The following is a 54891-nucleotide window of genomic DNA, read 5'->3' as shown; positions in this document are numbered from 1 at the left end:
GTCGGGACCGGACGGAACCGCGGGACCGCGGCGTGTCAGAAAATGGTCATAAAGACGTATAGGCCGGAGGCGATACGGTCAAGACGAGTCAATTCGCCCGATTGCCGAAGAAATCCTTGACCTTGGCGAAGAAACCCTCGGCTTCCGGCTGGGTGTTGCCGGAGGAGAGCTTTTCGAACTCGGCCAGCAATTCCTGCTGCTTCTTGGTCAGGTTCTGCGGGGTCTCGACCATGACCTGAACGTACATGTCGCCCATCTGGCGCGACCGCAGCACCGGCATGCCCTTTGATGCAATGCGGAATCGGCGTCCCGACTGGGTGCCGGCGGGCACCTTCACCTTGGTCTTGCCCTTCTCGATGGTCGGCACCTCGAATTCGCCGCCGAGCGCGGCGGTCACCATCGAGATCGGCACGCGACAATGCAGGTCGGCGCCGTCGCGCTGGAAGAACTGGTGCTGGGCCAGCGACAGGAAGATGTAGAGATCGCCGGGCGGCCCGCCGCGGACGCCGGCCTCGCCCTCGCCGGCGAGCCTGATCCGTGTGCCGTCCTCGACGCCTTGCGGAATGTTGACCGAGAGCGTCCGCTCGCGGGTCACCCGCCCTTGTCCCGAGCAGGACGGGCAGGCGTCCTCGATCATCTGGCCGCGGCCCTGACAGCCCGGGCAGGTCCGCTCCAGCGTGAAGAAGCCCTGCGACTGCCGCACGCGGCCGGCGCCGCCGCAGGTCGAGCAGGTCTTCGGCTTGGTGCCGGCCTTGGCGCCGATGCCAGAGCAGGCCTCGCAGGTGACCGAGACCGGAATCTCGATCTGCGCGGTCTTGCCGCCAAAAGCTTCCTCGAGGGTGATTTCCATGTTGTAGCGCAGATCCGCGCCGCGCTCGCGGCCGCCGCGGCCGCGCTGTCCGGCCATGCCGAACAGATCCTCGAAGATGTCAGAGAAAGAGGAGGCGAAGCCCGCACCGAAACCGGCGCCGCCGCCGAAGCCGCCGCCCTGCTCGAACGCGGCGTGGCCGTAGCGATCATAGGCGGCGCGCTTGTCCTTGTCCTTCAGGACCTCGTAAGCCTCGTTGATTTCCTTGAATTTGACTTCGCTGGTCTCATCCCCCGGATTGCGGTCGGGATGGAATTTCATTGCGAGCTTGCGGAACGACGATTTCAGCTTGCCTTCGTCGGCGTCGCGTTCGACTTCGAGGGTCTCGTAATAGCAGCGCTTGGTGGACGTGGACATGTGGGACTCGGTCTATCCAATCGCGATTCAAGTTGGAGCAAAACGACGTCGCCAAGCGACGATATAGGCAGCCTTCCGCCTTGCGGCAGAGGGCACCGTGCCTGCGTTCAGCATAACGGTCGGGAATTGATTGATCGTAACGGGCGCCTCGCCCCGTCCCGACACGACGGCCTCCCCCGCGAGGGAGGAGGCCGGTAGCGTGTGTGGGGTCCAAGCCGTCCGCATCGTCACCCTCTCGGGGCTTAAGCGGACTTCTTGTTGTTCTTGTCGTCGTCGACCTCGGTGAATTCCGCGTCGACGACGTCGTCCTTGGCCGCGTCCTTCTTGGCATCGGCCTCGGCCTGCTGCTTGTACATGGCCTCGCCGAGCTTCATCGAAGCCTGCGCCAGCGTCTGGGTCTTGGCCTTGATCGCCTCGGCATCGTCGCCCTTCAGCGCTTCCTTGAGGTCGCTGACGGCATCCTCGATGGCGCGGCGCTCGCTCTCGGCAACCTTCGAGCCGTGCTCGGCCAAGGCCTTCTCGGTCGAATGCACCAGACCATCCGCCTCGTTCTTGGCGGTGACGGCCTCGCGGCGCTTCTTGTCCGCCTCGGCATTGGCCTCGGCATCCTTGACCATCTTCTCGATGTCGGCTTCCGACAGGCCGCCGGAGGCCTGGATGCGGATCTGCTGCTCCTTGCCGGTGGCCTTGTCCTTGGCCGAGACGTTGACGATGCCGTTGGCGTCGATGTCGAAGGTCACCTCGATCTGCGGCATGCCGCGCGGGGCCGGCGGAATGCCCATCAGGTCGAACTGGCCGAGCATCTTGTTGTCGGCCGCCATTTCACGCTCGCCCTGGAAGACGCGGATGGTGACGGCATTCTGATTGTCTTCAGCCGTCGAGAACACCTGGCTCTTCTTGGTCGGGATCGTGGTGTTGCGGTCGATGATGCGGGTGAACACGCCGCCCAGCGTCTCGATGCCCAGCGACAGCGGGGTCACGTCGAGCAGCAGCACGTCCTTGACGTCGCCCTGGAGCACGCCGGCCTGGATCGCGGCACCGATCGCCACGACTTCGTCCGGGTTGACGCCCTTGTGCGGCTCCTTGCCGAACAGCTGCTTCACGACTTCCTGGACCTTCGGCATGCGCGACATGCCGCCGACCAGCACGACCTCGCCGATCTCACCGGCGGTGACGCCGGCGTCCTTCAGCGCCTTGCGGCAGGGCTCGACGGTCTTCTGGATGAGGTCGTCGACCAGCGCCTCGAACTTGGCGCGGGTGAGCTTCATCGTCAGATGCTTCGGGCCGGTCTGGTCCGCGGTGATGAAGGGCAGGTTGATCTCGGTCTGCGTCGTCGAGGACAGCTCGATCTTGGCCTTTTCAGCGGCTTCCTTCAGACGCTGCAGGGCGAGCTTGTCGTTGCGCAGGTTGATGCCCTGCTCCTTCTGGAATTCGTCGGCGAGATAGCCGACCAGGCGCATGTCGAAATCTTCGCCGCCGAGGAAGGTGTCGCCGTTGGTCGACTTCACCTCGAACACGCCGTCGCCGATTTCGAGAATGGAGATATCGAACGTGCCGCCGCCGAGGTCGTACACCGCGATGGTGCCGGCCTTGGTCTTGTCGAGGCCATAGGCGAGCGCGGCCGCGGTCGGCTCGTTGATGATGCGAAGCACTTCAAGGCCCGCGATCTTGCCGGCGTCCTTGGTCGCCTGGCGCTGGGCGTCGTTGAAGTAGGCGGGAACGGTGATGACGGCCTGCTCGACCTTCTGGCCGAGATGGGCTTCCGCAGTCTCCTTCATCTTCTGCAAGATGAACGCCGAGACCTGCGAGGGCGAGTAGGTCTGGCCGTCGGCCTCGACCCAGGCGTCGCCGTTGGAAGCCTTCACGATCTTGTAGGGAACGAGCTTCTTGTCCTTCTCGACCATCGGGTCGTCGTAGCGGCGGCCGATGAGGCGCTTCACTGCGAAGAAGGTGCGCTCGGGATTGGTGACGGCCTGGCGCTTGGCCGGCTGGCCGACGAGGCGCTCACCGTCATCCGTGACGGCGACGATCGAAGGCGTCGTGCGCATGCCTTCGGAATTCTCGATGACTTTGGCGTTCTTGCCATCCATCACGGCAACGCACGAATTCGTGGTGCCGAGGTCGATCCCAATGACCTTTCCCATGGTCCTGATATCCTTCTTTTTGCGGCAGGTTGGCTGGGCCCAAGAGGCACCCGAACCGAAACCCCCTAAGATCAAACATCCGCGATATTGCGATGATTGAGGCTCATATAGGAGGGGGGGAGGGGCCCGCAAGGACCGAAGCTACGTTTCTGCCGCTAAAACATTGGGTTTTGGAAGGTGATATCCGGGCTCAACCGCCCTTGCGGGTGAGGAAATATTAACAGGTTCGGGCCTCGGCAAGCCCCTGCACCCGCGGGCCCGGGTCGCCCTGTTACCGCAAGCCCAAACCCGGTAAAAGGCGGACCGGCCGGGCAGCCGCGAGCGCTGCTTCGCGCGACAAAGCGGCCCGGTGGCCAACCATCGAACGGCCTCAATGTGAACCAATCAGAGTGCCCATGAAGCTGATCCGCCCCCTCGCCGCGCTCGCCCTCCTCGCCGCTTCCGCGCTTCCGGCCTGCGCCGCCGACGCCGTGTTTCCGCCCGGCTTGCGTCTCGGCATGGTGCCGCTGATCGGCCTCAGCACGGCCAAGACCTTTCCGGGCTTCGAGAGCGAGGACGGCAGCGTCAAGGTGCTGGTCACCGAGCTGCCGCCGGCGGCCTATGGCGAGGTCGTGAGCGCCTTCAATTCCAATCCCGGCGGGACTGGCGGCGTCAAGCAGGACAAGGTCGAGACCCCCGCGGGTCTTGCCTATTTCACCACCGAAAGCGGCAAGGCCGGCGATACGCCGGTGAAGCGCTATTCGATGATCGTGCCGGGCGCCGGCTTCTCCGGCTATGTCGCGGTGCAGATCCCGGAGAATGCGACCAAGATCTACACGGACGAGGCGGTGCGACAGATGTTCGCGAGCGCCACCACGCGCAGGCAGGTGTCGGCCGAAGAGCAGCTCGCACTGCTGCCGTTCAAGATCACCGATCTCGCCGACTTCAAGGATGTCCGGACGCTGGCGCCGGGCTCCAGCATCATCCTGGCCGACGGTGACGAGAGCGCCGGCTACGAGTCAAAGCCGTTCATCATCCTCGGCCTGATCGGCGCCACACCGCAAGCCGCAGACGACCGCGCCCGCTTCGCCCAGGAGGCAGCGCGCCAGATTCCCGGCGTGCGCGAGTCGCGCATCACCATGTCCGAGCCGATCCGCATCAACGGCCAGCAGGGTTTCGAGACCCGGATCGACGGCGTCAGCGGCAAGGACAAGACCCCGGTTACCGTGGTGCAGTGGATCCGTTTCTCCACCGGCGGCACCTCGCTGCGCATCATCGCCAGCGCCCCGCGCGACCAGTGGCAAGCCGCCTTCACCCGCTTCCGCGCCGTGCGCGACGGGATTCAGCCGAAGGGGTGAGGCTCGGGGCTTCAGCACATTCAGTGCCATCCCCGCCTAGTGCGCAATTGCGCACGGGGGCGGGGATCCATACCGCGTCACCTCACGGTTGCAGTCGGATACAGTACCAACGAAGAGTTTTCGCCACACGTCTCCCTGTGGTTATGGATCCCGGGCTCGCGCTTTGCGCGCGCCGGGATGACGATGATGTTGGGGCGATCAGCCCAACCGCTCATCAAAGCCGGCTGCATTTTCGGGCTTCTGTTCGTACACGAACGGAACTAGGCTTCCTCCCGTTGGATCATCCTGGAGGGAGGCATACATGCTGGTTCGGCGACAAGTCTTGGCAATGCTTGGAACGACGGCGCTGGCGACGCTGGCGCCAACCGCGCTGCTCGCGGCGGCATCGATCAAGCCGGACGATGCATCCGCGCTGCTCGTGATCGACGTGCAGAACTGCTTCCTGCCCGGCGGCAGCCTCGCGGTGAAGGAAGGCGAGCAGGTGGTGCCGGTCATCAACAAGATCTCGAAGGCATTTGCGAACGTGGTGCTGACGCAGGACTGGCACACGCCGGGCCACGTTTCGTTTGCGTCGGTTCATGCCGGCAAGAAGCCGTTCGAAACGGTCGATCTTCCCTACGGCAAGCAGGTGCTGTGGCCGGACCATTGCGTGCAGGGCACCGACGGCGCGGCGCTGTCGAAGGACCTCTCGATCCCGCACGCCGAGCTCATCATCCGCAAGGGTTTTCACAAGGACGTCGACAGCTATTCGGCCTTCCTCGAAGCCGACGGCAAGACCTCGACGGGGCTCGCCGGCTACCTGAAGGGCCGCAAGATCAAGCGCGTCTTCGTCGCTGGCCTCGCGACGGACTTCTGCGTCGCCTGGACCGCGCTCGACGCACGCAAGGCGGGCTTCGAGGTCTATGTGGTGGAAGACGCCTGCCGCGGCATCGACACGCAGGGCTCGCTGGCAAAGGCCTGGGCCGATATGGCCAAGGCCGGCGTGAAGCGGATTCAGTCTGCGGATATCGCGGTGAGCGCGTAAGCAGCGCGCAACACTGGAAGACCCGCATCCTGAGGAGCGCGCTTCTTCGCGCGCGTCTCGAAGGATGAAGGCCGAGCTGCCAGAGCCGGGCCTGCATGGTTCGAGACGCCGCGCAAGGGCGCGGCTCCTCACCATGAGGGTCTGAGACTCAGTTCGCCGCGCCGCTCTGCTCGTTGTTGTTGTTCGCCGCAGACGCAGCCTTTGCGCCGCCCTTGGCGACGCCGACCAGCGCCGGGCGCAGCACGCGATCGCCGATGGTGTAGCCGGCCTGCATGATCTGCACCACGGTGGCCGACGGCACCGACGCATCGGGCACTTCGTACATCGCCTGGTGGAAGTTCGGGTCGAACTTCTGGCCCAAGGGATCGAGCTTCTTCACGCCGTGCTTTTCCAGCGCGTTGAGCAGCGAGCGTTCGGTGAGCTCGACGCCCTCGATCAGCGCGATCAGGCCGGGATCGGCCGCAGCACGCGCTTCGGCCGGAACGGCATCGAGCGCACGCTGGAGATTGTCGGCGATATCGAGCACGTCGCGGGCGAAGCCGGTGATGCCGTAGAGGCGGGCGTCGGCCACCTCCTTGCTGGTGCGCCTGCGCAAGTTCTCCATCTCGGCCAGCGTCCGCAGCATGCGGTCGCGCGCCTCGGCGGCTTCCTTCTGCAACGTCTCGACCGCGCCGGGCTCGGGATCGTCGGGCATGATGTAGGGTTTCGACACCACGGGCTCGCCGGTCGCTGCAGTCGTGTCTTCGGGTTGCCGGTCTTGCTCGGTCATCGGCTCTGGTCTCGAACTCGTTTCAGGGATGTTGGCCCGGATATCGTGCTTAAGCCCACGAAAATCAAGCGCCCGTGATCGGCGGAAAGGCCGGTCAGCCCCCCAAATCAGCCCCCTAAGAGGCGGCTGACGATGCGGGCGGCGTAGTCCACGGTCGGGATCACGCGGGCATAATTCAGCCGCGTCGGGCCGATCACACCGAGAACGCCGACGATGTGGCCGGCGGCATCCCGATAGGGCGAGATGATGGTGGAGGACCCCGACAGCGAGAACAGCTTGTTCTCACTGCCGATGAAGATGCGCACGCCTTCGGCGGTCTCGGCCCGGCCGAGCAGGTCGATCACGCCGCGCTTGGTCTCGAGATCGTCGAATAACAGCCGCACCCGCTCCAGATCCTCCAGCGCATGCAGGTCTTCGAGCAGATTGGCATGCCCGCGGACGATGAGCTGGCGGTCCTCGTTCTCGCCGCCGGACCAGCTGGCGATGCCGGCCGAGATCACTTTCTGTGTCAGCTGATCGAGCTCGGCTCGGGCCTCGCCGAGTGCGGTCTCGAGCTCGAGCCGCGCCTCGGCCAGGGTGCGGCCGCGGATCCGCGCATTGAGGAAATTGCCGGCCTCGGTCAGCGCCGAGGAGGGAACTCCGGGCGGCAGCGTCAGCACGCGGTTTTCGACCTGGCCGTCCTCGCCGACCAGGATGACAAGCGCTTTTTCCGGTTCCAGGCGGACGAATTCGATGTGCTTCAGCCGGGCATTGGATTTTGGCGTCAGCACGACGGCGGCGGCCCGGGTCAGGCCGGAGAGCCGCATCAAGGCCTGGTCCAGCGCCGCCTCGACCGATTGCGCCTCGCCGACGGAGGAGAGCTGGCTCTGGATCGACTGCCGCTCGGCCTCATTGAGATCGCCGACCTGCATCAGGGCGTCGACGAAGAAGCGCAGGCCCAGTTCCGTCGGCAGCCGGCCGGCGGAGGTGTGCGGGGCATAGATCAGGCCGAGCTGTTCCAAATCGGCCATGACGTTGCGGACGGAGGCCGGCGACAGCGGCATGGCGATCAGGCGGGAAATATTGCGCGAGCCGACCGGCTCACCGGTCGCGAGATAGCTTTCGACAATTTGACGAAAGATGTCGCGGGAACGCTCGTTGAGCTGGGCAAGGCCTGCGCGCGGCGCGATCAGATGGATCGGATCGTGATGGGCCACAGACGGTAACTCCTCTCAGATACTTATAATTTGTCCATCCGGGCCGCTTCTGACAAGCGTGGCGTTTGCGGGCTCGACGTCAGGGGGTGAATAAGCCCTTGCCGCCCACCCCCGCCCCACCTACAAGCACCGCGAACAGCCTTTTCCCGTGAGTTTTGGAGATTTCCCATGCGGCCAAGCCGCCGTGCGCCCGACGAATTGCGCCCCGTGACGCTGGAGCGCGGCGTGGTCAAATATGCGGAAGGCTCGTGCCTGGTGAAATTCGGCGACACCCATGTGCTGGTCACCGCCACGCTGGAGGAGCGCCTGCCGCCGTGGCTGAAGGGCCAGGGCCGCGGCTGGGTCACCGCCGAATACGGCATGCTGCCGCGCGCGACCTCCGAACGCACCCGCCGCGAGGCCTCCGCCGGCAAGCAGAGCGGCCGAACCGTCGAGATCCAGCGGCTGATCGGCCGCTCGCTTCGCACCATCGTCGATCTCGAAGCGCTCGGCGAGCGCCAGATCACGGTCGATTGCGACGTGCTCCAGGCCGACGGCGGCACCCGCACGGCCTCGATCACCGGCGCCTGGGTCGCACTTGCCGATTGCCTCAACTGGATGAAGGCGCGCAACATGGTGAAGACCAACGTGCTGCGCGACAACGTCGCCGCGATCTCCTGCGGCATCTACAACGGCACGCCGGTGCTCGATCTCGACTATGCCGAGGATTCGGAAGCCGAGACCGACGCGAATTTCGTCATGACCGGCGACGGCCGCATCATCGAGGTGCAGGGCACCGCGGAACGCGAGCCGTTTACGCAGGACGAGTTCCTGAAGCTGATCGCCCTGGCGCAGAAGGGCATCGCGCGCCTGGTGGACTTGCAGAAACTGGCCGTGGCGTAGTCAATAGGCCCATGCACCGCCGAATCACCGACAAGCTCGTCATCGCCACCCACAATCCCGGCAAGCTCGCCGAGATGAGGGAGCTGCTCGCGCCGTACGGGATCGAGGCGGTGTCGGCCGGCGAGCTCGGCCTGGACGAGCCCGAGGAGACCGGCAACGATTTCCGCAGCAACGCCGCGATCAAGGCGATCGCCGCAGCGCAGGCGACCAAGCTTCCCTCCTTCGCCGACGATTCCGGCATCGTCGTCGACGCGCTCGACGGCGCGCCAGGAATCTACAGCGCGCGCTGGGCCGGTCCATCCAAGGATTTCAACGCGGCGATGACGCAGATCGAGCGCCTGCTGCAGGAGCGCGGCGCCACCACGCCGGACAAGCGCAAGGCACACTTCGTCTCCGCGCTTTGCGTCGCCTGGCCCGACGATCATCGCGAGGATGTCGAGGCGCGCGTCGACGGCACGCTGGTCTGGCCGCCGCGCGGCACCGCCGGCTTCGGTTACGATCCGATGTTCCTGCCGGACGGCTACGATCGCACTTTCGGCGAGATGGAAAGCATCGAAAAACACGGCCTGCCGCCGCTTGGCCTAGGCCTGTCGCATCGCGCCCGCGCCTTCGTGAAACTGGCGGAGATCTGCCTTGAGCCGCGCTAGAGCGTTTTCGAGCGAAGTGGATACCGGTTCGCGCCAGGAAAACGCGTCAAAACAAGAATCCGAAGCCTTCGGCGTCTACGTGCACTGGCCGTTCTGCCTGTCGAAGTGTCCCTATTGCGACTTCAACAGCCACGTCCGCCACGCCGCGATCGACGAGGCGAGGTTTGCGTCCGCCTTCGCGCGCGAGATCGCAACGACTGCCGAGCGCGCGCCCGGCCGCGAGGTCACCTCGATCTTCCTCGGCGGCGGCACGCCCTCGCTGATGCAGCCCGCCACGGTTGGCGCGGTGTTAGATGCGATCGGCAAGCACTGGACCGTCGCAGGCGACGTCGAGGTGACGCTGGAAGCGAATCCGACCAGCGTCGAAGCCACGCGCTTTGCCGGCTATCGCAGCGCCGGCGTCAACCGCGTCTCGCTCGGCGTGCAGGCACTCGACGACGCCTCGCTGAAGGCGCTCGGCCGCATGCACAGCGCGCGCGAGGCGCTCGATGCCGTCGCCATCGCGCGCCGCGCGTTCGACCGCTATTCGTTCGACCTGATCTACGCCCGGCCCGACCAGACGCCGGCGATGTGGGCCGACGAGCTCAGGCACGCGATCGATGAAGCGGCAGAGCATCTGTCGCTCTATCAATTGACGATCGAGGAAGGCACGCCGTTCTTCGGCCTGCACCAGGCCGGCAAGCTGAAGACGCCGGACGAAGCGGTCGCACGCGCGCTCTACGACGTCACGCAGGAGACCTGCGACAAGCTCGGCCTGCCCGCCTACGAGATCTCCAATCACGCCCGGCGCGGCGCCGAGTGCCGGCACAATCTGGTGTATTGGCGCGGCGAGGAATATGCCGGCATCGGGCCCGGCGCACATGGCCGCCTCGACATCGACGGGATCAGGCACGCCACCGCCACCGAGAAGCGTCCCGAGGCGTGGCTGATGCGGGTCGAGACCAACGGCGACGGCGTCGTCAGCGACGAGCTCCTCAACAGCGAGGAGCGCGCCGACGAATTCCTGCTGATGGGTTTGCGTCTCGCCGAAGGCATCGATCCCGAGCGCTACAGGGCCCTCGCCGGCCGCCCGCTCGACCCCCGCCGCATCGCGCTCTTGCGCGAGGAAGGCGCGATCACCGTGGATGGCACGGGACGCCTGCGCGTGACCAGCAGCGGTTTTCCGGTGCTGGATGCGGTGGTCGCGGATCTGGCGGCGTAACGAACTCTCGTAGGGTGGGTTAGCGAAGCGTAACCCACCATGCTCCCATTCGCCGGACGAAGTTGGTGGGTTACGCTTCGCTAACCCACCCTACCCGTCGTCCTACTACGCCCCAAAGCTCTTCGGCGATCCCGCCACCGCAGCACCGCCGCCTTGCGTCACCTTCATCACGGCAAGCCCACGTTCATTCGTGCCATCCGCGCGGAAGCGGAACAGGCCGTCGATGCCGGCAAAGCCGGAGGGATTGGTGAGCACGTCGGAGGAGAAGCGCTGGCCGCCTTGGGTGCGCGCCAGCGCGGCGACGAGCGCGACCGCATCATAGGCGAGCGTTGCGGTGCGGATCGGCTCCGCGCCGTATTTGGTGCGGTAGCGACCGGAGAAGGCGCGGAAGCCGGCCGGGTCGGGCGCGGCGTAAAGGCCGCCCTGGAGCGCGGCGCTGGCATAGACGCGCGGATTGTCCCACAGGCCGGTACCGAGCAGCTGGATGTTGCGCAGGTTCGCGCCCGCGGCCGTCATCGCATCCGCCACTGACACGACCGCATCGCCGTCATCGGCAATGAACAGCGCGTCCGCGCTGCCGAGCTGCTGCGCCACGGTGCGCGCGGGGGTGGCACGATCGGCGCCATATTTCTCGAACGCGACGATGCGCCCGCCCCGCCGCGGCACCGCCGCCTTCACCGCGGCCTCGACGACATTGCCATAGGCGTTGTCGGGTACCAGCACGGCGAAGGAGCGCTTTCCGATGCCGGCGGAATATTCGACGATGCGGTTGACGTCGGACTCCGGCAGGAACGACAACAGATAGACGCCGCGGCCGGCGATGCTGGAATCCGTCGAGAACGCGATCACCGGGATGCCGCGCGTGCGCGCGACCTGCGCCACCGCCGGCACCGATTGCGCAAACAGCGGCCCGAGGATGATCTCGGCGCCCTCGTCGACCGCCTGCTGCGCGCCGGCTTGCGCGCCTTGCGGGCTGCCATTGTCGTCCTTGATCAGGAGCTGGATGTTCGGGTTCTGGAACTCGGCCAGCGCCATCTCGGAGGCATTGCGCATCGATTGCGCGGCGAGCCCGGCGTTACCGGCAGCGGAGAGCGGCAGGATCAGACCGACCTTCACGCCGCCGGTGCCGGCGGTCGTCGCCTGCTGCTGGGGACCTGCCGGCTGGGCCGGCGGTGCGGAGCTCGAGAACGGGTTGGAGAATTGGCTGAGACTTTGCTGCACGCCGGCGCAGGCCGACAGCACGGGCGCGCCGAGCAACAGGCCGAGCGCAGTCCGCCGGGTCGCCCCTGGCGATCGGGACCCCGGAACGGGAGACTTTGGATGACGCGGGCCGACCATGGCAGCTTCTCTTCTGACCGGCCGTGCGCCAGCCGATCACGACATTGCTTTCCGCGACACAGGCCGCGGATTCAGGCAGTGTGTCGGCAAATAGTTAACCAAACCAAAAGGATAACAACCGCTTAACGCGGCCGCCGTCCCGTCCCGGCAGCTCTTTACCGTCACTCATTCACTCATCAAGGCGGCGTTTCCGTCGCGAATATGGCGCGAGGGCCTTCACTCCCTCCCGACGTGATCTTCGACCGATCACATTCCCGTCCGTTCCTCGCCCCTCACCTCGGCACGATCTTTTTCGGCGAGCCGGTTCCCAGCCCCACCGATCGTGCCTAAGTTGACTTCATTATGCGCGCAAAGCCGGCCCCGATAAATACGCCTGAAGCTCAAGACGCCGCCTCGCGCGGTTTCTCCATCGATGCCCATCGGCTCGCGGCGCCGAAGGCGGCGCCAGGCCTCCATCTGGTCGCGACCCCGATCGGCAATCTCGGCGACATCACCGTGCGGGCGCTGCAGACGCTCGCCGGCGTCGACGTCATCGCCTGCGAGGACACCCGCATCACGCGCCGCCTGACCGAGCGCTATGCGATCACGGCACAGCTCAAGCCCTATCACGAGCACAATGCGGAGGCCGCGCGTCCAAAAATCCTCGAAGCCCTCGGACAGGGCGGCTCGGTCGCGCTGGTGTCGGACGCCGGCACGCCGCTGATCTCCGATCCCGGCTTCAAGCTGGTGCGCGAGGTCTGCGCCGCCGGCCATGCGGTGTATGCGCTGCCCGGCCCGTCCTCGGTACTAGCGGCGTTGTCGGTCGCAGCCCTGCCGACCGACCGGTTCTTCTTCGAAGGCTTTTTGCCGGCGAAATCCGCGGCGCGAAAGTCGCGCCTCGCCGAGCTCGCCCGCATCGACGCGACGCTGGTGATGTTCGAATCCGGCAACCGCGTGCAGGACACGCTCGCCGATCTCGCCGAGATCATGGGGGCGCGCGAGGCCGCGATCTGCCGCGAGCTGACCAAGCTGCATGAGGAGATTTCGCGCGCACCATTGAGCGAACTGGCGCGCGAGGCCGATACGCTGGAGACGCGCGGCGAATTCGTGCTGGTGATCGCGCCGCCCGCGGCCGACGCCGAGGTCCTGACATTGGACGCACTCGACGGTCTGTTGCGCGAGCAGCTTGCCGCGCACAGCGTTAAAGATGCCGTGGCGCATGCGGTCGCGCTCTCGGGCCGGCCGCGCCGCGAGGTCTATGCCCGCGCGCTCGAGCTCGCAAAGGATTCGCGGGGCGGCGATGGCGAAGACTGAGACTCCTGCGGAGCCAAAGGTCGCCTCGCCGGAGCGCGTGGCGGCGTTCCAGACGGGGATTTCCGCGGAGAGCCGCGCCGCCGCCTACCTGATGGCCAAGGGCTACCGCATTCTCGCCAAACGTTACCGCACGCCGCATGGCGAGATCGACATCGTGGCGCGGCGCCGCAACCTGATCGCCTTCGTCGAGGTCAAGGCACGCGCCACGCTGGACGATGCCGCCTTTGCCGTGACGCCGCGCCAGCAGCAGCGCATCATCGACGCCGCCCAAGGCTGGCTCGCAGCGCATCCCGAGCATGCCGAATTCGAATTGCGATTCGACGCCATGCTGATTGCGCCGCGCTCGCTTCCGCGCCATGTGTTGGCGGCATTCGACGCCTCGACCTGAAAGGCAGCCCATGAAACTGAACGTCGCCGTCCAGATGGACCCCATCGCCCGCATCAACATCAAGGGCGATTCCACCTTCGCGCTGCTCTTGGAGGCGCAGAAGCGCGGCCATGGCCTGTCCTATTACACGCCCGACAAGCTCTCGATGGTCGGCGAGGAGCTGGTCGCACCGGTTCAGCTCCTGACCGTGCGCGACGAGCCCGGCGACCATTTCACCCTCGGCGAGCCCAAGCGCGAGGCTCTGAACGGCTTCGACGTGGTGCTGCTCCGCCAGGATCCGCCGTTCGACCTCGCCTACATCACCTCGACGCATTTCCTCGAGCGCATCCATCCGAAGACGCTGGTGGTCAACGATCCCGCCTCGGTGCGCAACGCGCCGGAAAAACTGTTCGTGATGAATTTTCCGCAGCTGATGCCGCCGACGCTGATCTCGCGCGACCTGGATGAGATCAACGCGTTCCGCGACAGGCACGGCGCCGTCGTCATGAAGCCGCTGCACGGCCATGGCGGCGCGGCGGTGTTCCGCGTGATGCCGCAGGACATGAATTTCGGCTCGCTGTTCGACATGTTCTCGGTGACGTTCAGGGAGCCCTGGGTGATCCAGCAATTCATCCCCGAGGTGAAGCACGGCGACAAGCGCATCATCCTGGTCGACGGCGAGTTCGCCGGCGCGGTGAACCGCGTGCCGGCGGCCGACGACCTCCGCTCCAACATGGTGCGCGGCGGCGCGGCGCAGGAGACCGAGCTCACGCCGCGCGAGCGCGAGATCTGCGCCACCGTCGGCCCGGCGCTGCGCGAGCGCGGCCTGTTGTTCGTCGGCATCGACGTCATCAACGGCAATCTCACCGAGATCAACGTGACCTCGCCGACCGGCATCCGCGCCATCGCTCGGCTCGGCGGCCCCGATGTCGCGGCGAAGATCTGGGACGCGATCGAAGCGAAGCGGAAGAAGTAGAGCTCTGCGCGTAGCCCGGATAGAGCGTTAGCGAAATCCGGGACGCCCACCACTCGCACCGGCCCCGGATTACGCTTGCGCTCCATCCAGGCTACGGACGATGCTCGCGGCCACCTCGCGCGCTAACGACGTATTCACCATGACGCCCCCGCGCCTCGCGCAAACGCGTGCTCCGACATGCGTGAAACTACGGGGCCGTTGGCCGGCTCAATAACGCCGCGTTCACCATCTGCCGAAAACCAGCATCGCGGCCAGCGATCACGTTCGGCCTCGCAACACCCCTTATACTTTTGCTGCCTACTCATCGACGCGGGGGAACACGCCAGGTGCGGTTCGAGTGCCCCGCGTAAGAGTAGAAGCGTATGAATACCGCACGCATTGTCGTTCTCGTCATCGCTCTCGGCGCCGGCGGCGTCGCTGCATATCTGGCGAGCGGCTACCAGAATCCGCCCGCGGCCACCCTGCCCGTCGCCGAGAAGCTGCCGACGGTCGAGGTCCTCATCGCCAAGAACGACATCCAGCTCGGCCAGGCTGTGAAGCCCGAGGACCTGCAATGGCAGGCCTGGCCCGCGGCGACCGCCAGCAGTGCTTTCATCCGCCGCGACAGCAGGCCGCAAGCCCCGACTCAGATCGCAGGCTCGATCGCGCGCGTGCCGCTGATGCAGGGCGAGCCGATCCGCGAGCAGAAGCTGGTCAAGGCCGAAGGCTCCGGCTTCATGGCCGCGATCCTGCCGTCCGGGATGCGCGCCGTCTCCACCGAGATTTCAGCCGAAACCGGCGCCGGCGGCTTCATCCTGCCGAACGACCGCGTCGACATCGTCCTGACCCGCCGGCTGAAGAATCCGGACGGCGGCAACAGCAACGGCCCGACCGGCGGCAACGACCTCATCCTGTCGGAGGTCATTCTCACCAACATCCGCGTGCTCGCGATCGACCAGGCCCCGAAGGAAAAGGAGGGCCAGAACGCGGTCGTCGGCAAGACCGTCACGCTCGAGCTCCGGCCCGACCAGATCGCCACGCTTTCGGCCGCACGGCAGGGCGGCACTCTGACACTCGCACTGCGCAGCATCGTCGATGCCAACGCAGTCGACGGCACGCCCGAGGACCAGGCGATCAAGCGCCCGGGCGGCGTGAACGTGATCCGTTACGGCGTCCAGGCACGGCAACTGACGTCGCAGAAGTGATGGGGACAGCATGAACTACGGGGGTGATCGGACGGGCCTGCGCATTCGGGGGAAGCGCGCGGGCTCGGTCCTGACGGGGACGATCTTGATGCTGGGGCTGCTCGCGGCTCACGGCGTCGTCAGTGCCGCGGAGGCGCCGGTCGGCGACCAGGCGCCGCTGCAGGCGTCGGATCTCAGCGTATCGTCGGTCGGGACGGTCGCACCGGCGCGGTCGCGCTTTCTGTCGCTCGGCATCGGCAAGTCCGTCGTCATCGACCTGCCGCGCGAGGTCAAGGACGTGCTGGTCGCCGATCCCAAGATCGCCAATGCGGTGATCCGCTCGGCGCAGCGCGCCTATATCATCGGTGGCCAGGTCGGCCAGACCAACGTCGTGTTCTTCGCTGCGGACGGCCAGCAGGTCGCCTCCTATGACATCGCGGTGAAGCGCGACCTCAACGGCATGCGTGCGGCGCTGCGGCAGTCCCTGCCCGGCGTCCAGATCGAAGGCGTCGGCGACAGCGTGATGCTGACCGGCTCGGTGTCGAGCCCGGTCGAGGCCCAGCAGGCCGGCGACGTCGCCGCAAAGCTCGTCGGCGGTTCGGACAAGGTCGTCAACAACATCGTCGTACGCGGCCGCGATCAGGTCATGCTCAAGGTCGTGGTCGGCGAAGTCCGCCGCGACATCGTCAAGCAGCTCGGTGTCGATCTCAGCGCCAGCCTGAACGCCGGCACCGCCGTGGTGAATTTCAACAATTCCAACCCGTTCTCGGTCTCCGGCGGGCCGATCGTCGGCAGCAATGGGCTCGGCGTCACCGGGCTCGCCAAGGGCGTCGCCACCGTCAACGCGACGATGCGGGCGATGGAGAGCGCCGGTGTCATGCGCACGCTGGCCGAGCCGAGCCTGACCGCGATCTCGGGCGAATCCGCCACTTTCGTCGCCGGCGGTGAATTTCCGATTCCCGGAGGCTATGCCTGCGATCCGGTCACACACGTCTGCACCACCCAGGTCACCTACAAGAAGTTCGGCATCTCCCTGAACTTCACCCCGGTCGTGCTCAGCGAAGGCCGCATCAGCCTGCGCGTGATGACCGAGGTCTCGGAGCTGTCGAACACCAACTCGATCACGTTGACGCAGGCCGTGTCCGGGAACTCGACCAACTCGATCACCATTCCTTCGGTGCAGACCCGCCGCGCCGAAACGACGCTGGAAATTCCGTCGGGCGGCTCGATGGCGATGGCCGGCCTGATCCAGCAGCAGACCAAGCAGGCGATCAACGGACTGCCTGGCGTCGACCAGGTGCCGATCATCGGCGCGCTGTTCCGCAGCCAGGACTTCGTCAACAACGAGACCGAGCTGATGGTGATCGTGACGCCCTATGTGGTGCGCGCGGTGGCCCAGAAGGAATTGTCGCGGCCCGACGACGGCTTCGCGCCGGCCTCGGACGCGCAGAGGGCGCTGCTCGGCCGGGTCAACCGCCTCTACGGCGTCGCGAGCCGCGTCGATCCGGTCGCCGGCACGCCCGGTGATTTCGGCTTCATCATCGACTGAGACGAACGGTTTGGGGACCGGACAAGACACGGGGCAAGAGGGGATCAGGCGATGACGAAGACGAGAGCCGATCGACGTCGCAGCGTAAGCATCGCGCTGGCACTGACGGGGTTGTCCGTCATGCTGGGCGCCTGCAACACCACCGAGATCGTCACCCAGACGGTGCCGACCGATTATCGCCAGCGCCACCCGATCGCGGTGCAGGAAGGCAAGAAGTCGATCGTGATCTTCGTCGGCAAGAGCCGAGGCGGCCTCTCGGCTGCGCAGCATGCGGACGTCGCGGGCATCGCGCGGGACTGGGTGCGCGAAGGCAGCGGCTCCGTCGTCGTCGACGTGCCCGTCGACACCGCCAATTCGCGCGCGGCTGCCGCGAGCTATCAGGAGATCCGTTCGGTGCTCACGTCCGGCGGCGTGCCGTCGCGCGCCATCGTCCAGCGGCCCTATCGCCCTGACGATCCCGGGCTGCTGCCGACCATCCGCCTCAGCTATTCGAAGATCACCGCGGTCGCCGGCCCCTGCGGGCTGTGGCCGGAAGACGTCGGCCCCAACATCCTCGATCCCGGCTACACCGAGAACCGGCCCTATTTCAATCTGGGCTGCGCCAGCCAGCGCAATCTCGCGGCGATGATCGACAACCCGGCCGACCTCGAGCAACCGCGCGCCGAGACGCCTGCCTATACCGCACGGCGCGACATCGCGTTCGAGCGCTATCGCAAGGGCACGACGACGACAACCACCTATCCCGAATCCGACAAGGCCAAACTCAGCGACACCGGCAGATGACAGCCATCCACGACGAAGACGCGGACGATCCGCAGCATCCCGAGGAACATATCGCGCCGGTTCCTCGCATTTCGGTGCAAGCCTTTTGCGAGACCGAGCAGACGCTCAACGCGGTGACGGCGGCTGGCCAGGACCGCCGGCTCGCCAAGGCCCACCTCAGCGCCAAGGACGGCGGCCTTGCCGCGGCGATCGAAGCCTATGAATCGATGCCGACGCCGAACGTGATCGTCATCGAGTCCGACGGCACGCGCGACATCCTCGAGGGACTGGACGATCTCGCCGGCGTCTGCGATCCCGGCACCCGCGTCGTCGTGATCGGCAGCCCCAGCGACACCGCGCCCTATCGCGAGCTGGTGCGCCGCGGCGTCAACGACTACGTGGTCGGACCGGTCGAGACGCTCGACGTGGTCCGCTCGATCTGCAGCCTGTTCTCGGCCTCCGAGGCCATCATCACCGGCCGCGTCATCGCGGTGGTCGGCGCCAAGGGCGGCGTCGGCGCGTCCACGGTTGCGCATAATCTGGCCTGGACCATCGCCCGCGACCTCTCGCTCGATTCCGTCGTGATCGATCTCGACCTCGCCTTCGGCACCGCCGGCCTCGACTACAACCAGGATCCGGTGCAAGGCATCGCCAATGCGGTGCTGTCGCAGGACCGGCCGGACACGGCGCTGATGGAGCGCCTCCTCGCCAAATGCACCGATCGCCTCAGCCTGTTGGCGGCGCCCGCCACGCTCGACCGCGTCTACGATTTCGGTGCCGAAGCCTTTGACGCGGTGTTCGACACGCTGCGCATGACGACGCCCTGCATCGTGCTCGACGTTCCCCATCAATGGTCCGGCTGGACCCGCCGCGCGCTGGTGAACGCCGACGACATCGTGATCGTGGCCGAGCCCGATCTCGCCAACCTGCGCAACACCAAGAACATGCTGAGCGTCCTGAAGGCGGCGCGACCGAACGACCGGCCGCCGCTGTATTGCATCAATCAGGTCGGCATGCCCAAGCGCGCGGAGATCGAGGTCAAGGCCTTCGCCAAGACCATGGAGAGCCAGCCGATCGCGGTGATCCCATTCGATTCGAAACTGTTCTCGACCGCGGCCAATAATGGCCAGATGATCGCGGAGGTCTCCAGGAGCCACCGCACCACCGTTCTGTTCCAGAACATGGCGAACCGCCTCGCCGGCCGCGGCGAGGTGAAGAAGCCGAAGCGCTCGCTGCTCGAACCGCTGCTGAAGAAGCTGAAGGGCAAGTCAGGACGCGTCTCGGCCCCGCATCGCAAGGCGTCGTAGGCGTCACAGCAGAAGGGGCGGATTACCTGTCCGCCCGCTGCTGCTTCTTCGCCAGCAGCTGCTTGAGCGCCGCGACCTTGGCCGCGGCCTGGTCCGGCGGCAAATCTGCCTTCACGAGGATTTCGGCCTCGGCCTCGCGACCCTGCAATCCCAGCACGAGCGCCAGATTGGCGCGGACCCGCGCATCGTTCTGATTGCGCTGATAGGCGCGGCCGAGCACCTGTTCGGCCTTCGACAGGTTGTTTTGCAACATATAGGACAGGCCGAGATTGGACAGCACGGTCGGCTCGTTCGGCACGATCTTCAACGCCGCGGCGTAATATTGCTGCGCTTCCTCGTTGCGGCCGAGCTGATCGAGCACAGCGCCCTGCGCCGACAGGATGCGCCAATCGGGATCCTCAGGGCTATGCGCCCGGCCGAGGACGTCGAAGGCCTGCTGGAAATTGCCGTTGTCGGCGAGCGCGCGGCCATAGCCGGCGAGCAGCGACTTGTTGCCGGGATGAGCGAGCACGGCCTGCTCGAGCACCGCGACCGCCTGCGCACGCTGGCCGCTGTCGCGCAGCGCCTTGCCGTATTCGATGGCAATTGCGGGATCGCCGGGCTTGGCGCGATAGCGCTCGCGAAGTGCGTCCATCTCCGGCCTGGCGTCGGCCCTGGTGTCAGACTTGGCGCCGTCCTTGGCGGCGGACTCCTTCTTGCCGCCGAGCGCGCCGGTGACGTCCTCGATGCCGGTGGTCTGACAGCCGCCGAGGGCAAGGATCAGGACGGCAGAACACAGATATCTCGCCGGGGGAAAAGCGAGGGACGAACGCTTGGACATACTCTGATCACTCGGCAACTGATCAGAGATGCTTACCGATTAACGCTAAAGTCCCGTTAAGGAGGCGGACCTGTCGAGGTTCAGTCGACGAATTCGGCACCGAATTCGCAGCCGATGCGCCAGCGCAGGCGGCATTGGCGGGAATAATCGGGCGCGAAGATGATGGTGAATTGCGGCGGCACTTCCAAAAATTCCGCCACCACTTTCACGCCGCCATCCGAAATGTCCGTGATCGTGCAATCCCGCGGCAGCGAGCCCGCGCCAAAATGGATTTTGGCGAGGCGGCTGCACACCCGACGTTCGCTTCTCCGGCGATTTGCAAGCATTTGAACTCTTCACCCGTTAGACCACGGCCCATCCCGCAGGCCTAGCAGTAGCGGACATTCGTTGGAATGTGCTGAGGAGAGCGACTTGCATTCGAGACGTAGTCTCCGCGGCGCGTTTACGCCCGGTTAGGATTTGACCGGGCGCCAGCGGATTGTTCTCGTATTGTTCTTGCGGAGACGGCCGTGCTCTGCTACCCCTAATTGCAGGACAGGGCAGGCTGGTTCGGCATGGTTCAGCGGGTTTCTACCGTCGCCTTTGAGGGGATCGAGGCCCGCGCGGTCGACGTGCAGGTGCAGGTCGCGCCCGGCCTGCCGGCCTTCGCCATCGTCGGCCTGCCGGACAAGGCGGTGTCGGAGGCGCGCGAGCGGGTGCGCTCGGCGCTGATCGCCTCGGGGCTGGCGCTGCCGGCACGGCGGATCATCGTCAATCTGGCCCCGGCCGACCTGCCCAAGGAGGGGAGCCATTACGACCTCCCGATCGCGCTCGGGCTGATGGCGGCGATCGGTGCGATCCCGCCGGATGCGCTGACCGGATTCACCGTGCTCGGCGAGCTCGGCCTCGACGGCTCGATCGCGCCCGTGGCCGGCGTCCTTCCCGCCGCGTTCGGCGCCAATATGCGCGAGGAGGGGCTGATCTGCCCGGCGTCCTGCGGCTCCGAAGCGGCGTGGGCGAGCCCGGACATCCAGATCATTGCGGCGAGTTCGCTGATCCAGATCGCCAACCATTTCAAGGGCACGCAGGTGCTGTCGCGGCCGACGCCGAAGGTGCACGAGCCCGCCGCCTCGACACTCGACCTGCGCGACATCAAGGGCCAGGAAAGCGCCAAGCGCGCGTTGGAGATCGCGGCCGCCGGCGGACATCATCTGCTCATGATCGGCGCGCCGGGCGCGGGCAAATCGATGCTGGCGGCGCGCCTGCCCTCGATCCTGCCGCCGCTGTCGCCAAGCGAGCTGCTCGAGGTCTCGATGATCGCCTCCGTCGCCGGCGAGATCGAAGGCGGCGCGCTGACGGCACGGCGCCCGTTCCGCTCGCCGCATCATTCCGCCAGCATGGCCGCCCTCACCGGCGGCGGCGCGCGCGCCAAGCCCGGCGAGATCTCGCTGGCGCATCAAGGCGTGCTGTTCCTCGACGAATTGCCGGAGTTCGATCCGCGCGTGCTGGATTCGCTGCGCCAGCCGCTGGAGAACGGCGAGGTCGCGGTGTCGCGGGCCAATCACCGCGTCACCTACCCTGCCCGCTTCATGCTGGTCGCGGCGATGAATCCCTGCCGCTGCGGCAATGCGTTCGAGCCCGGCTATGCCTGCAAGCGCGGCCGCATCGACCGCTGCTCCGCCGATTACCAGGCGCGCATCTCCGGTCCCCTGATGGACCGCATCGATCTGCGCATCGAAGTGCCGGCGGTGACCGCCGCCGACCTGATCCTGCCGCCACCGGCGGAAGGATCGGCCGAGGTCGCCGCCCGCGTGGCGGCGGCGCGCGACATCCAGCTGGCGCGCTATGCGGATGCAGGCCTGCCCCATGTCCGCACCAATGCCGAGGCCCCCGCTTCCGTGCTGGAGGAGATCGCAAAGCCGGACGCGCAGGGTCAGAAACTGCTGCGCGACGCCGCCGAGACGATGCGGCTGTCGGCGCGCGGCTATCACCGCGTGCTGCGCGTGGCGCGCACGCTGGCCGACCTCGATCATGCCGACAAGATCGGCCGGCTGCACCTGGCCGAAGCGCTGTCCTACCGCGCACTCGCGGAGGATGTGCGCCAGCTGGCGTAAGCCCGCCCTCGCATCAACCCGGCGGTAACGACTTTCCTTTACGCTCTGCAAACCATAAGGCCCGACGCGTTTCGACTGTGAGTTTCCCTGGGCCCGGCGAGTAGAGCGTCATGTTGCGTTTCAAGTTCCTGGCCTCGGCTGTTCCCCTGTTGGCGGCTGCGGTCTTCGCCCGCGCCGAGATCGGTTCGGTGTCGCATCCCTGCATCGCGCTGGGCGACACATCGGTCGAGCTCACCTCGCTGTTCTGGACCGCCGGCGTGCATGTCGCCTTCACCGACGATCCCGCGCGGGCCACGGTGCGGGTGCAGATCACCGACGATGCCGACGCGGCGGATTTTGCCGTGGTCGACGACGGCCTCGGCTCCGAGCCGGACTCCTGCCAGGCTGGTCCCTCGACGCGCCTCGTCTCGATCGCAGCGCAGCCGGTCGACGGCGGCCAGGTGGTCTATCTCTCCAGCGAAGGACCGGCGGATTATCGCATCTTTGTGCGCTCGAAGACGTTCTCGCCCCGCGAGGCGGCAGCGCTGATCGTCGGCGCGCGCGGCGGCCATGGCCGCTTCCAGGCGGCTTCGCTTTAAATCTTTTGAGCATGATCTCCGCGCAAACGCGTTCCGCGTTTGTCGCGAGGGAAAACCGCTACACACTTTTCGCTAACGCGGCCCTTCGGGTCCGGATCATGCTCTGACCCGTTAACACCTCGTCAACCCTGTTCGGAGGCATCGCCACAGCCGCAAGCTGTTCGCAAGGTCGGCGGGCCATCGTCGCACGCGGCGGCGGGGTTTCAGGCAAGGGTCGGTTGCGAAGGGTCGGTTGTGATGGGTCGGACGTTCCGGATCAAGGTGCGCATGCGTCGCTTCAGGCGGCAGCATCCGAGGCTCGCCTTCGCGATCCGCTCCTTCATGATCTTCTCGGCGACGTTCGGCGGCGCCTATGGCTTCGTGTCCGGCAGCCGGTCCGAGAATTCCGGCTACGATCCCCACACCTTTGCGATCGGCGCCAGCTTCCTGTTCGCGCTCGCCTGTCTCGGCCTTGCAACGCTGAGCATGCGCCTGCGCTTCGTCAATAAGCGGCTGCGGACGCTCGCCGCCCACAACGAAGCGTTGATCGACCGCAATTGGGAGCTGAAGGAGGCGGAAGAACGCGCCCGCAGCCTGTTCGAGCAGCAGGGCGACCTCATCGTGCTGCGCGCTACCGATGGCCGCATCACCTTCGCCAACGAGGCCTATTGCGCGCTCGCAGGACAGGCGCGCAGCGCGCTGGTCGGCACACGGTTCGATTTCGACGTGCTGGAGCAGGGCGACAGCGCCCGCGAGAGCAACGGCACGCGCATCCACGACCAGAAGATCGCAACGCCGCTCGGCGCGCGCTGGATCGCCTGGCGCGAGGGCTATGTCCGCCTCGATGCCGGCCAGCCCGCCGAATTGCAGAGCGTGGGACGTGACGTCACCGACCGCACCGAGACCGAGCGTGCATTGTCCGATGCGCGCGACCAGGCCGACGCCGCCAACCGCGCCAAGTCGCGCTTCCTGGCGATGGCCTCGCACGAAATCCGCACGCCCCTGAACGGCATCATCGGCATGGGCGGCCTGTTGCTCGACACAAATCTGACGCCGGAGCAGGTGACTTATGCCAGGGCGGTGAAGACCTCGGGCGAAGCCTTGATGGCGCTGATCGAGGAGTTGCTCGACTATTCCAAGATCGAGGCCGGCAAGCTCGACCTCGATCAACGTCCCTTCGCGCTCTCGACCCTGGTCGAGGAGATCACCGAGCTGCTCGCGCCGCGCGCGCAGGCGAAGTCGCTCGAGATCGCCGCCTATGTCGACGAGCGCCTGCCGCTGGAAGTGGTCGGCGACGCCGCGCGGCTGCGCCAGGTGCTGCTGAACCTCGCCGGCAACGCCATCAAGTTCACGAGCAGCGGCGGTGTGGCGCTGATCGTCGAGCCCGGCATCTGGCCGAACGAGATCAGCTTCCTGGTCCGCGACACCGGCATCGGCATCGCAGCCGAAGCCCAGCAGCGCATCTTCCGCGAATTCGAGCAGGCCGACGAGCGCGTCGCCCGCACCTATGGCGGCACCGGGCTCGGCCTTGCCATCAGCGAGCGCATCGTCAAGCGCATGGGCGGCCGGATCACGCTCACGAGCGAGCCGGGCAAAGGCTCGACCTTCGAGGTCGCAGCGCCGCTTCCGCCCTCGCAAGGCGGCGCGGGACAGACCGCATTTCCGAGCCCCGACCTCACCGGCAAGTCGATGCTGCTCGTCGCCGACGGCATCGAAGCTTCGCTCATCGCGCGGCGCCTCGAGCGCTGGGGCGGCCAGACCTGCCTGGTTGCGGATGCGGCGGTCGCCGAAGCGCTGCTGCCGGAACGCTTCTGGCACGCGGTGCTGATCGATCGTGCGCTCGGTCCTGCCGTGGCCGACCACCTCGGTGAAGCCGCCCGCGCGCATGCCTTGCAGCGCCTCGTGCTGCTGACGTCGAGCTCGCGGCACGAGAAGCTGTCGCCGGCCTTCACCGGCTTTCTGGTGAAGCCGCTGCGCGCAGCCTCGCTCGCCGCGCGTCTCGCTCTGACCCCGGAGGTCGCCTCGCCCGATCTCGCGCCGGAGCCGCCGGCGGCGTCCGCCGGCCCCGCGCCGGCGAAAGGCCTGTCGATCCTCGTCGCCGAGGACAACGAGATCAACGCCTTGCTGATGCGCTCGCTGCTGGCCAAGCTCGGCCACCGCGTCGTCATCGCCGTCCATGGCGAGGCCGCGCTGGAATCCTGGCTCGCGGCCTCATCCGCCGGCACGCCCTACGATCTCGTGCTGATGGACATCCAGATGCCGCAGCTCGACGGCATCGAGGCGACAAAGCGCATCCGCGCGCATGAGGCCGCTCTTGGCGCTCAGCACACGCCGATCCTGGCGCTCACCGCCAACACGCTGGTGGAGGATCGTTATGCCTGCTTCGAGGCGGGCATGAACGGATTTCTAATCAAGCCGCTCGACCGCGAGAAGCTCGAGGAGGCGCTCGCGGGCCTCGCCGCGTCCCGGCACCTGACAGTTCCGGATCTCACGGGAACCTGATCTCGTCCGGCGATCGTAATTGAAATCGCGCGCGTTGCGCGTCACGATCCTCAAGGGGGGGCATTTGCAACTGAGGATTTTGCGCATGAACGTGCTTTGCCGCCTCGCCCTCATTGTCCTCCTCGCCGGAAGCGTTCAGCACGCTGCCGCCGATACACCTGATGTCATCTCGTCGCTCAAGCAGGGCGGTTACGTCCTGATCTTCCGGCACACCGCGACCGACGACAGCCAGAAGGACGTCTATCCCTTCAAGTTCGACGACATGAGCGCCCAGCGTCAGCTCAGCGAGAAGGGCAGGGAGGCGGCGCGCCAGATCGGGATGGCGATCAGGGACCTCGCGATCCCGATCGGCGATATCTACACCAGCCGGCTGAACCGCGCGGTCGAGGCCGGCAAGCTGATCTCGGGCCGCGAGGTCAAGCCGGTCGATGCCCTGACCGACAGCAGCAACGCCAGCGCATCGGGAATGGCAAACCCGACCGGCGCCAATGCCAAGGCCGGGCAGGCCGTGCGTCAGCTCGTCGATGCGCCGCCGAAGGCGGGCACCAACACGGTCCTAATCACCCACAAGACCAACATCGCCGACGCCTTCGGCAAGGAGGCCGGCGACGTCCAGGAAGGCGAGGCCTTCGTCTACAAGGCCGGCAGCTCGGGCCCCGCCACCTTAGCCGGGCGCATCAAGCTTGCGGATTGGATCGCGAAAGCGGGCAGGTGAGGGACCGGGAAGCGGCCAGGACTGCCGCTCCACCACGATGTCGTGCTACGGACGTCGTGTGGCGAACGAGTGAAGAGCTGGCGAACACGTGAGAACATCGGAAGACCGTTCATTCCTCATCCTGCTCGGCGCGATCTCCGTTGCGTTCGCCTGGGTGCTCTGGCCGTTCTCCGGTGCCGTGTTGTGGGCCACGCTGCTGGCCATCATCTTCGCCCCGTTCTATCGACGGGTCCTGAAGTCCTTGCCCGGGAAGCACAGCCTTGCCGCACTCATCACCGTCGTCGTGGTGGTCGTCATGGTCCTCATCCCCGTAGCGATCGTCATCGCTTCGCTCATCGACCAGGGCGGAGAGCTGTATCAGCGCATTCAGAGCGGGGAGATCAGCCTCGCTCATCCCCTGCAGCAGCTGAAATCCGCGCTTCCCAACTGGGCTGCGTCCCTGTTGGATCGCCTGGCCGGCATCGATTTTTCATCCCTGAGGGAACGCCTGTCGGGTCTGGTCGTCCCTGCCGGGCAACAACTGGCCGGACATGCGATCAACATCGGTCAGGTGACGCTGGAGTTCGTCGCAAGCCTGCTCGTGATGCTGTATTTGCTGTTCTTCCTGCTGCGCGACGGTGACGAGCTCAATGCCCGCATTCGCGACGCGCTGCCGCTGCGCCCGAGCCATACCGCCGAAATCCTCGATGCCTTCACGCTGGCGGTTCGTGGAACCATCAAAGGAATCGTTCTCGTCGCTCTAATCCAGGGAGCACTTGGCGGGCTCATCTTCTGGCTGCTCGGCCTGACGGCGCCGCTGCTCGCCGGCGCGCTCATGGCGCTGGTCTCGCTGCTGCCCGTGCTCGGCTCCGCCCTGGTCTGGGTTCCGGCTGCACTCTACCTGCTCGTGGCAGGCGCAGTCACGAAGGGGCTCATCCTGCTCGCTTTCGGCACCTTCGTGATCGGGCTTGCGGACAATTTTCTCCGCCCGATCCTGGTCGGCCAGTCGATCCAGATGCCAAGCTATGTCGTGCTGCTTGCCACCCTGGGCGGCCTCGCCTCGTTCGGTGCGAACGGCTTCGTCATCGGCCCGCTCGTCGCTGCGATGTTTCTGACGACGTGGCACATCTTCGTCGTCGCGAAGGTGCAACAGGGAGCCCGGAAATGACCGTCATATCGGGCCTGGCGCGGGCGATCCGGCCGACGCGGAATGTCAAGCAGCCGAGGCAGTGAAGCGCGGCGCCGAGAGCTTGTCGGGTGTCGTCTGGCCTCCGCGGAAGACGGTATTTGCCTGCGCGGCGCGCTTGCAGTGCGGGCATACGAAGAGATGCGCGATAACCGGGGTCGGCTCGTCGGCGAGCAGTTCCGAGCGGAACCACTTCATCTCCACATGGCAATCCGGGCAGATCGGAGCTTCCAGCTGCTCCGCAGCGCTCCTGAGACGATCAACCATGGTGTGCCCCCGCCGTTTTCCAAGGAATAGCGGAATACCCATTATTGGTCTGCAACAAAAGACACCATGCTCGAACGGGCATGGCAGCGCACCGGGGGCGATTACAGACGCCTGAGCGCCACGCTCTCCACCGTGTGGTCGGCGCCCTTCTTGAGGATCAGCGTCGCACGCGGCCGGGTCGGCAGGATGTTGTCCTCGAGATTGGCGAGGTTGGTGCGCTCCCAGATCGCGATCGCGGTGGCAGTGGCTTCCTCGTCCGACAATAGCGCGTAGCGGTTGAAATAGGACTTGGGATTGGTGAATGCGGTGTCGCGCAGCGCCAGGAAGCGCTTGATGTACCATTGCCGCAGGGCCGCTTCGTCGGCGTCGATATAGACCGAGAAATCGAAGAAGTCGGAGACGACGGGCACGGCCTTGCCGTCGCGCGGCAGCTTGCCGGTCTGCAGCACGTTGACGCCTTCGACGATCAGGATGTCGGGCTGGTCGATCTCGGCCCATTGGTTCGGCACGATGTCGTAGGTCAGATGCGAATAGACCGGCGCGCGCACGTGGCCGCGGCCGGACTTGATGTCGGAGAGGAAGCTGAGCAGCAGCGGCAGGTCGTAGCTCTCCGGGAAACCCTTCTTCTGCATGATGCCCTGACGCTCGAGCACCGCGTTGGGATAGAGAAATCCGTCCGTCGTGATCAGCTCGACCTTCGGCCGCGGCGACCAGCGTGCCAAGAGCGCCTGGAGCACGCGTGCCGTGGTGGATTTGCCGACCGCCACCGAGCCGGCGACGCCGATGATGTAGGGCACCTTGCGATCCCGGATGTTGAGGAACTGGCGCTCGGCGTAATACAGCCGCTGCATCGCGTCGACGTAGATCGACAACAGGCGCGACAGCGGCAGATAAATGTCCTCGACCTCCTGCAGGTCGAGGCGGTCGTGCAGCGAGCGCAGCCGGTCGAACTCGCCCGGCTCCAGCGTCATCGGCGTATCGTCGCGCAGCCGCGCCCATTGCTCGCGCGTATAGACGCGGTAGGGATTGTACTGCTGTTCGGGTGCGCGGATATCCATGACGCCGCCTTTCCGTTGCGATCTATTCGCCTTGCCTAGCCGCCCTTGCGCGACGTCTTTTCTTCTAGCCCCGACATCGAGGTCCGCTTGTCCAGCGCCGCCTCGACCTCTTCCAGCTTTATGCCGCGTGCCTTCAGCAGCACAAGGAAATGATAGAGCAGGTCGGCACTTTCAGCGATCAGATGCGCGCGATCGTTTTCGACTGCAGCGATTACGGTTTCGACTGCTTCCTCGCCGAACTTCTTGGCGCAATGCTCGGGACCTTTGTCGAGCAGCTTGCGGGTATAGGACGCTTCGCCGCCGGACGCCGCGCGGGCGTCGATGGTTTCGGCCAGATCATGGATCGTGAAACGCGGCATCGAACTCACTCAAAAACACGCTTGGCAACAGGTCTGGCCACCGCGGCCATCGCCATCCGCCAATGTAGCATCGTTACGAACCGGAGTCGTCAGGCATCCAGGCGCATCGGCAGCCCACGCCGCGCCATGTGCTCCTTGGCTTCGCGAATGGTGAATTCCCCGAAATGGAAGATAGAGGCGGCCAGCACGGCCGTGGCGTGCCCGTCGCGGATACCGTCGACGAGATGGTCGAGATTGCCGACGCCGCCCGAGGCGATCACGGGAACGGGAACGCTGTCGGCGATCGCGCGGGTCAGCGGAATGTCGAATCCCTGCCGGGTGCCGTCGCGGTCCATCGAGGTGAGAAGGATTTCACCGGCGCCGAGCGAAACCACTTCCTGGGCATATTCGATGGCGTCGATGCCGGTCGAGTTGCGTCCGCCATGGGTGAAGATCTCCCAGCGGTCGCCGCCCGGACGCTTGACGCGCTTGGCGTCGATCGCGACAACCACGCACTGCTCGCCGAATTTCTCGGCAGCTTCCTTGACGAATTCGCGCCGCGACACCGCGGCGCTATTGATCGAGACCTTGTCGGCGCCGGCGCGCAGCAGCGTCTTGATGTCGTTGACCTCGCGCACGCCCCCGCCGACGGTAACAGGCATGAAGCAGGCCTCCGCCGTGCGCCGGACCACGTCCAGCATGATACCGCGGTTCTCGTGGGTCGCGGTGATGTCGAGAAAGGTGAGCTCGTCGGCACCGGCGGCGTCATAGGCGATCGCGGCTTCGACGGGATCGCCGGCATCGCGCAGATCGACGAAGTTGACGCCCTTGACGACGCGGCCGTCCTTGACGTCGAGGCAGGGGATCACGCGCACCTTGAACATGGGTCAGCTCCTGCGCGCGTCGCGGATCAAGGTGAGGGCCGCAGCCGGATCGAGCCGGCCGTCGTAGAGAGCACGGCCCGCGATCGCGCCGGCCAGCTTTTTCGCGCGCGGCGTCAGCATGGCTTTCACATCCTCGATCGAGGCGAGGCCGCCGGAGGCGATCACGGGAATCGAGATGGCATCGGCCAGCGCAATCGTCGCCTCTAGGTTCAAGCCCTTGAGCAGGCCGTCGCGCGCGATGTCGGTGAAGATGATGGCGGCAACGCCGGCATCCTCAAACCGCTTTGCGATCTCGAGCACCGTGACCTGCGACGTCTCGGCCCAGCCTTCGACCGCGACCTTGCCGTCGCGCGCATCGAGGCCGACCGCGACGCGGCCGGGAAATGTCTTCGCCGCAGACTTCACCAGCTCCGGATCGCGCACCGCGGCGGTGCCGATGATGACGCGGGTGATGCCCTTGTCGAGCCAGGCTTCGACGGTCTTGAGATCGCGAATGCCGCCGCCGAGCTGCACCGGAATCTTGATCGTCTTCAGCATCGCCTCGACCGCCCCAGCATTCACCGGCTTGCCGGCGAAGGCACCGTCGAGGTCGACGACGTGGAGATATTCAAAGCCCTGCGCGGCAAAGCTCTGCGCCTGCGCGGCGGGATTGAGGTTGAACACGGTCGCGCGCGCCATGTCGCCTTGCTCGAGGCGCACGCACTGGCCGTTTTTGAGGTCGATCGCGGGAAAGAGAATCATATCGTACCTGCTCTCGTCCCCGTCATGGGACGGACTTGTCTGCTAAGCACTCCGTCATTGCGAGCGCAGCGAAGCAATCCAGACTGCCGCCGCGGAAAGACGCTGGATTGCTTCGCTGCGCTCGCAATGACGAGGTCAGAACGGTGGAAACCATCACGGTTTCCATCGCAAAAAGTTCGAGATCAGGGCCAAACCGAAGCGCTGGCTCTTCTCGGGGTGAAACTGCGTGCCGATGGCGGTGTCCTTCGCGACGATCGCGGTGACGGGCCCGCCGTAATCGGCGCGCGCGAGCACGTCCGCCTCGCTGGCGGGATTGAGGTGGTAGGAGTGCACGAAATAAGCGTGCTGGCCCTTCGGGCCGAGCGGCAGCTTGTCCAGCACCGGATGTTCCCTGAGCACCTCGAGCGTATTCCAGCCCATGTGCGGGATCTTCAGGTTTTCATCGCGCGGCGTGATCTTCTCGACGTCGCCTCCGATCCAGTTCAGGCCTTCGGTGATGACGTGTTCCTTGCCGCGGCTCGCCATTAACTGCATGCCGACACAGATGCCGAAGAACGGCCGCGCCTTGACGCGCACCGCTTCGGTGATCGCCTCGACCATGCCGTTGACGGCGTCGAGCCCACGCCGGCAATCGGCGAAGGCGCCGACGCCGGGCAGCACCAGGCGGTCAGCTTCGTAAGCCTGGTCGGGATCGCTGGTGACGAAGACCTTTTGCGGGCTCTCCAGGCTGCGCGCGGCGCGCTCGAAGGCTTTCGCGGCGGAGTGCAGATTGCCGGAACCGTAATCGATGATGGCGACGCTCATCTTGACCCTCCCGGTTCTGGAAACAACCCAATGATGCCGCCGGCCGGAATCGGCGGCGGGTTCGAGAATGGCTGACCCGGCACATTCCGGGTCGGCGGCGGGCCGCCGCGATCGATGGTCCATTGATCGCCAGCGATGCCGTTCTTCTCGCTCCAGCGCTCGAAGAAGCGGCGCTCCGCGGTATCGCCGTCGTCGCCGACCACGATGTCGAGCTGCCGCCACTTGCCGCGCGACAAGGTCCAGCGGCGCAGGCTCGAGGCCTCAAAGCCCATCAGTACCGCGACGATGAGATCGGCGAAGAAGATCGAAGAGCGCCCGACGCCGAGGCTCGACAGCCCCGCGTTGAACGCGGCCACGAAGATCAGATAGCCGATCAGCGCCAACCACAGCCGATTCCACAACAGCCAGAACGGACCGAAGATCATCGCCCAGAAATGGAAGCCGTCGCGCACGAACACGAACCTGTCGGTCGCGCGCAGATCGGCTCCGGCGGGTGAGGGAGCGTGAACTGTGTAGACAGGCATGGTGATGCCCCGTTCTCGAAATTCAGTGATGCCGCCAGCAGCGTTCGCCGCAAGACGGAGATGTCAGCCGCCGAGCGAGCCCTTGGTGGAGGGGATTTCGCCCGCCGCCTTCGGATCGATCGCCACGGCGGTGCGCAGCGCCCGCGCCAGACCCTTGAAGCAGGACTCGGCGATATGATGGCTGTTATCGCCATATAGGGTTTCGACGTGGAGAGTCACGCCGGCGTTGATGGCAAAAGCCTGGAACCACTCGCGCACCAGCTCGGTGTCGAACTCGCCGATCTTGGCGCGGGGGAAGTCGGCCTTGAACACCAGGAACGGGCGGCCCGAGATGTCGATGACCACGCGCGTCAGCGTCTCGTCCATGGGCATGTGCACGCCGGCATAGCGGGTGATGCCCGCCATGTTGCCGAGCGCCTGCTTGACCGCCTGGCCAAGCGCGATGCCGGTGTCTTCGGTGGTATGGTGATAATCAATGTGCAGATCGCCCACCGCCTTGACCGTGAGGTCGATGCGGGAATGGCGGGCGAGGAGATCGAGCATATGGTCGAAAAAGCCGATGCCGGTCGCGATATTGGCCACGCCGGTGCCATCGAGGTTCACGGAGACCTCGATGTCGGTTTCCTTGGTCTTGCGCTTGATCGTCGCGGTGCGCATTGAAAGCTGGCTTTCATCCTAGCTTGGAGCCGAAAACGCCAGTCTCTTAACAGCCAAATGACGCCTTCGCTACTGCGGGAACGCTCAAGCATGGCACCACTTCCGCCTATGGTGAGCGGAATCTAGGGCCGGAACGGCCCGTTGTGCCCCAGCCCCGGACCGCCTAAATCAGGCCGGACAACGAGGTATTTCATGCAGGACTCCCAGAACAGCTCGCCGGGCTGGCACGGCACCACGATTCTAACGGTCCGCAAGGGCGGCACGGTGGTGGTCGGCGGCGACGGCCAGGTCTCGATCGGCCAGACCGTGATCAAGTCCAACGCCAAGAAGGTCCGCAAGCTCGGCAAGGGCGACGTGATCGGCGGCTTTGCCGGTGCCACGGCCGACGCCTTCACCCTGTTCGAGCGGCTGGAATCCAAGCTCGAGCAATATCCGGGGCAGCTGACCCGGGCGGCCGTGGAGCTCGCCAAGGACTGGCGCACCGACCGCTATTTGCGGCGGCTGGAAGCGATGATGATCGTGGCCGACAAGGACGTCTCCCTGGTGCTGACAGGCACCGGCGACGTGCTCGAACCCGAGGCCGGCGTGATGGCGATCGGCTCCGGCGGCAATTACGCGCTGGCGGCCGCCCGGGCCCTGCTCGACACCGACAAGGACGCCGAGACCATCGTCCGCCGCTCGCTCGACATCGCCGCGGACATCTGTGTCTACACCAACCGGAATCTGACCATTGAGAGCCTGGCAAGCGGCTAGGCGATGGCGTCCACCTACGCCTTCCGCCCGATGACCGTGGCCGACCTGCCCCTGATCCGGCGATGGCTGGGCGAGGCGCATGTGAGGGAGTGGTGGGGCGATCCGGACGAGCAGTTTTCGCTCGTCAGCGGCGATCTCGATGAGCCGGCAATGGACCAGTTCATCGTATTGGCCGGCGACAGGCCCTTCGGCTATCTTCAATGCTACCGCCTGACCGCCTGGAATACGGGCTTCGGGCCGCAACCGGAGGGCACGCGTGGCATCGACCAGTTCATCGGCGAAAGCGACATGATCGCGCGCGGCCATGGTTCGGCGTTGACGCGCCAATTCGTCGACGAACGGTTTCGGCAGGGGCTGCCGCGCATGGTCACCGATCCGGACCCGCTCAACGCGCGCGCGATACGCGCTTACGAGAAAGCGGGATTCGTCCGCGATCGCATGGTCGAGACGCCGGACGGTCCGGCATTGCTGATGGTGCGCGAACCGTGACGCTGGTGCAGGCCCGCGAGAGCAAGGTCGCTGTCCCGCCGCTCGCCTGGGTCGGCATCGCGCTGTTGCTGCTCGCGCTGCAGGCCGCGATCCTGCTTGCGATGGGCCGCGTGCCGATCTGTACCTGCGGCACCATCAAGCTGTGGCACGGCGTGGTGAACAGCTCGGAGAATTCCCAGCAGATCGCGGACTGGTACACGTTCTCACACGTCCTGCACGGCTTCCTGTTCTACGGCCTGACCTGGCTGCTGTTGGCACGATTGCCGTTTCTGCGTCTCTCCTGGCCGGCACGGCTGATCATCGCGATACTGATCGAAGGCGCCTGGGAGATCGTCGAGAACTCGCCCTTCATCATCGAGCGATACCGCGCCGGCACCATCTCGCTGGATTATTACGGCGACAGCATCCTCAATTCGGTCTCGGACAATCTGGCCATGATCCTCGGGTTCCTGGCCGCGCGCGCGCTGCCTGTCACCGCGACCGTGCTGCTGGGGCTGGCCTTCGAGATCGTGCTGGCGCTCCACATTCGCGACAATCTGACGCTCAATATCCTGATGCTGATCCATCCGATCGAGGCCGTGAAGCAATGGCAATCCGGCCCGCCGATCATCTGACCCAAAATGCGGCTTGTCCTTGGCCGCCTCCCGCCCTAGCTAATCAGACATGACAGACTTCTCCCCCCGCGAAATCGTTTCCGAACTCGACCGTTTCATCGTCGGCCAGGGCGACGCCAAGCGCGCCGTCTCGATCGCGCTGCGCAATCGCTGGCGCCGGCAACAGCTGACCGGCTCCCTGCGCGAGGAGGTGCTGCCGAAGAACATCTTGATGATCGGCCCCACCGGCGTCGGCAAGACGGAAATCGCGCGGCGCCTCGCCAAGCTCGCGAATGCGCCGTTCCTGAAGGTGGAAGCGACCAAGTTCACTGAGGTCGGCTATGTCGGCCGCGACGTCGAGCAGATCATCCGCGATCTCGTCGAGGTCGCCATCGCGCAGGTGCGCGAGAGGAAGCGCAAGGACGTGCAGGCGCGGGCCCAGCTCGCCGCCGAGGAGCGTGTGCTCGACGCGCTGGTCGGCGCCAATGCGAGCTCGGCGACGAGGGAATCCTTCCGCAAGAAGCTGCGCGCCGGCGAATTGAACGACAAGGAAATCGAGATCGAGACGCAGTCGTCCGGCGGCGGCATGCCGATGTTCGAGATCCCGGGCATGCCGGGCGCCCAGATGGGCGCGATCTCGATCGGCGACATCTTCGGCAAGCTGGGCGGCCGCAGCAAGACGCGGCGGCTCACGGTGGAAGGCTCGCACGAAATTCTCGTCAACGAGGAATCCGACAAGCTGCTGGACACCGAGCAGCTGACGCTGGAGGCGATCAGCGCGGTCGAGAACAACGGCATCGTGTTCCTCGACGAGATCGACAAGATCTGCGCCCGCGATGGCCGCGTCGGCGGCGACGTCTCCCGCGAGGGCGTGCAGCGCGACTTGCTGCCGCTGATCGAAGGCACCACGGTCTCGACCAAGCATGGCGCGGTCAAGACCGACCACATCCTGTTCATCGCCTCCGGCGCCTTCCACGTCGCCAAGCCGTCCGACCTGTTGCCGGAATTGCAGGGCCGCCTGCCGATCCGCGTCGAATTGCAGGCGCTGACCCGCGACGACATGCGCCGCATCCTGACCGAGCCCGAGGCCTCGCTGATCAAGCAATATGTCGCCCTGATGCAGACGGAGGGCGTGACGCTCGACATCGCCGACAGCGCCATCGATGCGCTGGCCGACATTGCGGTTGCCGTCAATTCAACGGTCGAGAACATCGGCGCCCGGCGGCTGCAGACCGTGATGGAGCGGGTGCTGGACGAGATCTCCTTCACCGCCCCCGACCGCAACGGCGAGACCGTCCGGCTCGACGCGGATTACGTGCAAAAGCACATCGGCGATCTCGCCAAGAACGCGGATCTGAGCCGGTTCATTTTGTAATTTGGAGCGGTCACGCTATTGATGCGGCGTGACCGTACCCATCCTGCAAAATCCCTGGCGGCTCCTGCTCGCGATCAACGCGGCAATCATCGTTGGCGTGCTCATTCACAAGATCCAGCTGCCGCCTTATGTCCCCTACATCCATCTCCTGGTCGATTATCATTTCGGCTTCATCAAGCGCGCGCTGATCGGGGCGATCGTCGCGCTGTTCACGGCGAAAGTGCCGGTGTGGCTGGTGTTCGCGCTCGGCGGGACGACGTGGCTTGCAACGCTGGGCCTCTATGCCAGGCTCTTCCAGAACACGTTCGGCTTCTCCGCGAAAACACTGCCGCTGTTCGTCTTCACCGCGGGCTCGCCGTTCTTCCTGAAGAACTTCATGCACACGCTCGGCCATTTCGACATCTATGGCTGCGCGCTGGCGATCATCCTGCTGCTGATGCCGGCGGGCTCGCTGCTCTTCGTGGCGACGGCTGCTTTGTTCTCGATCATTCTCGTGCTGATCCATCACATTCATCTCTTGATGTATGTGCCGACGATCATCACCATCGTCGTGATCCGGCACTACCTCGCTTGCGGCTGTAGTCGCAGCAATGTCTTGTTCGGCGTGATCGCCCTTGCCGCCGTCTCGGCGCTGTTCTTCGCCGCGCAGTTTATGGGAACGATGCCGATCCCCGAAGCGGACTTCATCGCCTATCTGAAGAGCCGGATGGCCGATCCGGCGCGCACCGACCTCTTGCAATTCGCCTACATCTGGTACCAGCCGCTGGCCAAAGAGGTTGCGGACACCTGGGGCCGCCTGCCGCACAACATCCTCGGCGTGCCCGTGTTCGCGCTTCTGATCTGGCTGCACACGCCGCTATGGCGTTTCTTCGCGAGCCTGATCAGTGCGCTCGAGAGCGAGCGGCACAAGCGGCTCGTCATCGCAGCACTGGCCGGCATCAGCGTCGCCTATCTCGTGATGTTCGCGATGGTGTTCGACTATTCGCGCTGGATCTCGAACTGGGCGGTCTGCATGTTCCTGATCCTGCATGCCGTGAAGATGCTGCCGACCAAGCAGGAGGCTGCGCTGATTCCGACCGAGGATCGGAAGACCAACATCTTCGGTCTGATCGTCACCTTGATCCCGCGCGTCGGAATCGTGCGGCCGTTCTAGGACCGCGCCCGCCTGATCCGCACATACAGCGCGCCCTCGCCGCCATGGCCGATCGCGGCTTCCTCGAAGCCGACGACGAAGGCGCGGAATTCGGGCAGGCTGAGCCATTCCGGTACCTGGCGGCGGAGCACACCGCTTTCGCCGCCGCTGCGTCCCTTGCCGGTGATGACGAGCACGAAAGTGAGGCCGTCCTGATGCGCGCGGTGCAGGAAGCCGGCCAGCGCGCGATGGGCACGCATCTGGGTCATGCCGTGCAGGTCGAGCCGCGCGTCGATCTCGCTGCGGCCGCGCGACAGCTTTATCCGCTCGCGCTTGCCGAGCGGCGCAAGCGGCGGAATCGACGGCTTTGCGGCGCGCGGCGCCGGTGCAGCGGCAACCGGCCTTGCCGGTAGCGAAGTCCTGGTCACCTGGGTCCCGGGCGAAGGCTCGGCGCGCGGGGCATGCGCCTTGGCGGCGCGATGCTTCCGCAGCGGCTTGACATGCTTTGCAACGAGATCCCACAGCTCGCGCTCTTCCTCGCTCAGCGCGCGACGGCGCGGCGAGGGGCGAGGCTCCAGCACGGGCGGACGGGACGGTCGTTTCATTGCGGGCGATGAGGACGATTCTTCGCCGGACGACGCGGCTCAGGGGCAGGCTCGATCGCGGGACGCGGCACCGGCAGCGGAACGGGGCCGGCGACGGCGACAGTTTCGCTCTTGCCTTGCGCCGCCGCGGCGACAGGCGTGCCGGTCTTTGCCGGATCGGTCTGCGGAAACAGCTTTGCGATCTTCTCCGAGGGCCTGGGGTCCGGGATCGGCAGCTTCGCGGCGCGCGGGGCGGGATCGAGACTCTTCGGCACCAGCATCACGAAATGCATGGGGTGGCGCAGCCGGCCGGAGACGCGGCCGGCATCCGCGCCGGCGCCGAAAAACAGATCGGCACGTGCGGGACCGATGATGGCCGAGCCGGTGTCCTGCGCAATCATCAGCCGGTGGAACGGCGTCTTGGCGCGCTCGGACTCGATCGGCAGGTCGCCCTCGATGAAGAACGGCGTGCCGTAGACATGAAGCGATTTGTCGACCGCGATCGAACGTCCCGCCGTCAAGGGAATGCCTTGCGCGCCGACGGCCTCCTCCTTGTCGGAGAGGTTGACCTCGCGGAAGAAGATGTAGGCGCGGTTCGCGCGGCGCAGCTCCTTGGCGCCTTCAGGATTCTGCGTCATCCATTCCCTGATCTTCTGCATCGACATCTCTTCCCTCGGAATGATGCCGCGCTCGATCAGGATGCGACCGACCGCCGTGTAAGGATAGCCGTTATAGGCGTCGTAATTGAGCCGAACCGAGCTACCGTCCTCGAACTTGATCCGCGCCGAGCCCTGGATCTGCGCGAACAACAGATCGGTCGGATCCTTCAGCCAGGCGATCTCGAGCCCGCGGCCGGCGATCTTGCCATCCTCGATCTCGCCGCGGTCGTAATAGGGCACCAGCTTGCGGCGGCCGATCTTGCGATAGACCGGGCCCTTGTTGGGCAGGCTGACCGAATCCTGCTTGTAGCCGCGCACGAACAGGTTCGAGGGACGGCGATAGACCGGCACGTTGTAGACATCGGTCTGTGTCCGCGATCCCTCCAGCACCGGCTCGTAATAGCCGGTCACGAAGCCGTCGGGCTCGCCGAGCCGCGAGATCCGCAGCGGCGTGAAATTCTCCTCGAAGAAGGTCTTCGCTTTGCCGTCGTCGGTGAGATCGAGCGTCTTGGCGGCCCGGCAGGGCTCACCCAGCGAAGCACCCAAAGCCTTCGGTTCAGCCTTGGGCTCGGCCGCGCCGTTCTGCGCATTGATCGGTTTGCAGCTGGCGCGGAAGGTCTTGTACGCCGCGAGATGATTGTCGTCGCCCCACCCCTTCACGTCCGCCCAGGCCAGCGGCAGATATTGCGCGCCGGGAATTTCGAACGGCAGGGAGAGCTGCGGATAGGGCAAGGCCCGCGGCGGAGCGGCAGGCGTTCGCGGCAGATGATGGTAGTGACTACGGTGGTGACGCCGCGCCGCCTCGGCACCGAGCGAAAACGACGACAGCACGACGGCGCCGGCGCAAAGCGCCGTCGCGCTGTTCTTCAGGAAAGTCTTAATTCGCGCTTCCGGTGCCAACCAGCTTCCAGTTCGGATCGCGAGAGGAGGTGTCGCGGGCGAAGGTCCAGATATCGGTGATGTCGGCGACCGTCTCGGCGCTGCCATCGACGATGTTGCCGGTCTTGTCGCGGGTGACCGAGATCATCTGCGAGACGAAGCGCACGGTCAGCTGCGCGTTGCGGTCGCGCAGCTCGGCGCCGACGAGCTCGGCCTTGTCGATTGAGACGAAGCGCGTCTCGGTCTTCTGCTCGTTCCTCTCGCGTTCCTTGATCGCGGCGTCGAAGCTGTCATAGACGTCCGACGACAACAGATCGCGCAGCGCGCGGCGGTCGCCATTGGCGAAAGCCAGCACGATCATCTCGTAGGCGCCGCGCGCGCCCGAGAGGAAATGGCGCGGGTCGAAGCTGGAGTCTTTCTCGACGATGGAATCGAGACCCTGCGCCAGCGCAGTGCCCGGCTCGGCCAGCCCCTTCCAGCGATCGGCCGGTGCGGTCGGCTCGGCCGTCGGCGCCAGCGGCGCCTGGTCGATCACCTTGCCCGGCACGGTCACGACGTTGTTGTCCTGGGCACCTCCCAGCGCATTGCGGGCGGCGGTGCGATCGAACGGCGGCCGCTCATTGCCCGTGCGCTGCCCCAGCACGCTACGCAGCCGCAAGAAGATGAAGACGGCCAGCGCCAGGAATATGATGGTGTAGATGTCCACGTCGTATCCGCTTTCTGGTCTTTTCAGGGCTCGTTGCCGGGAAAATCAATCCGGCCAGTAGACCGTTCCTTTCGGAAACGGCAAGTCTACATCACCATATTAGGTCCGCGTCAGGTCCGTGGGATGTAGGCACGAAATCTTGCCCGGCCAATGGCGCCTTTTGGCACAGCGCCAAGTGTAGCGCGTTTTATGCTTAAGGGGAAACCCGATCCTGGCCGGAAATCGCGCATCTTCAATCGTTTAAGGCGAAATTTCGCGGAAAAGGCAGGATGAGCGTCCAAGGCGCGAGCGCGGGCCGAATTCCAGGTCCGGGACCGTTCGTCCTTGTGGAACGAGCCGGCCCTATGTTAGCCAACCGCCGCGAAATTCAGCCCCAATCGGGTAAGGAGACACTTTCATGACCAACGGTAACGGCACCCCTCCCGAGGCGGCCCAGGCTCCCCAGCTCAACGTGCTGGCGCAATATACCAAGGACCTCTCGTTCGAAAATCCCAACGCGCCCGGCTCGCTCCAGCAGCAGAGCCAGCCGCCGCAGATCAACATCCAGATCAACGTCAGCGCCAACAATCTCAGCGAACAGGAATTCGAGGTGACGTTGTCGGTCGAGGGCAAGGCCGAGACCGCAGGTAAAGTGATGTTCTCGTTCGAGCTCGCCTATGCCGGCGTGTTCCGGATCGTCAACGTGCCCAAGGAGAACCTGCATCCGCTGGTCATGATCGAGTGCCCGCGCCTCTTGTTCCCGTTCGCACGCGAGATCATCGCCACCGCGGTGCGCGACGGCGGGTTCCCACCGCTGATGCTGGATCCGGTCGACTTCGTCGGTCTGTACCGCCAGAACATGGAGCGACAAATGGCCGCTCAGGGTCAAGCCGGTCAGGCCTGAGCGGCGACCGCCACGGCTGGAGCGGGCAGGTACTCGTTCCAGATCGCCTTGTCGCCCATGGTCGCGATGAAGGCCCGATGGGCCTCGCGCTCGGCTTCAGAAATCCGCGGCGCGAGCGGCACCAGACGTTGCCGCCGCGGCGCATCGCCCGCGCTGTTGACCCTGATCTCCTCGGTGTCCGAGGCCAGCAGCAGCTGCGACTGCCGCGCTCCAACCAGATCGACATAGACCTCGGCGAGCAGCTCGGCGTCCAGCAGCGCGCCGTGCTTGGTGCGGTGTGAATTGTCGATCGAATAGCGCGAGCAGAGATCGTCGAGCCGGTTGGACACGCCGGGATGCTTGCGACGCGCCAGCAGCAGCGTATCGACCAGGCGCTCGCGCGGGATCGCAGCGCGCCCGATGCGGTCGAGCTCGGCGTTGATGAAGCCGATATCGAACGAGGCGTTGTGGATCACCAGCGGGGCGTCGCCAATGAACGCGAGAAAGTCGTCGGCGACCTCGTGGAACAACGGCTTCGTCGTCAGGAATTCGGCCGACAATCCGTGCACCGCAAACGCTTCCGCCGGCATGTCCCGCTCAGGGTTGATGTAGACGTGATACGTCTGTCCGGTCGGCATGCGGTTGAAGATCTCGACGCAGCCGATCTCGACCAGTCGATCGCCACGCAGCGGATCGAGGCCGGTGGTTTCAGTGTCGAGGACGATTTCGCGCATGTCTTTAAGAAGCCGTGTGAGGTGGCGAATCAGATGCGCCGCTGCGGCATCTTAACGACCTCGGCCAGGATGTGCGCGATTTGGGCGCGCACCGGGTCAAGGCCGTGTGAGGTATCCACCACGAAATCGGCGCGCTTGCGCTTCTCGGCATCCGGCATCTGCTTGGCGATGATGGCATCGAGCTTGGCCTCGTCCATCGTGCCGCGCGCCAGCACCCGCTGGCGCTGAAGTTCCGGCGAGGTCGAGACCACGACCACGGCATCGACCCGCTTCTCGCCGCCGGTCTCGAACAGCAGCGGGATGTCCAGCACGACGACCGGCACCTTGGCTGCCTCGGCATCGGCAAAGAATTTCTGCCGGGAAGCGCCGAGCATGGGATGAACGATCTGCTCGAGCTGCTTGATGGCGGCGGGATCGTGCACGACGCGCGCCGACAGCTTTTGCCGGTCGACCTTGCCGTTCGCGGTGGTGCCGGGGAAGGCAGCCTCGATTGCGGGGGCAGCTTCGCCCTCATAAAGCTGATGCACGGCGGCATCGGCGTCGTAGACAGGAACCCCGGCCTCCGCGAACAATTTCGCGGTAGTGGATTTGCCCATCCCGATCGAGCCGGTCAGTCCGAGAATCCGCATCAGCACCCAGCCTTCTGTCGCATCTACACCGCAATTAGCTGCTCGCTCCGCAGATACGCAAGCAGCGGCAGCAGCGGTAGGCCGAGAATGGTGAAATGGTCGCCCTCGATGCGCTCGAACAGATGGATGCCCAGGCCCTCGAGCTGATAGGCACCGACGCTTCTGGTCACGGCCTCGCCGGCGGCGTCGAGATAGGCCGAAAGCTCGGCTTCGCTCATGGGCCGCATGGTCATGCGCGCCACGGAAACGTCCTCGAAGACGATCCTGCCATCCTGCGCCACGGCGACGGCTGAATTCAGCTCGTGCGTCTGACCGGCGAGATCGCGCAATTGCGCCAGCGCCTGGGCGCGGCCGGCCGGTTTGTTGAAGAGACGGTTCCCGAGGGCCAGCGTCTGGTCGGCGCCGATCACAAAGTGTCCGGGATGACCGGCAGAGACCGCCTTGGCCTTCTCGCGCGCCAGCAACAGGCCGATCTCGCGCGGGTCCGAAAGTTTTGACGCGGCCTGAATGCCGCGCTCGTCGATATCAGCGGTGACAGCTACGAATTCGAGCCCGGCATTGACCAGCAGCATTTTGCGCGCGCTGCTTTGCGAGGCCAGGATCAACGGACTTTTGCCGCGCCACAAACTCATCGGCGACACTTACTCGGACGGCCGGTTGCGCTGGCGGTCGCTATACAGCTTCATGATCGCCGCCGCGGTTTCCTCGATGGAGCGGCGCGTGACGTCCAGCAGCGGCCAGTCGTGCTTGGCGCTCAGCTTGCGTGCGAACGCGACCTCCTCGGTGACCGATTGCTTGTCGGTGTAGGTGTCACTGCCGGACTCGGCGCCCATGGAAAGCAGGCGATTCTGACGGATCTGAATCAGGCGTTCCGGCGTCGCGTGCAGGCTGACGACCAGCGGCCGCGTCAGCGTCTCCAATTGCGAGGGCACGGGGATGCCCGGCACCAGGGGCACGTTGGCGGTGCGGATACCGCGATTGGCGAGATAGATCGAGGTCGGTGTCTTCGAGGTCCGGGACACGCCGACCAGGACCACATCGGCCTCGTCGAGACCTTCGACGTGCTGACCGTCGTCATGGATCATCGTGTAGTTCAGTGCGTCGATGCGCTTGAAATATTCCGCGTTGAGCACGTGCTGGGCGCCGACACGGCCGGTGGTCGCAGCGCCCAGATAGGCTTCGAACAGCTGCATCACCGGCCCGATGATCGAGAGGCTCGGAACATTGATCTGCTTGCACTTGTCCTCGAGTCTGGCGACCAGATCCTTCTCGAGCAGCGTGAACAGCACGATCCCCGGTGCTTCCTCGATCTCGTCGAGCACGCGGTCGAGCTGCTTCTGGCTGCGCACCAGCGGATAGACGTGCTCGACCGGCGTCACGTTGGCGTATTGGGCCGCGACCGCGCGCGCCACGGTGATGAGCGTTTCACCCGTGGAGTCCGAGACCAGGTGGAGATGGAAATAATTGTTCGAGGTCGGCACAAAAACCCTTTGAATTTCGTTGGGGTGGTTTGTGGATTTCTGTGGAGCTTAACCTCTCGGAAAGGGATGCGCGACACCAGGGGCGGGACAAGCGGCGATTTTCTTCACACTGCTGCCGATCAGGACAAGTCCGGCGCCCCGCCGAGAGGGAAACGGGATTGCGCGGACAAGTCCCTTGATAAGCTGCCGATACAAACGCGCAAGCCTTTGAAGCCGACTGACTTATCGGAAGTCGACAAAGGCTGTCCGGAATATGTGGATGGATGTGAACAAGCGCGCGCGAACGCGCGGACGGAATTGCGTGAGTCCAATCCACGGTCACATAGACTCAAACCTTAAGAATCTAAGATTCTAGATTTGAGGAAGGCGCTACGGACGGATATGTGTGCGGGGTAAGACCTTAACGAGTTCTTACTATCCCCAGCGCTCCCGAGCTGGACAGCAACCCGGACCGTCGAAAATGTTCGAAGACGTCTATCTCTGGATCAAGGCGCTGCACGTGATCGCCGTCATCTCCTGGATGGCCGGCATGCTCTATTTGCCGCGGCTGTTCGTCTATCACTGCGAGGCCGAAATCGGCTCGAAGCAGTCCGAGACGTTCAAGGTCATGGAACGCCGGCTGCTCAAGGCGATCATCAACCCCGCGATGATGGTCACCTGGCTCGCCGGGCTCTATCTCGCCTGGTCCGGACATTGGTTCTCGTTCGGCTGGCTGCACGTAAAACTGGCACTGGTCCTGGTGCTATCGGCGGTCCACGGCTTTTTTTCCCGCTGGGTCAAGGATTTTGCCGCTGATAAGCGTCCACGGAGCCAGAAATTCTATCGGATTATCAATGAGGTGCCGACCGTCCTGATGATTTTCATCGTCGTCATGGTGATCGTGAAGCCGTTCTAGGCATACCCCGCGGCGATTAGCTCAGCGCTTCGGCTTGCGGAGCGTTGAGCGATTTTCTATATTGGCGATATCCCACCCAACGCAGGCGGATGTGGTTGTGTCCGAGCCTTCCAGAGGCCGGACACCGCATCAGGTTTGAAGCCTCACCGGCGCTTAACCTTGCCAGACCTGCGGACCTTACCTGCACCTGCTCGCGTCCGCATTTCAGAGCCACCTCGCACCCCCCTCTTTTTCAGGTTACCCCACAGGACCACCCCAATGCGGGAAATCAAACTCCAGGACCTCAAGTCGAAAACCCCGGCCGAGCTGGTCTCGTTCGCGGAAGAGAACGGGGTCGAAAACGCCAGCACCATGCGCAAGCAGGAGCTGCTGTTCGCCATCCTCAAGCAGCTCTCGCTGGCCGAGACCGATATCGTCGGCGAGGGCGTCGTCGAGGTGCTCTCCGACGGCTTCGGCTTCCTCCGCTCGCCCGATGCGAATTATCTGCCGGGTCCGGACGATATCTACGTTTCGCCCTCGCAGATCCGCCGTTTCGGCCTGCGCACCGGCGACACCATCGAAGGTCATATCCGCAGCCCGAAAGAGGGCGAGCGCTACTTCGCGCTGCTGAAGGTCAACACGCTCAATTTCGAGGACCCGGAAAAGGCCAAGCACAAGGTCAATTTCGATAACCTCACGCCGCTGTTTCCGAATCAGCGTTTCCGCATGGAGATCGACGATCCGACGCGGAAAGACCTGTCTGCACGCGTGATCGACATCGTTGCGCCCATCGGCAAGGGCCAGCGCGCCTTGATCGTGGCGCCGCCGCGGACCGGTAAGACCGTGCTGATGCAGAACATCGCGCACTCGATCACCCACAACCATCCCGAATGCTATCTGATCGTGCTCTTGATCGACGAGCGTCCCGAAGAAGTCACGGACATGCAGCGCTCTGTGAAGGGCGAGGTGGTGTCCTCGACCTTCGACGAGCCGGCGGTGCGCCACGTTCAGGTCGCGGAGATGGTGATCGAGAAGGCAAAACGCCTGGTCGAGCACGGCCGCGACGTCGTGATCCTGCTCGATTCGATCACGCGCCTCGGCCGCGCCTACAACACCGTGGTGCCGTCATCCGGCAAGGTGCTGACCGGCGGTGTCGACGCCAACGCGCTGCAGCGTCCGAAGCGCTTCTTCGGCGCGGCCCGCAACATCGAGGAGGGCGGCTCGCTGACCATCATCGCGACGGCGCTGGTCGATACCGGCAGCCGCATGGACGAAGTCATCTTCGAAGAGTTCAAGGGCACCGGTAACTCCGAGCTGATCCTGGACCGCAAGGTCTCGGACAAGCGCACCTTCCCGGCGATCGATATCTCGCGCTCCGGCACCCGCAAGGAGGAGCTCATCACCGATCCGCAGGTGCTCAAGAAGATGTACGTGCTCCGCCGCATCCTCAATCCGATGGGTACGATGGACGCGATCGACTTCCTGCTCGACAAGCTGCGCTCGACCAAGAGCAATTCGGAGTTCTTCGACTCCATGAACACCTGAGTTGCACTGCAGCAAGATCAGAGGGCGCCTTCGGGCGCCCTTTTTGTTGCGGCTTTGCTGCAGCATAGTGCAGCATGAATGGTATCAGCCACCGGAGCTCGGGCATCTTTTAATCTATTGACATCTTACAATAATACTTGAATTTCCGCCGGCCTGTCTCCTGCGCGGGGGCGCATTCTTGCAGCAAAAATGCTGCGAGATTATTGCGATGCAGCATAAGTTGTTGCGAGATCTGGTGCGGCAAAATCCAGCCACTGGCCAGGCTGAAAACGGATGTTTGCCTTTTCACCGGCAGCCGCACAAATAGGCCATGCATCCGCGAGACCAGACCATCTTTGCGCTGTCATCCGGCCGGGCGCCCAGCGCGATCGCGGTGGTGCGCGTCTCCGGCGCGCAAGCCGGCCTGGCGTTGACGACGCTTGCGGGCCGGCTGCCGGCGCCGCGACAGGCGAGCCGCCGGCTGCTCCGGGACGGCGCGGGCCAGCCGATCGACGATGCGGTCGTGCTCTGGTTTCCGGGACCGGCCAGCGCGACGGGCGAGGACATTGCCGAATTTCACGTCCATGGCGGCCGGGCGGTGCTGGCGGCGCTCTTCGCAACGATTTCCGATATCCCGAACACGCGCACGGCGGAGCCCGGTGAGTTCACCCGGCGCGCCTTCGAGAATGGCAAACTCGACCTGACCGAGGCCGAGGGCCTCGACGACCTCATTCACGCCGACACCGACCGCCAGCGCCGTCAGGCGCTACGCCAGCTGCAGGGCCTGCTCGGCGACCGCGCGCGCGACTGGCGCGAGCGCATTATCGAGGCCTCCGCGCTAATCGAGGCCGGCATCGATTTTTCCGATGAAGGCGACGTGCCCGCGGAGCTGAGGGCGCCGGCAGTGAAAGCGATCAAGGCGCTTCACGACGAAATCGCAAAAGTGCTTGCGGCACAGGGACATTCCGAACGGCTGCGCGATGGCCTGGTGGTTGCGATCGCGGGCGAGCCGAATGTCGGCAAGTCGACGCTGATCAACCAGCTGGTGCGCCGCGAGGTCGCGATCGTCTCGCCGCATGCCGGCACCACGCGCGACGTGATCGAGGTGCAGCTCGATCTCGATGGCTATCCGGTTACGGTCATCGACACCGCCGGCATCCGCGAGACCGATGATCCCGTGGAGCAGGAAGGCGTGCGCCGGGCCCGCGCGCGAGCCGAGGACGCCGATCTGGTGTTGTGGTTGGTGGAGGGCGGGCAAGCCCTCGATCTCGACACAATGCGCTCGCGCTGGACATCCGCGGACGGTGGTGCTTCGTCCAGCGGCTCGGTCTGGATCGTGCGCAACAAGATCGATCTCGGCGGGGGCGGTGGAGCGGGGCCAAGCGGCGAGTTCGGGATCTCGGCAAGCCGGGGCGACGGCATCCCCGAGCTGGTCGACGCGCTGGTGAGATTCGCTTCCGAGTTCTTCGGGACCACCGAGGGCGCCATGGTGACCCGGGCCCGCCAGCGAGACTTGTTGAGCCGGGCCTCAGACAGCTTGCGCCGAAGTCTGGACCTTGTAGAAGACGGCGAGGAGCTCGCGGCCGAAGAGCTGCGAGCAGCGGCCTATGCCTTGGGCCGGCTCTTGGGCCGCGTGGACGTTGAGGACGTCCTTGGCGCCATCTTTCAGAAATTCTGCATCGGAAAGTAGCGCTAGTACTTGATTCTAGAACTAGCGCTTGTTCCATTTCTTCTGTTTCACGTGAAACATGGGCGCTCCTCGCTTTGATTACGTGAAACGCCGCTCTCTCCCCGTCATTGCGAGGAGCCCTCGCGACGAAGCAATCCAGACTGCCTGCTCCGCGAGACTGGATTGCTTCCCTGCGTTCGCAATGACGGATTATGACGCGGTACGTGGCGCCCCCCGACCAGCGGCTACGGCGGCGCGGTGAGGGCACGTGACAGGATGTCTGGTCGTGCATCGCTCGGCCCAGGAGCGCCCGTATTTGTTTCACGTGAAACACCAGATGGATCAATGCACCTCCTACTGTGCATGGGGTTGTTTTCGCGGAAATGGTTCCGACTTGGGGCTTGCGCCTGTTTCACGTGAAACGCCGCTCCCGAGTTTCCACTTCCGGCTTTCCCAGCTCTGAGCTAGAAGTCCGTCCATGCGAACAGAGCGAGAGAGTTTCGACGTCATCGTCATTGGCGGCGGCCACGCCGGCTGTGAAGCCGCGGCTGCCGCTGCCCGGATGGGTGCGGCGACCGCTCTGGTGACGCACCGTTTCTCCACGGTCGGCGCGATGTCCTGCAACCCCGCCATCGGCGGGCTCGGTAAAGGCCATCTGGTCCGCGAGGTCGATGCGCTCGACGGTCTGATGGGCCGTGTCGGCGATGCCGGCGGCATCCAGTTTCGCGTTCTCAATCGCCGTAAGGGCCCCGCTGTGCGTGGCCCCCGAGCCCAGGCTGATCGCAAGCTCTATGCGGCGGCCATGCAGGCCGCGATCCAGGAGACAGAAGGCCTCACCGTCATCGAGGGCGAAGCCGACGAGCTGATCGTGGTCGATAACCGGGTGACCGGCCTGCGTCTGGCCGATGGCCGGGAGCTTCGGGCAGGGGCGGTTGTCGTCACCACCGGTACCTTTCTCCGTGGGCTGATTCATCTCGGTGAGAAGAACTGGCCCGCCGGCCGGGTCGGCGAGGCGCCTGCGTTGGGCCTTTCCAGCTCTTTCGAGCGCGCCGGCTTTATCCTCGGACGTCTCAAGACCGGCACTCCGCCGCGTCTCGACGGTACCACGATCGACTGGTCGGCGGTCGAGATGCAGCCCGGCGACGAGCCGCCGGAGCCGTTTTCGGTGATGACCGAGCGGATTACGACGCCGCAGATCCAGTGCGGGATCACCCGGACCACTCCGGCGACCCATGAGGTGATCCGGGCCAATGTCCATCGCTCCCCGATGTACTCCGGCCAGATCAAGAGCTTCGGGCCGCGTTATTGCCCCTCGATCGAGGACAAGATCGTCCGCTTCGGCGATCGCGACGGCCACCAGATCTTCCTGGAGCCGGAAGGGCTCGACGATAGCACCGTCTATCCCAACGGCATCTCGACCTCGCTGCCGGAGGAGGTTCAGCTCGCGATCCTTGCCAGCATTCCCGGCCTGGAGCGGGTGAAGATGGTCCGCCCCGGCTATGCCATCGAGTACGATCACATCGATCCCCGCGAGCTCGATCCGACCCTGCAGACCAAGCGTCTGCGCGGGCTGTTTCTGGCCGGGCAGATCAACGGCACCACCGGATATGAGGAAGCCGCCGGGCAGGGCATTGTTGCCGGCCTGAACGCGGCGCTTTCCGCCAGCGGGGCCGCGCTCACCGTGTTCGATCGTGCCGACGGCTATCTCGGTGTGATGATCGACGACCTCGTCACCCGCGGGATCAGCGAGCCCTATCGGATGTTCACCTCGCGCGCCGAGTACCGGCTGACCCTGCGGGCCGACAATGCCGATCAGCGCCTGACCGAGAAGGGCATCGCGCTGGGATGCGTCGGCAGCGCCAGAACCCGGCATCATCGCGCCAAGATGGATGCGTTGAACGCCGCCAGGACGCTCTCGAAGTCCCTGACCATCACCCCGAACGAGGCGATCAAGCACGGGCTGTCGCTGAACCGGGATGGCCAGCGCCGTTCGGCTTTCGAGCTGATGGCCTATCCGGAGATCGGCTGGAGCCAGGTCCGCGCGATCTGGCCGGAGCTGTCGGCCGTCGATCCCGTCATCGCGACCCATCTCGAGATCGACGCCAAGTATGACGTCTATCTGGAGCGCCAGAGCGCCGACGTCGAAGCCTTCCGCCGCGACGAGGGCATGGTGCTGGCGGACGTCGATTACCAGCTCGTTCCCGGTCTCTCCAATGAAGTGCGTGCCAAGCTGGAGAAGGCACGACCCTTCACCGTCGGCCAGGCCGGCCGCATCGACGGTATGACGCCGGCGGCGCTCGGCATTCTCGCGGCCTATCTGCGCCGCGAGGCACGAAAGACTTCCAAAGCAATCGCATAAAGCCAATCGCATAGGCGTTTCACGTGAAACAGCGCGGATCGGGCGGGGATCGACCGCCAACGCGACGACCCGGAGCGGGCGAGGGCGCTGGGCGCCGAATGGAGGCGGGATCGGTCAGCCCAACGGCCAGCAAGGCCGTTGCCAACGACAAGGCGCTCGATTCCATCATCGCCGCCGACAAGACCGCGGCCCTCAAGCTCGCGCCCGTTTCACGTGAAACCGAGGAGCGACTTGATCGCTACATCGCGCTGCTGCGGGAGTGGCAGGCCAAGACCAATCTCGTCGCGCCCTCGACCTTGCCGCAGCTCTGGACCCGGCACATCGCCGACTCGCTTCAGCTGGTCGATCTTGCGCCGGCCGCAAAACGCTGGGCCGATCTGGGCAGCGGTGGCGGATTTCCCGGGGTCGTGCTCGCCTGCGCCATGACCGGCACACCTGGCGCGAGCGTCCATCTCGTCGAGCGAATCGCCAAGAAGGCCGCCTTTTTACGCGAAGCGATCCGCGTCACCACATCTCCGGGAGTCGTACATCTCGCCGAGATCGGGGATAATGTGGATAGAATCACCGGCCCCGTCGATTGCGTCACCGCGCGTGCACTGGCTCCGCTACACCAACTCATCGGCTTTGCGGAGCCGCTGATGCGCCAGGGCGCAAAGGCGTTATTTCTCAAGGGTCAAGATGTAGAGGCTGAATTGACCGAAGCCGCTAAATATTGGAATATTCGGCCGCAGCTCCACCAAAGCCGCACGGGCGACGGGTGGATCGTGGAGCTCAATGCCGCCGAACGGCGCGGCTGAGGGGTGAGTGGGGAATCGCGATGAGCGTGATTGACGAACCGCAGCAAGAACAGACGGCCCAAAAGACCGATGAGGTCCCCCATGGCCATCCGCGCATTCTCGCGCTGGCGAATCAAAAGGGCGGCGTGGGAAAGACAACCACAGCGATCAACCTCGGCACGGCGCTCGCTGCGATCGGCGAGCGCGTTTTGATCGTCGATCTCGATCCGCAGGGCAACGCCTCGACCGGCCTCGGCATCGATCGCCGCAACCGCTCCTGCTCGACCTATGACGTGCTGATCGGTGAAGCGCCTCTGCGCGAAGCCGTGGTCTCGACCGCGGTGCCCCGGCTGCACATCGCACCCTCGACCATGGACCTCTCCGGCCTCGAGCTCGAGCTCGGCACCACGCCCGGTCGCGCCTTCAAGTTGCGCGACGCGATCGGCGCGCTCAACAACAACGTCTCGCCTGACGCCGACTACACCTACGTGCTGATCGACTGCCCCCCCTCGCTCAACCTGCTCACGGTCAACGCGATGGCGGCGTCGGATGCGATCCTGGTGCCGCTGCAGTGCGAGTTCTTCGCGCTCGAAGGTCTGTCGCAACTATTGCAGACCGTCGAGCAGGTGCGCTCGACGCTCAATCCGAACCTGTCGATCCACGGCATCGTGCTGACCATGTTCGACTCGCGCAACAACCTGTCGAACCAGGTCGTCGCCGACGTCCGCCAGTTCATGGGCGAGAAGGTCTACAAGACCATGATCCCGCGCAACGTGCGCATCTCGGAAGCGCCGTCCTATGGCAAGCCGGTGCTGGTCTATGATCTCAAATGCGTCGGCAGCGAAGCCTATTTGCGGCTTGCCACCGAAGTGATCCAGCGCGAGCGCGAGCTGCGCACGACGCATTGACGCTCCCGTAGGGTGGGCAAAGGCGTTTTCCGTGCCCACCGTCTTCCGCACACAATCGGTGGGCACGCTTCGCTTTGCCCACCCTACGATAATTCAGTTCTGGAGTGCTGCACCGTGAATCCAAGGGAGCTGGCGATGGCCGATGAAGCGCGTTCGCGACTGGGCCGGGGTCTTGCAAGTCTGATCGGTGACGTCGGCGGCGAGGCCCAGCATGTCGATCGTCCGCGCGCGCAGCGCAAGGTGCCGATCGAATTCATCAAGGCCAATCCGCGCAACCCGCGTCGCACGTTTTCGGACACCGAGCTGAAGGAGCTCTCCGACTCCATCAAGCAGCATGGCGTGATCCAGCCGATCGTGGTGCGGCCCGTGAAGGGCGCGCAGGATCGCTACGAGATCATCGCCGGCGAACGACGCTGGCGCGCCTCGCAAATGGCCGGCCTGCACGAAGTGCCGATCGTGCCGGTCGACATCAGCGACAGCGACGCGCTGGAATTCGCGATCGTCGAGAACGTCCAGCGCGAGGACCTCAACCCGATGGAGGAGGCGCAGGGCTATCACGCGCTCGCCAACGAGTTCAAACGCAGCCAGGACGACATTGCCAAGGTCGTCGGCAAGAGCCGCAGCCACGTCGCCAACATGATGCGGCTGACCAAGCTGCCGGCGGAGGTGCAGGCCTTCATCGCGACCGGCGAGCTGACGGCCGGCCACGCCCGCGCGTTGATCGGCGTGCCCGATCCGCTCGCCGCCGCCAGGCGCATCGTCGAGGAAGGTCTCAACGTCCGCCAGGCCGAGGCGCTCGCGCACGAAGAGGGCGTGCCAGAGCGCAAGCCGCAGAAGGCGCGCGCCAGCGGGGGCAAGGAAAAGGACCCCGACACGATCGATCTGGAGAAGCGCGTCAGCGACGCGCTCGGCCTCAAGGTCACCGTCAACCACCGCGATCCCGGCGGCTCCGTGCAGATCAACTACCGCAACCTCGATCAGCTCGACGAGGTGATGAAGCGGCTGGCGAAGGGCGCGCTGTAGACCGAATCCTCGGGCGTCGTTCCCGCGTTCGAGGACGTCAGGGCGTGCGTGGGTGCGCAACTATTTCCACATCGTCATTGCGAGCGCAGCGAAGCAATCCAGAATCTTTCCGCCGAGGGACTCTGGATTGCTTCGCTGCGCTCGCAATGACGGGTGGAGACAGCTGCGCTCGCAATGACGTGGCGAGAGAGCTGGGGCCTATCCCCGCCGTTTCGCGTTCGCGGCGATCGCCATCAGCGCGCGCTGGGCGATGGCGGCGGCGAGGGCGGACTGCTTGCGGGTGTCGAGCGCGGCGGTCGCGAGCTGCTCGATCACAGCGGCGAGCCGCGCCGGGCTGAAATTGCGCAGCGCGGTTTCGACTGCAGGCTTTCGAGAAAAATGCAGGCGCGGATAGCCGCCCTCGAGCACCGCGGAGGCAGGCTGGCCGTCGGCGATGGCGAGCGCGGATTTGTGCAGCCACGCGGCCTGGCGCTGGGCGGCCGAGATGATCACGCCGGGGTAGGTCCCGGCGATCATCGCCTTGGCAAACTCGGTCTCGACGATGTCGGGCCGCCCGGCGAAGGCGCCGTCGACGATCGGATCGAGCTTCAGCTCGGAGGCATCGGCGACCACGGCCATGACGTCATCCAGCGTGACCTCACCCTTGCCGTGGGCGTAGAGCGTCAGCTTGCGCAGCTCGTTGCGCGAGGCCTGGCGGTCGCCGCCGAGGAACGACATCAGCGCCGCGCGGGCGTCCTGCGCGATGCGCAAATTCGCGATGCGCAGCTCGTCGTCCATCAGTTTGGCAAGATCGCGCTCGGTGTCGGGATAACAGCCGATCGCGACCGCCGTCTTGGCCTTCTCGCAGGTCTTGCGCAGCGGCGATTCCGGGCGGAGCTCGCCGGCCTCGATCACGATGCGGCAATCCTTCACATTCATCTCGGCCAGCGTCTCGATGCCGCTGGCAAAGCTGCGCGAGCCGGCGCGAACGCGGATGGCGCGGCGGCCGCCGAACAGCGGCACCGTCATCGCCTCGTCGACGAGGCGCGACGGCTCGGCGGAGAGCTCGTCGCCGTCGAGCTTGACCAGCGAGAACGGGTCGTTGGGATCGTCGACGCTGGACGCGATCAGCGCATCGGCGCGCTCGCGCACCAGACCGGCATCAGGACCGTAGAGCAGGATGATCGGACGGCCCGCATCAGGGCGGGCGAGGAAGGCGTCGATCTCTTTTCCACGCAGTGCGACCATTGGGGCTAACCGTCGTTCCGGGCGCGCGTGGCGCGAACTACGGTGCGCAATTGCGCACCAGAGAATCCAGAGGTTTGGGATCGAGATTCCGGGCTCACGCTTCGCGTGCCCCGGAACGACGGGAGCGAACTACGTGCCCGCAGTGAAGAACGAGGCGAGCCGGGTCGTGATGTTCTCGGCGATCTCGTTGGCGGCGCGATCCTCGGCATCGCGTACGGCGCGGGTGCGCGAGAAGCGCTGATAGGAGCCGGGCATGTCATAGGACACGCGCGAGAACGTCGAGCCGTTCATCACCGACCGGCCGGTCACGACGTCGATCAGATTGTACTGGGCGTCGATGCCGAGATTTTCGCTGGTCGGCAGTCCGGTCATGGAGCTGACGATCAGCGAGGAGCGGCTGGTGGTGAAGCGGATGTCGAGCCGGTGGGTCGGCGGCATGCCCGTCGCGGTGCCGTAAAGCTTGAAGGCCAGCGCGTTGCGGATCTCGACGCCGACGCGGGCCTCGCGGGAGGCATTGGACTTGTTGATCGGGGGCAGCTCGACCCCCATCAGCTTCTCGCGCAGGCCTGGGGTGCCGTCGCTGCGCTCGGCATACATCGGCTGGAAGCAGCCGGCCGTCAGCGCCGCCAGCGCGGCGACTGCCAGCAAGCGGGCTGCGATACGGATCCTAGCCGACAACATTCACGATCCTCTTGGGGACGATGATCACCTTGCGGACGGGCTTGCCGTCCAGGGCCAGCTTTACCGCATCGAGGGCCAAAACGGCAGCCTCGATTTCCGGATTTTGGGCCGCTGTTGCAACTGTGACCTCACCCCGCTTCTTGCCGTTGACCTGGACCACCAGGGTCACGCTGTCTTCAACCAGCAAATCGCGTTCGATTTGGGGCCAATCGGCCTCCGAAACCAGCCCCTTTCGGCCAAGACCATTCTTGAAAAGCACCTGCCAGCACTCCTCGGCCAGATGCGGCATCATCGGCGAGAACAGCTGGACCAGGATCTGGCTGGCCTCCTGGATCGCCCAGGCGAGATCAGGGGCGGGCTGGCCGGGCCGCTGGAGCACCTCCGAGAATGCATTGGTGAATTCGCGGATATGGGCCAGGCAAACGTTGAAATGCAACCGCTCGATGCCGGTGGTGACCTTGTCCAGCGCGCCGTGGGCGGCCTTGCGCAAAGCGGTGGCGTCCGGGCCGAAGCTGGCCGGCCGGGCCGCGGGCGCCGCCTTGCCGAGTTCGACGGCATCGTTCACCAGCCGCCACAGCCGCTGCACGAAGCGCGAGGCGCCCTGGACGCGCTCGTCGCTCCAGATCACGTCGCGGTCGGGCGGGGAGTCCGACAGCATGAACCAGCGGG

The 54891-nt window shown here is 65.3% G+C and carries 55 protein-coding genes (1 of these 55 cut by a window edge); 30 read left to right on the top strand and 25 right to left on the bottom strand.

Features of this window, described 5'->3' with window-relative positions:
* Positions 1-88 precede the first annotated feature (88 nt).
* Both dnaJ and dnaK read right to left on the bottom strand, forming a co-directional pair.
* Positions 89-1225, bottom strand: coding sequence for a molecular chaperone DnaJ (gene dnaJ, locus ACNJYD_RS01045; protein ID WP_172787787.1), 1137 nt, complete (start codon positions 1223-1225; stop codon positions 89-91).
* A gap of 242 nt (positions 1226-1467) precedes the next feature.
* Complete coding sequence (gene dnaK, locus ACNJYD_RS01040; protein ID WP_036003245.1) at positions 1468-3369, bottom strand: molecular chaperone DnaK; 1902 nt, start codon at positions 3367-3369, stop codon at positions 1468-1470.
* A gap of 395 nt (positions 3370-3764) precedes the next feature.
* On the opposite strand from dnaK, the gene ACNJYD_RS01035 reads away from it, so the two are divergent.
* On the top strand, positions 3765-4706 hold the full coding sequence (locus tag ACNJYD_RS01035) for a hypothetical protein (protein ID WP_212257822.1): 942 nt from the start codon (positions 3765-3767) through the stop codon (positions 4704-4706).
* A gap of 301 nt (positions 4707-5007) precedes the next feature.
* Positions 5008-5730 carry a bifunctional nicotinamidase/pyrazinamidase gene (pncA, locus tag ACNJYD_RS01030; protein WP_172787789.1) on the top strand — a complete coding sequence of 241 codons (723 nt, stop codon included), beginning with the start codon at positions 5008-5010 and terminating at the stop codon, positions 5728-5730.
* A gap of 148 nt (positions 5731-5878) precedes the next feature.
* On the opposite strand, the gene grpE is transcribed toward pncA, so the two are convergent.
* Both grpE and hrcA read right to left on the bottom strand, forming a co-directional pair.
* A complete protein-coding gene (grpE, locus tag ACNJYD_RS01025) occupies positions 5879-6499 on the bottom strand; it encodes a nucleotide exchange factor GrpE (protein WP_439365093.1) in 621 nt (206 codons plus the stop codon).
* Between the two features lie 107 nt (positions 6500-6606).
* The gene (hrcA, locus tag ACNJYD_RS01020) at positions 6607-7695 is read right to left on the bottom strand and encodes a heat-inducible transcriptional repressor HrcA (protein WP_091882505.1); all 1089 of its coding nucleotides are present in this window, start codon (positions 7693-7695) and stop codon (positions 6607-6609) included.
* A 168-nt stretch (positions 7696-7863) separates the two neighbouring features.
* Between hrcA and rph the strand changes: the two genes are divergently transcribed.
* Genes rph through hemW form a run of 3 tightly spaced genes read left to right on the top strand, consistent with a single transcriptional unit; the run spans position 7864 to position 10425 of the window.
* On the top strand, positions 7864-8577 hold the full coding sequence (gene rph / locus ACNJYD_RS01015) for a ribonuclease PH (RefSeq protein ID WP_172787791.1): 714 nt from the start codon (positions 7864-7866) through the stop codon (positions 8575-8577).
* Positions 8578-8588: 11 nt separating this feature from the next.
* On the top strand, positions 8589-9224 hold the full coding sequence (gene rdgB / locus ACNJYD_RS01010) for an RdgB/HAM1 family non-canonical purine NTP pyrophosphatase (RefSeq protein WP_212257824.1): 636 nt from the start codon (positions 8589-8591) through the stop codon (positions 9222-9224).
* A 16-nt stretch (positions 9225-9240) separates the two neighbouring features.
* Complete coding sequence (hemW, locus tag ACNJYD_RS01005) at positions 9241-10425, top strand: radical SAM family heme chaperone HemW (RefSeq protein ID WP_439367562.1); 1185 nt, start codon at positions 9241-9243, stop codon at positions 10423-10425.
* Between the two features lie 105 nt (positions 10426-10530).
* Here the strand turns inward: hemW and ACNJYD_RS01000 are convergent, their stop codons facing one another.
* The gene (locus ACNJYD_RS01000) at positions 10531-11763 is read right to left on the bottom strand and encodes a penicillin-binding protein activator (RefSeq protein ID WP_439365092.1); all 1233 of its coding nucleotides are present in this window, start codon (positions 11761-11763) and stop codon (positions 10531-10533) included.
* Between the two features lie 342 nt (positions 11764-12105).
* Between ACNJYD_RS01000 and rsmI the strand changes: the two genes are divergently transcribed.
* The 7 genes from rsmI (at position 12106) to ACNJYD_RS00965 (ending at position 19180) form a co-directional block, all read left to right on the top strand.
* Positions 12106-13056, top strand: coding sequence for a 16S rRNA (cytidine(1402)-2'-O)-methyltransferase (gene rsmI / locus ACNJYD_RS00995; RefSeq protein WP_212257826.1), 951 nt, complete (start codon positions 12106-12108; stop codon positions 13054-13056).
* Positions 13043-13444 carry a YraN family protein gene (locus ACNJYD_RS00990; RefSeq protein WP_172787796.1) on the top strand — a complete coding sequence of 134 codons (402 nt, stop codon included), beginning with the start codon at positions 13043-13045 and terminating at the stop codon, positions 13442-13444. Before rsmI ends, ACNJYD_RS00990 begins: the two co-directional genes overlap by 14 nt.
* Before the next feature lie 10 nt (positions 13445-13454).
* The gene (gene gshB / locus ACNJYD_RS00985) at positions 13455-14399 is read left to right on the top strand and encodes a glutathione synthase (protein WP_439365091.1); all 945 of its coding nucleotides are present in this window, start codon (positions 13455-13457) and stop codon (positions 14397-14399) included.
* Positions 14400-14761: 362 nt separating this feature from the next.
* Entirely contained in the window at positions 14762-15583 is an 822-nt protein-coding gene (cpaB, locus tag ACNJYD_RS00980) for a Flp pilus assembly protein CpaB (protein WP_439365090.1), read from the top strand.
* A gap of 10 nt (positions 15584-15593) precedes the next feature.
* The gene (locus ACNJYD_RS00975) at positions 15594-17111 is read left to right on the top strand and encodes a type II and III secretion system protein family protein (RefSeq protein WP_439365089.1); all 1518 of its coding nucleotides are present in this window, start codon (positions 15594-15596) and stop codon (positions 17109-17111) included.
* A 51-nt stretch (positions 17112-17162) separates the two neighbouring features.
* The gene (locus ACNJYD_RS00970; protein WP_439365088.1) at positions 17163-17894 is read left to right on the top strand and encodes a CpaD family pilus assembly protein; all 732 of its coding nucleotides are present in this window, start codon (positions 17163-17165) and stop codon (positions 17892-17894) included.
* Positions 17891-19180 carry an AAA family ATPase gene (locus tag ACNJYD_RS00965; protein WP_439365087.1) on the top strand — a complete coding sequence of 430 codons (1290 nt, stop codon included), beginning with the start codon at positions 17891-17893 and terminating at the stop codon, positions 19178-19180. The genes ACNJYD_RS00970 and ACNJYD_RS00965 overlap by 4 nt, the downstream gene beginning before the upstream one ends.
* A 22-nt stretch (positions 19181-19202) precedes the next feature.
* Here the strand turns inward: ACNJYD_RS00965 and ACNJYD_RS00960 are convergent, their stop codons facing one another.
* Complete coding sequence (locus ACNJYD_RS00960) at positions 19203-20000, bottom strand: tetratricopeptide repeat protein (RefSeq protein ID WP_439365086.1); 798 nt, start codon at positions 19998-20000, stop codon at positions 19203-19205.
* A gap of 80 nt (positions 20001-20080) precedes the next feature.
* Positions 20081-20326, bottom strand: coding sequence for a PilZ domain-containing protein (locus tag ACNJYD_RS00955; protein ID WP_018644993.1), 246 nt, complete (start codon positions 20324-20326; stop codon positions 20081-20083).
* A 228-nt stretch (positions 20327-20554) separates the two neighbouring features.
* Here ACNJYD_RS00955 and ACNJYD_RS00950 point away from each other — a divergent pair, with 228 nt between their 5' ends.
* From ACNJYD_RS00950 to ACNJYD_RS00930, 5 genes are all read left to right on the top strand, one after another.
* Positions 20555-22093 carry a YifB family Mg chelatase-like AAA ATPase gene (locus ACNJYD_RS00950; RefSeq protein ID WP_439365085.1) on the top strand — a complete coding sequence of 513 codons (1539 nt, stop codon included), beginning with the start codon at positions 20555-20557 and terminating at the stop codon, positions 22091-22093.
* Between the two features lie 110 nt (positions 22094-22203).
* Complete coding sequence (locus ACNJYD_RS00945) at positions 22204-22671, top strand: hypothetical protein (RefSeq protein WP_172787804.1); 468 nt, start codon at positions 22204-22206, stop codon at positions 22669-22671.
* Positions 22672-22908: 237 nt separating this feature from the next.
* A complete protein-coding gene (locus ACNJYD_RS00940; protein ID WP_439365084.1) occupies positions 22909-25152 on the top strand; it encodes an ATP-binding protein in 2244 nt (747 codons plus the stop codon).
* A gap of 85 nt (positions 25153-25237) precedes the next feature.
* Positions 25238-25867, top strand: a complete 630-nt coding sequence (locus ACNJYD_RS00935) for a histidine phosphatase family protein (RefSeq protein WP_212257834.1) — start codon at positions 25238-25240, stop codon at positions 25865-25867.
* 154 nt (positions 25868-26021) lie between these two features.
* A complete protein-coding gene (locus ACNJYD_RS00930) occupies positions 26022-27014 on the top strand; it encodes an AI-2E family transporter (RefSeq protein WP_349628414.1) in 993 nt (330 codons plus the stop codon).
* A 45-nt stretch (positions 27015-27059) separates the two neighbouring features.
* Here the strand turns inward: ACNJYD_RS00930 and ACNJYD_RS00925 are convergent, their stop codons facing one another.
* The 8 genes from ACNJYD_RS00925 to hisB all read right to left on the bottom strand — a co-directional run bounded on the left by ACNJYD_RS00925 (position 27060) and on the right by hisB (position 32305).
* A complete protein-coding gene (locus ACNJYD_RS00925; protein ID WP_172787808.1) occupies positions 27060-27299 on the bottom strand; it encodes a hypothetical protein in 240 nt (79 codons plus the stop codon).
* Between the two features lie 101 nt (positions 27300-27400).
* Complete coding sequence (gene coaA / locus ACNJYD_RS00920; RefSeq protein ID WP_172787809.1) at positions 27401-28357, bottom strand: type I pantothenate kinase; 957 nt, start codon at positions 28355-28357, stop codon at positions 27401-27403.
* A gap of 35 nt (positions 28358-28392) precedes the next feature.
* Complete coding sequence (locus ACNJYD_RS00915; RefSeq protein WP_439365083.1) at positions 28393-28716, bottom strand: phosphoribosyl-ATP diphosphatase; 324 nt, start codon at positions 28714-28716, stop codon at positions 28393-28395.
* An 89-nt stretch (positions 28717-28805) separates the two neighbouring features.
* Positions 28806-29579, bottom strand: a complete 774-nt coding sequence (gene hisF / locus ACNJYD_RS00910) for an imidazole glycerol phosphate synthase subunit HisF (protein ID WP_018646048.1) — start codon at positions 29577-29579, stop codon at positions 28806-28808.
* A 3-nt stretch (positions 29580-29582) separates the two neighbouring features.
* The gene (gene hisA, locus ACNJYD_RS00905; RefSeq protein WP_439365082.1) at positions 29583-30320 is read right to left on the bottom strand and encodes a 1-(5-phosphoribosyl)-5-[(5-phosphoribosylamino)methylideneamino]imidazole-4-carboxamide isomerase; all 738 of its coding nucleotides are present in this window, start codon (positions 30318-30320) and stop codon (positions 29583-29585) included.
* 153 nt (positions 30321-30473) lie between these two features.
* Complete coding sequence (gene hisH, locus ACNJYD_RS00900; protein ID WP_212257839.1) at positions 30474-31124, bottom strand: imidazole glycerol phosphate synthase subunit HisH; 651 nt, start codon at positions 31122-31124, stop codon at positions 30474-30476.
* Complete coding sequence (locus tag ACNJYD_RS00895) at positions 31121-31648, bottom strand: DUF2628 domain-containing protein (protein ID WP_212257840.1); 528 nt, start codon at positions 31646-31648, stop codon at positions 31121-31123. The genes hisH and ACNJYD_RS00895 overlap by 4 nt, the downstream gene beginning before the upstream one ends.
* 63 nt (positions 31649-31711) lie before the next feature.
* Positions 31712-32305: an imidazoleglycerol-phosphate dehydratase HisB gene (gene hisB / locus ACNJYD_RS00890; RefSeq protein WP_212257841.1), complete on the bottom strand. Its 594-nt coding sequence runs from the start codon at positions 32303-32305 to the stop codon at positions 31712-31714.
* Positions 32306-32497: 192 nt separating this feature from the next.
* Here hisB and hslV point away from each other — a divergent pair, with 192 nt between their 5' ends.
* From hslV to ACNJYD_RS00865, 5 genes are read left to right on the top strand one after another with little or no spacing between them, the layout of a single operon-like run.
* Positions 32498-33058: an ATP-dependent protease subunit HslV gene (gene hslV, locus ACNJYD_RS00885; protein WP_212257842.1), complete on the top strand. Its 561-nt coding sequence runs from the start codon at positions 32498-32500 to the stop codon at positions 33056-33058.
* Positions 33059-33061: 3 nt separating this feature from the next.
* Positions 33062-33547 carry a GNAT family N-acetyltransferase gene (locus tag ACNJYD_RS00880; RefSeq protein WP_212257843.1) on the top strand — a complete coding sequence of 162 codons (486 nt, stop codon included), beginning with the start codon at positions 33062-33064 and terminating at the stop codon, positions 33545-33547.
* Between the two features lie 2 nt (positions 33548-33549).
* Positions 33550-34161 (top strand): DUF2585 domain-containing protein, encoded by a 612-nt coding sequence (locus tag ACNJYD_RS00875; protein WP_246571473.1) that lies wholly within the window; start codon positions 33550-33552, stop codon positions 34159-34161.
* A 49-nt stretch (positions 34162-34210) separates the two neighbouring features.
* Positions 34211-35515: an ATP-dependent protease ATPase subunit HslU gene (hslU, locus tag ACNJYD_RS00870; RefSeq protein ID WP_212257845.1), complete on the top strand. Its 1305-nt coding sequence runs from the start codon at positions 34211-34213 to the stop codon at positions 35513-35515.
* A 28-nt stretch (positions 35516-35543) separates the two neighbouring features.
* Positions 35544-36668 carry a hypothetical protein gene (locus tag ACNJYD_RS00865; RefSeq protein WP_212257846.1) on the top strand — a complete coding sequence of 375 codons (1125 nt, stop codon included), beginning with the start codon at positions 35544-35546 and terminating at the stop codon, positions 36666-36668.
* Here ACNJYD_RS00865 and ACNJYD_RS00860 read toward each other — a convergent pair.
* From ACNJYD_RS00860 to ACNJYD_RS00850, 3 genes are read right to left on the bottom strand one after another with little or no spacing between them, the layout of a single operon-like run.
* Entirely contained in the window at positions 36665-37252 is a 588-nt protein-coding gene (locus ACNJYD_RS00860) for a Smr/MutS family protein (protein ID WP_212257847.1), read from the bottom strand. The genes ACNJYD_RS00865 and ACNJYD_RS00860 overlap by 4 nt on opposite strands.
* A complete protein-coding gene (locus tag ACNJYD_RS00855; RefSeq protein ID WP_439365081.1) occupies positions 37249-38790 on the bottom strand; it encodes an MltA domain-containing protein in 1542 nt (513 codons plus the stop codon). Before ACNJYD_RS00855 ends, ACNJYD_RS00860 begins: the two co-directional genes overlap by 4 nt.
* On the bottom strand, positions 38768-39475 hold the full coding sequence (locus ACNJYD_RS00850) for a Tim44/TimA family putative adaptor protein (protein WP_212257849.1): 708 nt from the start codon (positions 39473-39475) through the stop codon (positions 38768-38770). Before ACNJYD_RS00850 ends, ACNJYD_RS00855 begins: the two co-directional genes overlap by 23 nt.
* A 397-nt stretch (positions 39476-39872) precedes the next feature.
* Between ACNJYD_RS00850 and secB the strand changes: the two genes are divergently transcribed.
* Complete coding sequence (gene secB / locus ACNJYD_RS00845; protein WP_172787821.1) at positions 39873-40358, top strand: protein-export chaperone SecB; 486 nt, start codon at positions 39873-39875, stop codon at positions 40356-40358.
* On the opposite strand, the gene dnaQ is transcribed toward secB, so the two are convergent.
* From dnaQ to ACNJYD_RS00825, 4 genes are read right to left on the bottom strand one after another with little or no spacing between them, the layout of a single operon-like run.
* Positions 40349-41071, bottom strand: coding sequence for a DNA polymerase III subunit epsilon (gene dnaQ / locus ACNJYD_RS00840; protein WP_212257850.1), 723 nt, complete (start codon positions 41069-41071; stop codon positions 40349-40351). The two genes, secB and dnaQ, sit on opposite strands and share 10 nt — an antisense overlap.
* A 29-nt stretch (positions 41072-41100) precedes the next feature.
* Positions 41101-41700: a dephospho-CoA kinase gene (coaE, locus tag ACNJYD_RS00835; protein ID WP_172787823.1), complete on the bottom strand. Its 600-nt coding sequence runs from the start codon at positions 41698-41700 to the stop codon at positions 41101-41103.
* 23 nt (positions 41701-41723) lie between these two features.
* A complete protein-coding gene (locus tag ACNJYD_RS00830; RefSeq protein ID WP_212257851.1) occupies positions 41724-42332 on the bottom strand; it encodes a Maf family protein in 609 nt (202 codons plus the stop codon).
* A 9-nt stretch (positions 42333-42341) separates the two neighbouring features.
* Entirely contained in the window at positions 42342-43181 is an 840-nt protein-coding gene (locus tag ACNJYD_RS00825; protein ID WP_100233242.1) for a pyruvate, water dikinase regulatory protein, read from the bottom strand.
* Between the two features lie 460 nt (positions 43182-43641).
* Here ACNJYD_RS00825 and hemJ point away from each other — a divergent pair, with 460 nt between their 5' ends.
* The 7 genes from hemJ to ACNJYD_RS00790 all read left to right on the top strand — a co-directional run bounded on the left by hemJ (position 43642) and on the right by ACNJYD_RS00790 (position 52314).
* Complete coding sequence (gene hemJ / locus ACNJYD_RS00820) at positions 43642-44076, top strand: protoporphyrinogen oxidase HemJ (RefSeq protein ID WP_172787825.1); 435 nt, start codon at positions 43642-43644, stop codon at positions 44074-44076.
* A 258-nt stretch (positions 44077-44334) separates the two neighbouring features.
* Positions 44335-45600: a transcription termination factor Rho gene (gene rho, locus ACNJYD_RS00815; RefSeq protein ID WP_011083462.1), complete on the top strand. Its 1266-nt coding sequence runs from the start codon at positions 44335-44337 to the stop codon at positions 45598-45600.
* 310 nt (positions 45601-45910) lie between these two features.
* Positions 45911-47269 (top strand): tRNA uridine-5-carboxymethylaminomethyl(34) synthesis GTPase MnmE, encoded by a 1359-nt coding sequence (gene mnmE / locus ACNJYD_RS00810; RefSeq protein WP_439365080.1) that lies wholly within the window; start codon positions 45911-45913, stop codon positions 47267-47269.
* A gap of 457 nt (positions 47270-47726) precedes the next feature.
* Entirely contained in the window at positions 47727-49607 is a 1881-nt protein-coding gene (gene mnmG, locus ACNJYD_RS00805; RefSeq protein WP_439365079.1) for a tRNA uridine-5-carboxymethylaminomethyl(34) synthesis enzyme MnmG, read from the top strand.
* 98 nt (positions 49608-49705) lie between these two features.
* Positions 49706-50404 (top strand): 16S rRNA (guanine(527)-N(7))-methyltransferase RsmG, encoded by a 699-nt coding sequence (rsmG, locus tag ACNJYD_RS00800; RefSeq protein ID WP_439365078.1) that lies wholly within the window; start codon positions 49706-49708, stop codon positions 50402-50404.
* Positions 50405-50424: 20 nt separating this feature from the next.
* Positions 50425-51291, top strand: coding sequence for a ParA family protein (locus ACNJYD_RS00795; RefSeq protein WP_260381464.1), 867 nt, complete (start codon positions 50425-50427; stop codon positions 51289-51291).
* 135 nt (positions 51292-51426) lie between these two features.
* A complete protein-coding gene (locus tag ACNJYD_RS00790) occupies positions 51427-52314 on the top strand; it encodes a ParB/RepB/Spo0J family partition protein (protein WP_439365077.1) in 888 nt (295 codons plus the stop codon).
* Positions 52315-52512: 198 nt separating this feature from the next.
* On the opposite strand, the gene holA is transcribed toward ACNJYD_RS00790, so the two are convergent.
* The 3 genes from holA to leuS form a co-directional block, all read right to left on the bottom strand.
* Positions 52513-53541 (bottom strand): DNA polymerase III subunit delta, encoded by a 1029-nt coding sequence (gene holA, locus ACNJYD_RS00785; RefSeq protein ID WP_439365076.1) that lies wholly within the window; start codon positions 53539-53541, stop codon positions 52513-52515.
* Positions 53542-53670: 129 nt separating this feature from the next.
* On the bottom strand, positions 53671-54222 hold the full coding sequence (gene lptE / locus ACNJYD_RS00780; RefSeq protein ID WP_439365075.1) for an LPS assembly lipoprotein LptE: 552 nt from the start codon (positions 54220-54222) through the stop codon (positions 53671-53673).
* A protein-coding gene (gene leuS, locus ACNJYD_RS00775; RefSeq protein WP_439365074.1) for a leucine--tRNA ligase crosses the window boundary here: on the bottom strand, positions 54209-54891 show its final stretch. Its footprint extends 1957 nt past the window's final position; the window shows 683 of its 2640 coding nt (coding positions 1958-2640); its start codon lies off the right edge, out of view — the gene reads right to left on this strand; it ends in the stop codon at positions 54209-54211. The genes lptE and leuS overlap by 14 nt, the downstream gene beginning before the upstream one ends.

The sequence above is a fragment of the Bradyrhizobium sp. SPXBL-02 genome, from assembly GCF_051853065.1.
GTDB lineage: Bacteria > Pseudomonadota > Alphaproteobacteria > Rhizobiales > Xanthobacteraceae > Bradyrhizobium.
Note: the sequence above shows the minus strand (reverse complement) of the source record. Positions and strands in the feature narration are given on the sequence as shown.

Bases quoted from the DNA above. Each gene is read 5' to 3' on its own strand.
- dnaJ (WP_172787787.1), bottom strand. From the start codon at position 1,225: ATGTCCACGTCCACCAAGCGCTGCTATTACGAGACCCTCGAAGTCGAA.
- dnaK (WP_036003245.1), bottom strand. From the start codon at position 3,369: ATGGGAAAGGTCATTGGGATCGACCTCGGCACCACGAATTCGTGCGTT.
- ACNJYD_RS01035 (WP_212257822.1), top strand. From the start codon at position 3,765: ATGAAGCTGATCCGCCCCCTCGCCGCGCTCGCCCTCCTCGCCGCTTCC.
- pncA (WP_172787789.1), top strand. From the start codon at position 5,008: ATGCTGGTTCGGCGACAAGTCTTGGCAATGCTTGGAACGACGGCGCTG.
- grpE (WP_439365093.1), bottom strand. From the start codon at position 6,499: ATGACCGAGCAAGACCGGCAACCCGAAGACACGACTGCAGCGACCGGC.
- rph (WP_172787791.1), top strand. From the start codon at position 7,864: ATGCGGCCAAGCCGCCGTGCGCCCGACGAATTGCGCCCCGTGACGCTG.
- rdgB (WP_212257824.1), top strand. From the start codon at position 8,589: ATGCACCGCCGAATCACCGACAAGCTCGTCATCGCCACCCACAATCCC.
- ACNJYD_RS01000 (WP_439365092.1), bottom strand. From the start codon at position 11,763: ATGGTCGGCCCGCGTCATCCAAAGTCTCCCGTTCCGGGGTCCCGATCG.
- rsmI (WP_212257826.1), top strand. From the start codon at position 12,106: ATGCGCGCAAAGCCGGCCCCGATAAATACGCCTGAAGCTCAAGACGCC.
- ACNJYD_RS00990 (WP_172787796.1), top strand. From the start codon at position 13,043: ATGGCGAAGACTGAGACTCCTGCGGAGCCAAAGGTCGCCTCGCCGGAG.
- gshB (WP_439365091.1), top strand. From the start codon at position 13,455: ATGAAACTGAACGTCGCCGTCCAGATGGACCCCATCGCCCGCATCAAC.
- cpaB (WP_439365090.1), top strand. From the start codon at position 14,762: ATGAATACCGCACGCATTGTCGTTCTCGTCATCGCTCTCGGCGCCGGC.
- ACNJYD_RS00975 (WP_439365089.1), top strand. From the start codon at position 15,594: ATGAACTACGGGGGTGATCGGACGGGCCTGCGCATTCGGGGGAAGCGC.
- ACNJYD_RS00970 (WP_439365088.1), top strand. From the start codon at position 17,163: ATGACGAAGACGAGAGCCGATCGACGTCGCAGCGTAAGCATCGCGCTG.
- ACNJYD_RS00965 (WP_439365087.1), top strand. From the start codon at position 17,891: ATGACAGCCATCCACGACGAAGACGCGGACGATCCGCAGCATCCCGAG.
- ACNJYD_RS00960 (WP_439365086.1), bottom strand. From the start codon at position 20,000: ATGTCCAAGCGTTCGTCCCTCGCTTTTCCCCCGGCGAGATATCTGTGT.
- ACNJYD_RS00955 (WP_018644993.1), bottom strand. From the start codon at position 20,326: ATGCTTGCAAATCGCCGGAGAAGCGAACGTCGGGTGTGCAGCCGCCTC.
- ACNJYD_RS00950 (WP_439365085.1), top strand. From the start codon at position 20,555: ATGGTTCAGCGGGTTTCTACCGTCGCCTTTGAGGGGATCGAGGCCCGC.
- ACNJYD_RS00945 (WP_172787804.1), top strand. From the start codon at position 22,204: ATGTTGCGTTTCAAGTTCCTGGCCTCGGCTGTTCCCCTGTTGGCGGCT.
- ACNJYD_RS00940 (WP_439365084.1), top strand. From the start codon at position 22,909: ATGGGTCGGACGTTCCGGATCAAGGTGCGCATGCGTCGCTTCAGGCGG.
- ACNJYD_RS00935 (WP_212257834.1), top strand. From the start codon at position 25,238: ATGAACGTGCTTTGCCGCCTCGCCCTCATTGTCCTCCTCGCCGGAAGC.
- ACNJYD_RS00925 (WP_172787808.1), bottom strand. From the start codon at position 27,299: ATGGTTGATCGTCTCAGGAGCGCTGCGGAGCAGCTGGAAGCTCCGATC.
- coaA (WP_172787809.1), bottom strand. From the start codon at position 28,357: ATGGATATCCGCGCACCCGAACAGCAGTACAATCCCTACCGCGTCTAT.
- ACNJYD_RS00915 (WP_439365083.1), bottom strand. From the start codon at position 28,716: ATGCCGCGTTTCACGATCCATGATCTGGCCGAAACCATCGACGCCCGC.
- hisF (WP_018646048.1), bottom strand. From the start codon at position 29,579: ATGTTCAAGGTGCGCGTGATCCCCTGCCTCGACGTCAAGGACGGCCGC.
- hisA (WP_439365082.1), bottom strand. From the start codon at position 30,320: ATGATTCTCTTTCCCGCGATCGACCTCAAAAACGGCCAGTGCGTGCGC.
- hisH (WP_212257839.1), bottom strand. From the start codon at position 31,124: ATGAGCGTCGCCATCATCGATTACGGTTCCGGCAATCTGCACTCCGCC.
- ACNJYD_RS00895 (WP_212257840.1), bottom strand. From the start codon at position 31,648: ATGCCTGTCTACACAGTTCACGCTCCCTCACCCGCCGGAGCCGATCTG.
- hisB (WP_212257841.1), bottom strand. From the start codon at position 32,305: ATGCGCACCGCGACGATCAAGCGCAAGACCAAGGAAACCGACATCGAG.
- hslV (WP_212257842.1), top strand. From the start codon at position 32,498: ATGCAGGACTCCCAGAACAGCTCGCCGGGCTGGCACGGCACCACGATT.
- ACNJYD_RS00880 (WP_212257843.1), top strand. From the start codon at position 33,062: ATGGCGTCCACCTACGCCTTCCGCCCGATGACCGTGGCCGACCTGCCC.
- hslU (WP_212257845.1), top strand. From the start codon at position 34,211: ATGACAGACTTCTCCCCCCGCGAAATCGTTTCCGAACTCGACCGTTTC.
- ACNJYD_RS00860 (WP_212257847.1), bottom strand. From the start codon at position 37,252: ATGAAACGACCGTCCCGTCCGCCCGTGCTGGAGCCTCGCCCCTCGCCG.
- secB (WP_172787821.1), top strand. From the start codon at position 39,873: ATGACCAACGGTAACGGCACCCCTCCCGAGGCGGCCCAGGCTCCCCAG.
- dnaQ (WP_212257850.1), bottom strand. From the start codon at position 41,071: ATGCGCGAAATCGTCCTCGACACTGAAACCACCGGCCTCGATCCGCTG.
- coaE (WP_172787823.1), bottom strand. From the start codon at position 41,700: ATGCGGATTCTCGGACTGACCGGCTCGATCGGGATGGGCAAATCCACT.
- ACNJYD_RS00830 (WP_212257851.1), bottom strand. From the start codon at position 42,332: ATGAGTTTGTGGCGCGGCAAAAGTCCGTTGATCCTGGCCTCGCAAAGC.
- hemJ (WP_172787825.1), top strand. From the start codon at position 43,642: ATGTTCGAAGACGTCTATCTCTGGATCAAGGCGCTGCACGTGATCGCC.
- rho (WP_011083462.1), top strand. From the start codon at position 44,335: ATGCGGGAAATCAAACTCCAGGACCTCAAGTCGAAAACCCCGGCCGAG.
- mnmE (WP_439365080.1), top strand. From the start codon at position 45,911: ATGCATCCGCGAGACCAGACCATCTTTGCGCTGTCATCCGGCCGGGCG.
- mnmG (WP_439365079.1), top strand. From the start codon at position 47,727: ATGCGAACAGAGCGAGAGAGTTTCGACGTCATCGTCATTGGCGGCGGC.
- rsmG (WP_439365078.1), top strand. From the start codon at position 49,706: ATGGAGGCGGGATCGGTCAGCCCAACGGCCAGCAAGGCCGTTGCCAAC.
- ACNJYD_RS00795 (WP_260381464.1), top strand. From the start codon at position 50,425: ATGAGCGTGATTGACGAACCGCAGCAAGAACAGACGGCCCAAAAGACC.
- ACNJYD_RS00790 (WP_439365077.1), top strand. From the start codon at position 51,427: ATGGCCGATGAAGCGCGTTCGCGACTGGGCCGGGGTCTTGCAAGTCTG.
- holA (WP_439365076.1), bottom strand. From the start codon at position 53,541: ATGGTCGCACTGCGTGGAAAAGAGATCGACGCCTTCCTCGCCCGCCCT.
- lptE (WP_439365075.1), bottom strand. From the start codon at position 54,222: ATGTTGTCGGCTAGGATCCGTATCGCAGCCCGCTTGCTGGCAGTCGCC.